This is a genomic window from Pseudopedobacter beijingensis (assembly GCF_042678145.1).
Taxonomy (GTDB): Bacteria; Bacteroidota; Bacteroidia; order Sphingobacteriales; family Sphingobacteriaceae; genus Pseudopedobacter; species Pseudopedobacter beijingensis.
Map to the genome: position 1 here is coordinate 1 of NZ_JBHUDG010000050.1, position 57,671 is coordinate 57,671.

Consider the following 57,671-nt stretch of genomic DNA (forward strand, 5'->3'; position numbering starts at 1 on the left):
AATGGGTTATTAACCCTAATTTCTATTTGAGTTCTTGATGAAAGGAAGGCAAAAGTCTGAATCAATATATGAGTTATTAACTCGGAGCGCTTGTCTTAGTGTACTTTTGCTTCCTTTCTCATTCTAAATTTAACAATAACAAATCTAAAGGAGCGGAGTCGAAATATGCCTTGAATGGCGCTATACAGGCTTCGACTGAGTTTATCCTGAGCCCGACGAAGGGCTCAGCCTGACAAAAACCACTAATTTGAGACAGTCTCTTGATCTGAATTTTATTTTTTCCACCAGTGGTAGTAATTATGCAATCCGTCATATTCAAAACCACATTTTGGATAAAGCTGATTGCCTATATGGTTTGTTTTTTCTGTTTCAAGCATTAATCCGCAAGCGCTGGTCTCATTACACCATTCTTTACTTCTGTCTATTAACGCTACAGATAATCCCAGTCCACGATAATCCGGATGAACAAATAAATCGCTTAAAAGCCATTGCTTTTCCAGTTTAATGTAATGGTATAATTCGTACAATTGCACAAACCCAGCGGCTTTATCGCCCACATAGGCAAGAAATATATCCGACTCGCCGTTATTTATTCTATCTCTTAAAAACTGCTTCCCTCTCTCGTAATCCGAAGATTGACGATAAAATACCCGGTACATATCAAATAGTTCTGCGGCATCGTCCAAATTTCCAATGGTACCTTTTACAATAGTTACTTCTCTTTCGGTTACATCCGTATTGGATAAGCTTTCTTTTGAATTTAATGTTGTTGACATATGATAATATTGATTTTGATGATGATCAAATATCTTTAAAATCTGGATGAGTAATATCATCCAGATTTTAAACAAAAAGATAGTCCAGTTAGGATGTATGCAGGTAGATACCTTTGACTCAACCTATAATTCCGGATAAATAGGAAAGCTTTTTATAAATAAAGCCACTTCTTTCTTTACCTGCTGAATTTCGACATCATTATCAGCATGCATTAAAGTACGGTCAATCAGGTCTACAATTTTAATGGTGTCTGTTTCCTTTAACCCTCTTGTTGTAATTGCGGGTACTCCTACCCTTATCCCCGAGGTTATTAAAGGAGATTTATCATCAAAAGGAATAGTATTTTTATTGGTGGTAATATTTACTTTCTCCAATATTTCCTGCGCTTGTTTACCGGTCAGGTTTTTATTTCTGAGATCAATTAATATCAAATGGTTATCGGTACCGCCTCCTACCAGATTATATCCTCTTGTAATAAATTCACTGGCCATCGCTTGTGCATTGGAAATAATCTGCTGCGTATAAACCGTAAACTCTTCCGTTAGTACTTCCCCAAAAGCGATTGCTTTAGCCGCAATAACGTGTTCTAACGGACCTCCTTGTGTTCCTGGAAAAACCGAAAGATCTAATACCTGAGACATGGGACGTATTTTCCCTTTAGGGTCTTTTATACCTAAAGGATTTTCGAAATCATGCCTAAGCATAATAACACCTCCACGTGGACCACGTAATGTTTTATGTGTGGTTGAAGTAACGATATGACAATGATCAAACGGATCGTTCAATATCTTTTTAGCTATTAAACCTGCCGGATGTGCAATATCTGCCAACACAATTGCTCCTATTCTATCAGCAACATCACGAACCCGTTTATAATCCCAATCTCGGCTGTATGCAGAACCTCCGCATATAATCATCTTTGGGCGTTCTTTTAAAGCTATTTCTTCCAGCTGGTTGTAATCTACCAAGCCGGTATCAGGATGAAGACCGTAAAATAGAGTCTGGTAATTTTTACCGCTGAAATTGGCCGAACTACCATGTGTCAGATGTCCCCCCATCGCCAGATTTAATCCCAAAATTTTATCACCTGGTTTAATACAAGCCTGAAAAACTGCAGCATTGGCCTGAGATCCACTATGTGGCTGAACATTTGCCCAGCTTAAATTAAATATCTTTTTTAAGCGATCTATAGCTATATTCTCTATCTGATCTACAAATTCGCAACCTCCATAATAACGTTTTCCAGGATACCCTTCTGCATATTTATTGGTCAGAACTGTACCCATAGCTTCAATAACCTGCAAAGACGCAAAGTTTTCAGAGGCTATCAGTTCTATACTATTTTGTTGACGATACAGTTCATCCTGTATCAATGAAAAAATGTGATTGTCTCTTACCATACTCTATTTATATTAAAATGTATCATACTGATTATTAAGTATAAAAACACGATTTATTTAAGTTCTGTTTTAAGTGCTTTCAGAAAAACATCTGCTTCTTTAAAACTTATATTCAGGGCAGGTAATAACCTGATTATATTAGGCTTAGCCTCTCCTGTAAAAATATAATGCTTATGAATCAGATTAGTCCGGGTATTAGAAAATTCCGGAGGCAGTTCTATACCTATCATTAGACCTTTACCCCGCACTTCCTGAATTGTTTTTATCTCTTTAAGTTCCTGTAAAAGATAATTACCCACCATTGCCGCATTGTCTATGAGTTTATCCTGTTCCATAATCTCAATAACTGCTAAAGCTGCAGCACAGGCTAAAGGATTACCACCAAAAGTGGTACCCAGCATCCCTTGCTCCGGTTTTAATTTAGGACTAATTAACAAACCTCCGATAGGAAATCCGTTCCCCATTCCTTTGGCTATGGTATAAATATCTGCGTTAACACGGGCATAATCATGAGCAAAAAATAAACCACTTCTTCCATATCCGCACTGTATGGAATCTGCAATAAAATAGGCCCCATATTTATTACACAGCCACCGTATAGTTGCCAGAAAATGAAGATCCGAAACACGAATCCCCCCAACGCCCTGTATACCTTCAACTATAACAGAAGATATTTCTCTTCCGTGTTGTGCAAAGGTATTTTGTAAGGCGTCTATATCATTATGCGGAAGAAAAATCACATTATCTGTTTCATTTACAGGCGCAATAATGTTTGGATTATCTGTTGCAGCAACGGTTAATGATGTACGCCCATGAAAAGCATTTTTAAACGAAATAATTTTCTTTCTGCCATTGGCAAATGAGGCAAGCTTTAAAGCATTCTCATTAGCTTCTGCTCCCGAATTGCATAAAAACAGACTGTAATCTGTTTTCCCGGATATATGACCTATTTTTTCTGCCAACTGCTGTTGTACAGGTATTTTTACGCTATTGGAATAAAACCCTAAATTGTTTAGCTGGCTGGTAAGACGTTTTACATAATGGGGATGAGTATGTCCAATAGAAATAACCGCATGACCACCAAATAAATCTAAATATTTCTGTCCTCTTTCGTCCCAAATATGACTGCCTATTCCTTTGACTATACCAACGTCTGTTCTAGCATATACATCAAATAAATCCATATCCCTTTTTATTTGCAAATATCCGGGGATTAAGAAACTTATTTATAGTCCAGCTTTAGAATATACCAGTAGTCCAATACTATGCCGTAAAAAGAGATTATCATGATAAATCTTTCTGTAAATATTATATTCTCTCCAACGTCTCATAAGATAATGCATAAACATTGCCGTTTCCTATCTATTGTAATAGTTGGTCTTATTAATTTACCTGCAATATTTTTGAGCCTTCATTTTCTATCCCTTTTTTATCAATGGTAATGAGCTTGTATATATTGAGCTGACCGGCTTGGTAATTTTTTGTAGCTACGGCTTCCATATCTCCATTGATGGTTTCTATAAGCACAAATTTTTTTCCGTCCCATTTATAGAGTTTATAAGAAGCTACATCCATATTCGGAATTGTCCACTTGAGAATGAGCTCTCCTTCAATAAATGCAGCTTTCAGGTATTTAGGACCAAAATTACGTTCGTATGCATTATGATAGGTAAAAGGCAAACTAAATGCACTCGAACGATTTTCCTGTATGGCTTTCATTTTATAAGTATCGCCATCTTTAGGTTTTGGGATTTCTAAATAGTTCTTTAAAGCGGGTATTGTTCCATTGGCCAATAACTTAAAATCTGCATCGCCTTTTGACTTGAGATAAACAGTAAATGCCGCATTATTTTCATTTTGTAGGCTATCTGTTGTCCATACGAGATGGTAAGTGGTATCGTTAGTGGTTAAAACTCTTAAATCTTGTGGCGCATTTAAAGGAACTGTCATGTTTTTATAGAATACAACAACTGTATCAGAAGCTAAGCTTTTATGGTAAGAATTACTTTCGGCTACAACAATATATTGGTACATGGCATTATTCTCCAGTGTCGACAAACTATCTGTCCATTGATATTTTTTGGTATTGTTTGCCGTGATAGCTAATGATGCAGCAACAAATTCTCCTTGATTTTGTGCTCTTTTGCGTACATAAAATGCTTTGCTATATTCATCATCACTTTCCCACGAAACGGTAATGTGCTTATTTGTTTGTGTTGCTTTTATATGTTGTACTTTGGCAGGGATAATGGTAAAATCGGGCATGGTAAATACCGATGCAGACTGATAAATGCGGTCTGAATTATAAGGTATCATATCAATTCTATAGAAAAAAGCTTCGTTGGCATCATCTACGCGGTCTGTGTAAGTGGTTTCATTACCATTAAGCATGGCAACAGATTTAAAACCGGTATCTTTTTTACGACTGCGCTGAATAATAATTCCTTTTACCATAAAGTTGTTTTTCATCTCCCACGATAGTATTACGGCATTTGTACCCCTTAAGTTTTGTACTTTAATATTTCCAGCAACAGGAATAAGGTCGGCCGGATAGGCATACGTCCATACTTCGTCACTTTTTGCTTCATTGTTTATCAAGGTCTCTATACGATACTGATAAACTCCGGGGTTTTTCCGGGTGAAAGTATCTACATACATCCACATACTGTTACCCGGTATTTTTTTATTGGTTTTTATCAATTCATCAGCATTTTTGCTCTTACGATAAATATTTATAATAATACTGTCTATTGATACCTGAGGATGATATTGGAGTAGTACATCTCCGCCATCGTATTTTGCAGTGAGGATGGGTGGAGCAGTTTGCTGTTGTAGCTGTGCTTTTACTTTAAAGCATGTTATTGTAAAAAACATTAACAGCATGTATTTTAATGGTTTCATCATCTGTCTAAATTTAATTTGCGTTTACCTGAGAGACGGTTTAAAGGTGAATTTGTCCTTGTCTTTCGTCATGTTCAAATCCAATCCTATACCTAAAGAGCCTACACAATAATTAATTCTACCATTTATGCCAAACAATAAGTTCCCGGTCAGTCCTTCGCTGCTATTAAATTTCATGTTGAAATTGCCATTGGTTCCTCCTGAAAGTCCAATAGTACATAACTGTAAATCGTAGTAACAGGATGCCTGAGCAAAAGCTTTACCTCCTATACTTATTTCTGTTCCATTAAGGTACGCATATAGGTCTATTCCTGCCGAGAAATCAAATACGGGGACAAAGACACCCACTATAGGGATACTGTTAAGGCTTGGTCCGGGTAAGTGCGGAAAATCGTCTTTACCGAGTGTCTTCATTACGTTTACATAAAAACCTTTAAGCCCGGTATTGAATGTTGAAGGTAGCTCGTTATATAAAGTAACATTAAGCAGTTTGTTTTTCATATAACCCGGCAAGGCACCATTGTAATACCCTAAGGCTATACCACTCTGAAAACCGCCAAATATGGCTGCCGGCAATGCACTTACTTCGGCATTTGTAATGGCGCCTACCAATACAAAACCTTTACTGTCCATTTGTAAATCTACAGTACCGGCATGAACAATTACCGGGCCTAGAGGAAAGTTTTGACCACTAAAAGCTAATGCACCCTGAAAAATTTTGTTTTCAAAATCGAATGCTAAACTCAAATCGCCAAAAGGTGTGCTGATATCTGATAATTTTATGGCCTTATTGGAATTTTTATCGGTTTCTATTCCGCCTTTTATTTCGAAATCGATTTCGTCATTTCCTTTTTCTAAAAGGTTCTTACCCGCTATGATATAATTTTTTGGACGACCTGTAAATTTAAGATTGTTCCAAATGTTATTAACCACCTTGGTACCACCGCTTACAATGCTCAACGATTTATCGCCCATTATAATTTCCTGATTATCCAAAAAATTCATGATAATGGTATTTTGTGTGGCTGTCGTTGTTTTATTGAGCCTGCCCCGTAAACCGGGTATGGCATCTGCAAGGGAATTTTTGTAAATCAGTACTTTTCCTTCAGCTGTTAGATTATTGAGGCTAAGCGTAAATTTATCGGCCTCGAAACGAACTTTTCCGGCTGCTTCTATTTCTATCGGTAACTTATCTACCGATAGGTTAACTGTACCGTTATCTTTAGCAAATTTAAAACGGCTGGTGATATTGTTGTTAGCTCCAGGTATATTAATATCGCTGTTGCCAATAAGTGTAAAGAAGTTGTTTCCTACCTCTATACCACTTAATGTTTGAGAAACTACATTATAATAATTGAGCTTTTTCTCATCCAATATCAGGGTGGTATGCTTGGCATCGCTGTATGCACTAAATATTCTAACATCTATGGTTTGACCACTAAGCCCGGGTAGGTTTCCTGCATATGCCACCACTGTATTTTCTATACCTGAAAGGTTTAAGCGATAATGTGGCTTTTGGTCGAATGGTGCTGCATCATCATAGCTTAATGTAAGTTTAGCATTCGGCCTTATGTTAAGTGGTACTACACCGCCTAATGTTAATGCTTCGTTACCATTCAGGTTTATGCTCCCTAGGTCAATAGCTTTGGGCATAAGCATAATATTGTTGAGCGTTACTTGTGGCAAATCTGTTGCCAGCACACCATTGATTACTTTAAATCCGCCCTGATTAATATCGTAGGCAAGTCCTTTTCCTTTGATAGTCCATTTTTCGAGTGGTATATTAATTTCTCCGGTGTATTGATTCCATTCAATGTTGTTCCGGCTTATTTTGATTTGTCCAGCCTGAATAGTATTTATACCCACCAATGGGATTTGCAAATTTACACTGGCATCTAGATAAAAAGCGGTTTTATCAAAAGTACCGGAAGTTAATTGAGCAGGGAAATTATGTATCTGAAAATCTGATTTTCCATACAGTGCCATAAGATTGTAGCTAGTAACAGGCTGACTTCCTCTATTGGCATACAAAACAGGTAGAAGTGTTGTTGCAATAGTTATCAGTTGTCCATTAGGAAGCCTTGTTCCAACCGGTATATTCAACAGAAACATACCGGAATATTGATAACTAAAATTGAAAGATAATTTTGAAGTGATGTAACCTTTTAATACACCATTACCTCCATTTTTTTCTATGTTAAGTTTTTGCAGGGAATTTGCGGCATCCGTACCCAGAACCTCAAAATTGTAATCATTAAAGGCTATAACTTTATAAGCGGTAAGTTCTAATGGTACTTTTTCATTTAAGGGTTCTATGGTAGTACCCGTAGTTCCTTGTATAAGTCTTACTGCCAGCGCATTAAATGGCAACTTTAAAGTACTATCGGCAGGCTTAAAAGTATTGTTGCCCGGTATTTTCACAAAACTGCCCTTTAAGCTAGTTGCTTGTGCGGTAGTATTGATACTGCTCACCTCAATGGGAATACCCCAAATTTCAGCTTTAGCATTGAGCGTTGTAAGCTCAAAGTTAGCTGTGCTTTTACCTATTGCTGATGTTCCTTTTGACATTTGTTCTTGAAGGATATAAGCTTCGTTACCACTTTTTACGGCATATACTTTTACAGGTAGATTGCCTTGAATAGAAATGGTAGTACTCATTCTAGGCGCACTCAATGCTTGTACGGAGCCGCCACCACTAGTAACGGAAATAAAGCCTACATTACTTTCAACATTGTTCAGTGTATAGTTACCATTGGCATCGGTATAGGTTTCTGTCTGCACTTCGCCATCGGCATTGGTGCCGGTTATGGTATAAACTCTGGCATTAGCCACCGGCTTTTTGGTTTTGGCATCTACTACGGTTCCGGTAATGGTTTGTCCGGTTTTTAAAACAATATTAATCAATGTAGCTGTTTTGCTCAAGGGTATAATTTTATAATCGTCGTATTTAACATAACCATTTGCAGTAACTGATATCTTAAATTCATCATCTGTATTAGCAAGTGCTATTTCATTGGTTAAACCAGTGCTTTGGGTCAAATACAATAATCTGGACATGTTTCCGATAGTAATCTTTGCCTTGTCAATCGGTTTTCCATCTTCATCAATCACTTTAAACTGCACCCTATGCAGCTTTTCTTTCAGTACTATTTTGCCATCTGTATTGTTAAGAATATTAGAGATTTTGCTTATACTACCATCTGCTTTGATGTTAACAAGGTTTAGCTTTTCTGCAAAATAATTATCAACTGTGGGCACAAGCTCTATGCTTTGCATACCTGTTGGGACATTACTGATATTAAAATAACCGGTTTTGTCATTTTTAATATATGGCCCGCTGCCTACCCTGATGTTACAACTTACCGGTTCATTCTTCTCGTTAACAATATAGCCACTTAATTTTCCGGCTCCCTCCATTTCCTGTTCAACCGTAGCAGGAAAGCGTTCACCCGGCAATATTTGCTGGCCGGCTGCTATTTCTTTATTTTTAAAACCGGTTTTCGAAAGTATAATATACCATTTCGCATTTTCGTTAATATCTGTAAGTTTAAAATATCCGTTTTCATTGGTAATACCATTATCTACTTTTGCAAGGTTAGTTTTTAAATCAATTGATATCATTTGAACCTGAACAGAGGGGATTCCCTGAGGTATGCCATTTTGTATGGTAACCGCTCTCAGGTAAATCTCCGGTTTCTGCGGTTCAACCGGCAATGATACTTTTCCGGTGCTTACCTCAAAATCAGAATTGAACGGTGCAATAAGCCCCGTCATATCCACCTGCTGCTTGTTGCCAATAGCGTCGCTCGATGTAGTTTTATAGGTTACTGTACCATCAAATGGATTATTAACGGCTACTGCTTTATGTGTATGGGCAAGCAGTAGATTTTTGAAGGTGGCCATTCCATTAGCATTGGTTTTTGCAATATCTGTAATTCCATTATTGCTCTGTGCGTAACTATCAGCATTGGCTTCTACAGGTATGGTTTCCGGATTATCTTTAAAGGAAGTAAAATTGGTAGGAATAGAAAGTATGTCATTTACACCGGCTTTTATTTGTACGGGTACTTGTGTTTCGGTTATTTGCACCTCGTAATTTGGGATACCGTTACCAGCGGTTATACTTTGTTTTTCTATGTTTTTTGATGCTGAAACAGTTACTTCCACATTGTACGATTTTACAAACACAATATCATCGGCAACAGTAGTTGTTTTGCCTGATTTTGGAAAAACAATTAAATCAGGGCTGGTATAGTAGCTAGTTTCTGCACTCATTAAATTTGGATTGCTGCTAATGTAATACCAATTTTCGCCCACTATTAATTTGGCAGCACCAAAATAACTGTAACCATTTTGCGAGCCTATGTAGCCGAACTTCTTATCGGCAGGAAAAGTAAATGCATAACTCCCATCGACCTTGGCTTTTGTGGTAGATATTAAGGTATTATAAGGTATTTTTAAACCGTTTAAAGGAAGTTGTTCATTGTTGTAATCAAGTTGGTCAAGCAATGTTATTTCTGTAAATTTCGTAGGATTTTTGCTGTTGCTTTTATAAATTACATAAACCAGGTTCAGCATTACGTTTTTAAGCGGATATTGTTTGTTGCCTGTAGGCGAAACCATAGGAAAACGATTAATAGCTGCAACATCAGGAAACTTATCATTATCATAGCTATCCTGATATATTGTTCCGGCAATACCGGTTATGGCTTTAGTGGTAACTTGCGGAAATGCCAAATTGGTTTCTTTTGGTTTTTCGCCCACATCTTTATAGCGATAATACAAACGACCTGTTACTGATGACGAAACCGGTGTGTTTACAATAGTTTTCTCTTCTTCAGTATAAGTAAAACTTACAGGTAGGCTTTGTCCGTTATTTTCTATGCGTGATAAGGCTGGTTTACCTTCGGCAAGTAATTTCTTTTGTTCTGCATAATACCAGCCGGTATCGGCAGGAAAGGCCGTAACTAAAACAGCATAAGCAGAACCGGCTATTAACCCACCCGCTGTGATGTCTGATTTGGTTAAATCTGTGTTAGGATTAAAGTTCAGACTTGTGCCATTTGTTTTTTTGCTAAAAATAACCATATTGGCACTTACAGCCTCATTTAAAGTAATGCCTTTGGGTATGCTGATGATTTTCACTTCATAGTTTAAAGGATAGCTTAAACCTTTAACTGCATCCCAGCCTATGCTGATAAGGGGTTGCATATTGTTAGCAAGCTGCTGATAAGTGCTTCCGGTTTTTGGCGAACTGATTTGAGGAGCCTTTGCTAATCCCTCTGTATTTTGAATAGCAGATGTGTAGCTAAAGGTATAAATACTACTCCACCCATCATTATCAAAACTTAAACTATTGTCGTTAATGGTTGCTTTAACTCTCCATGCATATTTTTTTCCGTCAACAAGCGTAAAATCTTTACTGGTTTGAAGGTATTGGTTTTGGTTAAGTGTTTTGTTGAATAGAAAACTGTTTTTGCTAAATAAAACAGCAGTATTAGTAGCGCTAGCAGGTACTTCTACTACTTGCAGAGTGTAATTAATTGGATTGATGTAATTGGTCTTACTCCACAAAAAAGCTAAGCTAGCATTATCTGCTGCCTTCAAAATCATATCATTAGCCGGACTGATAAGTTGTGGTGCTTCCTCTATCTTGCCATAAGTAAAAATGCCGGCCGCACTAAATCCATCGTTTTTAAAAATAATATTGCCGAGTGGGTCAATGGCTTTTATTCTCCATGCATAAGTTGTATTGGGTTTTAGCGGTGGGTCTGAGGGTGAAAGTACATAAGATGTACTGGTGAGCGTTCTGTTAATTAAAGGAAATGAGCTTGCATTTAAAATCTGATTGGGATCTGCTTTTACCAGAGCAGGCATTTCTGCCAGTTGAAACTGATATTGCGTACCCATAGGTACCGTTGTGGTATTTACCCAGTTAAAGATTACACTCTGAGGAGTTGTGGCTGCAATACTTATGGCATTTAAAGGATTTATCAATATGGGTGCATCTGGATAGGATATGGTTAGCGAAGCACAACCCGGGCCGGTAATCATGGTGCCACTGCCTATGGCTGTTCCCGGTCTGCCGTTTGAAACCCTTACACAAAGTGTATAGTTTCCTTCAGGCAAGCGGGAAGAGGTAATTAATTTGTTTTTATCTATACCTTTAATATCCAAACTGTTTAAATCGAAAATATCTTTTAGTGCCAGACCGTTAAGCTGTTTGGTTTCGTACGGATTTAAGGTAATGGGATTTAAAGGTACATAATCGGCTTTTGTAGAAATGGTGATACCGTTGTCGCCCGTAAGCGTAGCTAATAATTTAACTTGTTGACTTATAGCTCCTGTATTTTGTAATACCAACAAAACTTTTCCGGCATTAATACCCGAATAATCTGAATAATAAGGAGAGTAAGGCGGAATAAGGGTTAGCGTGGCATTAACCACAGGAAAGTCTGTTTGTGCTTTTAATTGAGCTACGCTAAACCCTGTAATATTTAATAATACGGTTAAAAATAAAGCAAGCAGGTTATTGTATTTAGGACCTTTCATAATCCGAACTTTAAAAAGAGTGTACTAATCCAAAATTGGTTCTCAGCTCGTTAAATGTTGGCAACGAGCTATCTTTAGAATTGCTATTCAAATAATTTAAGCTAAGGTTTATAGCGTTACGCTTGCCTAAACGGTATGCAGCATTCAGGTTTCCATTTAAAATGCTACCTGCATCAACTTGGTTGTTTTCTTGTAATTGATAACTTAAAGATGCACCTAAATTTAGGCTTCCCTTAAAAAATGACTGCCCTGCACCAACGGTAGGGCCATAGAAAATCGTTTTTCCTATAGCTGTTTGAGCAGTAGTATAATTGAAATTAGCATTTAAGTTTAGGAGTTTTTTTAGGAAACCAATCTGATAAGAGAGATTCACGGTTTTACTGTTAGATTGACTGTTGGGTTTGGTAAATTCGTTCAAATCGACCAATGATTGAAGGTTACCAACCAATACAAAACCTTGGTTGATATTTTCCGAAATAATGCTGTATCTGAACAGAGAACTCAGGTTATGATTGGTTCTGGCTACACGGAATTGGTCGATGACAGGATTTAAACCTCTGTCTTGTGTAATACCGTAGTTGGTATAACGTAAATCTATACCGTAATTCAATTTATTGAAAGAAATATTTGTAGAACCAATCTTCCTTTTTGAGCGCACTTCTTTGTCTCTTAATATATCATCGTACTGTAAACCAAAGCTACCGCCCAATTGTAATTGGTTTTTAAATAATCTTATTGCAGTTTCTAGTGTATAATTTTCTACATCTGTTTCGAAATAATAGGCTCCCATTGAGTTATAATCGGGGTCAATACGTCGGTATTTGGCTTTTATGGAGTAACTTAAAGCGTTATAGCTTAAACTTCCCTGTGCTGCGGTTGATATACGACTGGAGCTGTTAAGGGTAAACAGTTTTTTTACAAAGTCATATTTACCTAAATCCGTATTTTTTATGGTATCTGCAATATTACGTGTATATAAACTGCCGGAAGCATCGACGTCTACTACAAAATGCTTCAAAAAAGTAAATTTAGATGAAATGGCCAATACTGTATTTTCGGCAGGTGTAACCGATAAAGATGAAGGTCGTTTAGAAAGGGAAGTACTGTCATCTTTAGCTTTAAGATAAATCACGTCAAAATGATTTTTCTCTGTACCTATACCAACCTTTGCACTATAGCCTGTTCTTTTATAAGCAGGTTGCTGTGCTAAACTTAAAGGTTGCCCCAGGTCTTCTTCTATGGCTTTATTGAACCTGCCATAAACAAAGCCAAAACGCAGCTTGCCGGGATTTAGCTCAATACCACCTCCTAAAAAATTATGCCCTGCCAGCGAAAATGGAGAAAATTCCAAGCTTCTCCATCCGGCATGCAAGGTTAGCCATTTATAGGTTGGACTAATGCCGTATTGATTGAAAGGTTGCGTATAGCTTTTTTGCTGATCGCTTAAAACAACTGAAAAAGGAAAGGCGATACCATAGATGCTTAAAGTTGGTGCACCATTTAAAATATAGGTGAAATCTTTTTGCCTTGCAGGAATACCGTTAACACTGTAAGTCCCCATACCCACACCCAAAGTGCCATTTATGGTAAATGGTTTTTGTGTGGCGATATGGCCTAAATCTTGAGCTTTGAGCATCAAAATCCCTAAAGAAAAACATATTGAAAGTAGGAATTTTGTATTCATATCCAATCTTTAATCATGCATTACTTCGCAATTTTTTGTTACAATTGTTCATGAATGACAAAATTAAATCGGGTATTTAAGCTTTTATTGTAAAAAAGCCCAAACTTGTTTAAAGAGAATTGAATCTCAGAAAATATTCTGAATACCAGAAAGATTAGGTGAATGAGAAAAGTATAATTTTAAAACACAATAAGTTTTTCTAGCTTGCTACTCCCACTTTACCAGCACTTTACTCCCAGTATACTCCCACCTTACTTGCACTTCTATAAAATCAAACACTTTTTATAGACGAAATATGTTCTGCTAAATTTTTAAAGCTCAGATGAATTTGTGATGGGGAATACCCAAAAAAATGCTTAAACTCATGTATGAAGTGTGACTGATCGTAATAACCGTGATTTTCTACTATTTCTATCCAGCTTTTATTCGTGGCTTCTTTTAAAATCTTCTTGGTTTCATTAAACCTGATAATTCTACTATACATTTTAGGAGAAACTCCAATTTGATCTTTAAAATACTGCTCCATTGAGCTTTTAGACATACAGCACAAACTGTTTAATTCTTGAATAGAAATATTACCCTTACTTTCTGTTATCAGATCACAAGCCAAAGAAACCCGGTTAGTATCTATTTTGTTATTATCTCTCAACTGACTTAATAACCACTCTTGTAAAATTTCAACCTCTTTTGCTGGATTGTCAGCATGGTCCACAAGTTTAGCGTAAACTTCATTTACAGCATTACCTAAAATATCCTGCATGGCTATACTTTCATTTTTTAACAGATGTTGCGGTACCCCCAAAAGCTTATAAGCTCCAAATGGTTTAAATAGGACATATATAACCGATAAAGAAGAAGCTTTGATAAGACGGTAATGATCCAGTTGTCCGGTAAAGTTAAAACGAGTATTATAACTTCTATTTAAACTAATCAATTGATGTTGCTCACTTAAAATGAAAGAAAGTAAACCATAGCCTACAGGAAAAAGATCTATATTATACAAAACATGAGCATCTGTTGCATAAACAACTACAAAACCTTGTATGTATGGCTCTAAGGCTGGATGTGGTTTATAAAACATTGGTTTTTGACAAAAATCTTAAATCAAAAATAATAAATTCCAATGATTAAAGCTCTCTTGGTTACGGAAAACCACAATTTGATTAAAAGTCTGTTTAAATTTTTTATAGATTATTTTGGAGTAAGACAAAGCGTGTTTTTGAAGAAACAGCTTGCTTCTATCTCAAAAAACATAACGAAGTCACTACTAAAAAATTATTAGATGAATTTTAAACAGGCTCTTAAATAGCTTTACTTTTTGATGAAATAAACAAACATTTCTTTTCTGATTTTAAAACCCATAGATTCATAAATTTTGATTGCCCGCTTGTTACTTATTGTTACATGTAAAAAAGGGATTTGGTCTTGCTCCAGTATCCTTTTAATTTGGCTCATCATAAGTTGTCCTGCATACCCTAAGCCTAAATATTGAGGGTGGGTACAAACCGCACTAATCTCTGCGTATGGCAAAGCATGCATTCTTTGTCCTGCCATGGCAACAAGTCCATCATCCTCAAATATTCCTTGATAATGGCCAAATTCTATTGTTCGGTCCTTAAACGGGCCAGGTCTGGTTAGCTCTGTTAAAGCTAACATCTGAGGTATGTGTTCATCAGATAGCTTTTTGATATTCGCTGAGATTTCCTTCCTAAATAAAGGTTCTTGGCAGATCATTTGTAAAATGGGCACTTTATGGGCTACGTTCCAGATGTGTGGGATATCTATCTCTGTTTCAGCAACAATGCCAAACGTATCGGCAATATCTCTGGTGTACTCATATAGTTTGAATAGATTTTCTGACGAGTTTTCCTCAAGTCCAATGAAAGGAGAGATATCCGAACGATATAATCTGATTCTGCCTTCTCCAACCGAAAGGTCTTTATTTCCTGTGTTTAGAGCATTCCAGACAGGATTGTCTAGTATATGTGTCATGTTTGCTTGGTTTTGTTGATGAAATGTTTAGCTATTCTGCGTTATTCAAAGGCTAAACAAACTCTGTATTATTCAGCTAATTCTTAAAGAAAGATATGCTAATAATATTTTGATCAAAATTTACATTTCAGAATATATTTGAAAAAACTTCTTTAGTTAAACTTTCATATTACGATATAGTTGTTTTTTGCAAAATAGAATATTTCAAGAGCCTATTTAAATTTATGTTGTAAAATTTTTATAGGCTATTTTTGATTGAGCAAACATATACTTTCACTATTCTAAAAAACAATAAGTAAACTTAGAATTATTGATAGATATGAAGCATGCTTCTCCAGGGACTGATCCAATATATGCTTAGAAATCTATACCCTACAGAAATTGCGCTTAATCCAAGGATTGTTGATATACGAAAAAAAAGAGGGTCTTCTTGATGAAGACCCTCTCAGCGGAGAAAGAGGGATTCGAACCCCCGGACCTGTTACAGTCAACGGTTTTCAAGACCGCCGCATTCGACCGCTCTGCCATTTCTCCGGGGGCAAAGGTAATAAAGCTAAGTATATTCACAAAACATTTTTTACATTTCATGCTAACTCACTTGTTCCCAAATAATTTCTTTTAATTTATCCTCTAAATTTGTGCAAAAAGCAGGATGCACTGCCGATGTTTGAATGATTGTACTCCTTTTTGCCGTCAACCAACGGAATCTGGAAGGTACATCTAACTCCCCTATAGGTCCTCCATCCTTCCCTCCTCGGGCTATTTTAACAAATGCATCTAGATGTGATTTTATCTCGTCAACATCTACATCTTTATACAAACTAACTAATCTTTCTTCATTAAGCTGTACATCAACATGCAATACTTTTTTTGCAGAACAATAAATAATAACACCTACGTTTATAAACTCCTCGCGTTCTACCCTGGGTACTACACGAATTATGGCATAATCAAATAAATGTTTATCCTGCATTTTGTACCTCTTTTACAATTACCTCTGAAGAATAATCTCTCCTCTCCTTTAGATATTGCTTATAAGCCGCTTTATGATCTGTAACACTATCAAAAGGAGAATCATTTAACCAGCTTTCAGGGATCATATCAACCAGATTATCTAAAAAAGTATCGTCTATTAAATGCGACAACTCTTTATCTGCTTCTTCTATTTGAGTAGCTTTTTTCAAAAGCACATGATCTTTGATTAATTTGAATGGCTTTTGGGCTTGCTCCTTCCAATTATGCCAGGAATGATGAAAATATAAAGAAGCTCCATGATCTATTAACCACAATTCTTTGTGCCATATTAACATATTGGTGTTTTTAGCCGTACGATCCATATTCATTAAATAGCTATCTAACCAAACTACTTTTGATGCCGTCAACTGATCAATATCATTAACAACCGGGTCGTAAGTTATCGAGCCCGATAGATAATGTAAGGCCAGATTAAGTCCTTCGCTAAATCGTAACAAATCCTGTATCTCTTCGTCCGGTTCTGTTCTTCCAAAAGCTCTATCTAAATGTGCAAAAACTAACTCAGGAACTTTAAACCCCAGTTTTCTGGCTATTTCCCCTCCTATCAATTCTGCTATTAACGCTTTTGTTCCCTGCCCTGCCCCTCTAAATTTCAATACATATAAGAAATCATCATCACCTTCAATAATTGCGGGCATTGATCCTCCTTCTCTTAATGGGGTAATATATCTGTTGACATTTATTTCCCGCAATGTGCTTTTTTGTTCCATTTACAACTTTTTAAGCATGAATAAATTCCCATGCGCTCTTGTAACTTCCTTCTTTCTCTATATAAGCCATAAAGTTATTATAAAATTCGTTTTTAGAAAGTGTTGAGCTATCGCCTATAATCACTAGTTTTTTCTTTGCCCTTGTGATGGCTACATTCATTCTTCTTATATCGGATAAAAATCCAATCTGTCCCTGATTATTGCTACGTGTTAAACTGATATAAACAACATCTCTTTCCTGCCCTTGAAAACTGTCTACAGTATTTACATCCAGATATGGAGAAAATTGCTTAAAAAAATCATCCATTTCAACAATACTTTTAATTTGCTCTGTCTGTTGCTTATAAGGAGCTATAATTGCTACGGATGGTTTTACCGTTAAGTTTTCCAAATATTCTTTTAAATGATTAATTAAAAAAGTAGCTTCATCCGGATTAAATATAGAAGTTCCATTCATTTTCTCTTCAAAGGAACAACCAGCTGTATCTATAAACTCTAATGGTAAATCTGATGGAAAAACAGTTTCCTGTGCTACACTTGGGTCTGCTTTTAAATTTCCTCCATAAAAAACCATTGAACTATATCCCATAATAGCTTCATTCATCCTATACTGGGTAGTTAATAAAGAAACTTGACTTGGATACTTTAAAGCACATTTTTCTAGCAAAGTGTCTCCCATACCTTCGTTTTCTGCTTGTTTGGACTTTATCGTAGGCGGTAGCTGAAGATGGTCTCCTGCCATGATTAGCTTACTGGTTTTTAAAATTGGTATCCAGCATGCGGGTTCTAAAGCTTGTCCAGCTTCGTCTATAACAACTACAGCATATTTTCTGTCCCTTACAGAGAAATGATTACTGCCCACCAAAGTTGCTGTAATGACCTCTGCCTTATCCAGAACATCTTTTGTTATAAATGATTCCGTCTGCTCTACTTCCTTTAATATCTTATAAGCTTCATCAAATAATGCCTTCCTCTGTTCACGTTCCAACTTTCCAAAATTGCGCTTGTACTTATGAGCCATATTTTTATATTCTGCAGCCCGCTTCTTTAAACTTTTGATATCCTTATAATAATTATGACTGCTTGTTTTCGCTTCTAGAGTTAACCCGATAAGTTTTGACGAAACCCTTACCGGATTACCTATCCTAACAACATTAACACCTTGTTCGGCAAGTTTCATACTCAATAAATCTACTGCCGTATTACTGGGAGCACAAACCAATATTTGCCCATTAACCTGATTTTTAAGAGCTATTATAGCATGGGTTAAAGTAGTGGTTTTTCCTGTTCCGGGCGGACCATGTAAAATAGAAAGATCATTAGCCTCCAAAATATGCTGTACAGCTTTATTCTGGCTTTCATTCAATCTGTTATTCTTATATTCACAAATACTTTCGCTTTTCCCTGGATCCTTCGTCCCCTGAAGTACTTCTATCAACGATGCATCTTCATTTTTTACTATACGTTTATGGGCTGTTTTTAAAGCATGCTCCATCTCATCATAGCTATTGTTATCGAACAAAACTTCAACACCTAACTTTCCTTTATCTGCCCAATCCGGAAGTTCATCTGTCTTAAAAGTAATCTTCATGATATTTCCAGAAACATGCGAAACAACTCCTGAAATACTTTCTTTTGGGACTGTGTAATTACTGTATAGTAAAACAGGGACTCCAAATTTGAACTGATGCTCTAAATTTGTATTCGTTTTTCTTTCAACTTCTACTGAAAGATAATCCCCTCTCCCCAATTCTGTGTTTTTGATAGCTATTGGATACCAGGTTAAACCTGCTTCTTTTTTTTCTAAAATAGATAAGGATATAGACTGTTGCTCAAATAAACTTTGATCTTCTTTTTTCTCTATATCTAAAAGTCGTAATAGTTCCGAAAAATATGACATGCGCAAAGGTAATTATAAAGTATAGATTGAATACTAGAAATTATAGCTCTTAGAAATCAGTATAAAAACAAAAGCCGAACGTAAAACGCCCGGCTTTTAACACTCAATCAATAAAAAAATTATTTTTTATAAATATTATTATTGTTTACATATCCAGATTTCATGAGGTACCAATCTTTGTATTGACTACCTCCTGAATTTGCCCATTGTTTGAAATGGTTATAGGTATCTTGTATATTAACAGATTCTACAGGATAATTAAATTCTCCGATAAAATTAAGTGCAAAAGGACGGTTATCCGAAGTTAGATAATATTTTCCCTGTGCTGGATTAGAAGCATCTTTAGATGTTCCCAATAAACTCGTATTTGCTAAACTGGTAGGCTTATTGTTAACCAAATGAACCTCTTTACCTCTATTTACATTACTAATCAGGAATGGATTAAATGGAACCTTAGCTATAACATTAGCCTCATATTCCGAGGTTAAAAACGTTGTAGTTACATTCACACTATCTCCTTTGTAATTGGCATTTCCATTGATTGTATTTACATAAGTGGCTGCTGCTTTAAATAATGATTTCACATTATCAAATGGTACAATAACCGCTTTTGTATGTCCTTCTTCTAGGCCTTTTCCATTTAATTGTATATAGTTAGCTGTATGTTTATATCCCGTTGATGATTTTACAACTGATGCATCAAAAGGAAACTCAACGCCAAAACCATTTCTAAAAGTAGCTCCAGATGCTAACGGCACATAATTTCCTATAACATCTTTAACTTTGTTGGAAGAATTCATTATAAATTTATACCTGTAACTCACAACCAAATCATTAAAATCGTAATCTCCTTCAGAAGGCCATTGATCTTCAAAAACTAATGTTCCCCATACATCTTTACTTGGATAATATCTTGTATAAGCTCTTTCAGGGTCATTTGGAAACTCATCCAACACATCTGGCACCCCGTCTCCATCGCTATCGGTAACTTTATCTTCCAGGTATGGAATATCAGTAGGGTCTATCGCATCTACCGGATTGGTTTGTGCAAAAAACACTAAATCATTAAAATCATTATCTGCCTGTGAATTATCTCTCTTCATATCCTCAAACCCTACTAAAAACACTTTTTGAGATTTACTGTACAACAGAACATTATGTCTTTTTAATGCAAAGTCACTTTCCGGATTAAACTGTTCGTCACTATAAAATTTGGTATTCGCTGTATTTAAAGAACCATCATCTTTATAGGCATTTTGTATCAATAAAAAACCAATAGAAGTACCTGCAGGAAAACGACCTATTTTCACCTTATCTCCCATGAGCATATTTCCTTCACCAATATGTCCTTTCAAAGATGCATTAGGAAATACAAGATGTATATCTTTGATATCTTCTACTTTAGCAGGCTTATTACCTGATGGATAAGTATAATAAGCCAATGCATTTCTATAGTTAGCGCCTTCGTGTACAAAAGTAATCCAAACATCAGATAAAGCTCCTATATTTAAGTTACTCGGTGTTTGTGCAGCAATGTATTCAGGATGTAAATATATACCGTCTTTTCTCTCGGGAAGAGACGCATTAATTTCTTTCATCAATTCTACCAGATTTACCGAATTGTCCGGAACAAGGTTCAACGGTCTCCCTAAAGCATCGTATTGAGATTTATCATAATGATAAGTAACACCATCTGAAGAAAGCAACTGAGCCGCAGGTGATTTTACACTTGATAATGATTTTTGTACAACAATATCACCTACATAACCGGTTGCACCACCAATAATTAAATTTGCCCGATTACTGGCATTTAATTTTACAGTTACTTCTCTAAGTAAACCTACATAAGCAGGATCTACTACAATTTCGTTAATATAGGTAGGAACGGTTACAGTTAAAGATAATTTACCATCAGCACTGCTCACGGATTTTGCTATTTCTGCACCTTTTGTAATATCCGTAGATAAATAGAAAGACGTTAGTACACCTGATACAGGTTTATTATCCCTGCTTAAAAGCTGTACTTCAATAGAAATATTTTTTGTAGTTGAGAAATCGAATCCTTCCGGAGCAAGTTTCCCATTCAACAAAACATTATTCTGGTCTGCATCTAGTGTTTGTTTATTACACGATGCTAAAGCCAGAACAGAAAATAAAGAGAGCGCTAAAATAGACCTGTTCATAAGTTTAATTTCATTGTAATTTTTCAATTACCTAAAACAACTATAGAAACAATAATGCCAATAAATAAGTACGCCTCTAATCTATTCTCAAAGGTTTTGGGTAAAAAACAACGGAGAACAAAATTCCCGAATTGAGATTTTTTTTCCCCAAATAAAAAAGGGAGCTTATGCTCCCTTTTTTAAAGTTATGATGTTTATCTTATTTGTTATATAACAACTCTCCGTTTATATAGCCTGGTATAAAGTTAGTATACCAATCTACATACTGTGTTCCTCCTGACTCAGCCCACTGAGCAAATCTCAAATAAGCTTCGGTTATAGCAATACGCTCTTTTGGATATTTAAATGGTGCTGTTGGTATTTCCAATGCCCATGGTAAATTATCTTTAGTTGAGTATTTTTTACCGCTTGCTGAATTATCATCTGCTGTTCCAAACAATGCTCTATTAGCTTTGTTTGTTGGCTGTTTACCCATTAGGTGAGTTTCATACCCTCTTCCGTAACCTTGACTATTATTCCAGATAAATGGATTATAAACTCCTATGCCAAAATTAGCTAGTTTTGGACCATTCACCACATCAAAGCTAATTGAATAATCAACAACTGGAGAAGATGGTTGTAAAGGTTCTGTATTCCAGGTAGCCTGTTCTTCTCTACTATTTTCAAACAGGATAACAACCACGCTATCTTGGCCTTCTTCTAAGTATGAAGATTTTGTAGATTTAAAGTTTTTAGCGTTTGCACGAGGGATATTAAACTGAACTCCCGCTCCATTTTTGAAAATACCACCGCTTGCCAACAATTTGTAATCCGCTTTAATTTCTACCACTTCATCTTTAGCATTAGTTACCACATTATAACGGTAAGTAATTACCACGTCATTCATATCGTAGTCACCTCTCAATGGCCAGTTATCTTCAAATGCTACAGAAGAGCCTCCTGTATTATAATTTAAAGAGTAGTTATTAAATGCTTTGTTGGGATCATTTGGATAATCATCTTCTTCGTCTATAATTCCATCACCATCTGTATCAGGTTTTACCGGAGGTGTAGTATCTACTCCGTTACCTTCATCATTACAATCTGATTTAGGGATAAACACATTTGTATTTCCAATTAATTTAGCCCCACCGGAAAATTTACCTGCTGCAATTTCCGTAGAAGTAAACCCATTTTGTTTATTTACAACGCTAACTCTGTTTTTATCATACAAATAAAGATTTCCTGTAAAAACAGCTGTAGTTGGAGCGTTATTAATTTTATTATCAGACTGTGTTCTGATTTTAAATAGTCCAGGTTTACTTGAACTAGCTCCAGTTACAAGTCCAGAAAAATTATCTGTCATATCAGTACTAAACATAGCGTCTGCGAATAGTTTAATACTTGAAGAACCGTTTATTTGTGAAGTTTCACCAACATATACATAGCTATAGTTATCCAAATAACCATCGAAAATAGCATTCGTTAAAGAATATATTTTACAATAATTTGCAACTGTACTGCTTCCTGTAAAGTTTAATTCTTTACCTCCAAAAGTACCGTTATTAGTCAGCGAACCTGATGATATATTTATTTTTGCATTATCTGCTTTAAAAACACCGGTATTATAGGCAGAACCGTTATTAAAATTATTAGTACCCGAAGTAGTAATAGTAAAATTACCAGAGTTATTAAATGAACCGCCTGCATTTAAAGTACCATTTAAGATATAGCTACCACCATTACTAAATGTGCCACTATTATTTAAACCACCATTGTGCTCTACTGTTCCTTCATTTTTAAATGAACCTGAAACATCAAGATTACCCCCCAATGTTAATTTACCAAAGTTTGTCAAAGTACCTGCTACCTGAAACCCGTTTAAGTTCAAATTCTGATTATCATTATAGAATACAGAACCTGAAGTTACCTTAAAGTTATTCTTCAGTCCACTGATTGTTCCAAAGTTCTGAAGAGTATACTCTCCGTTAAAATTAGGATTATTCAATGTTAATATAGCTCCTGGCATAACCACAACTTTTAACGAAGATCCAAAATTGATTCCTAGAGTTGCATTTCCAGTCACATATATAGTAGCTGATGTACCATTAATATTATTCAGACTCACATTGCCTTCTGCTTTATAAGATTTTCCTGCCTGAATATTAGTGTTTTGGGTAATCAAAATTGCATCTGAAGGAACTACAGGAGCATTTTCTTTAGGAGTAGAAGCAAACAAAGAAGGAGCTGCCATCTTTGAAGAACTTAAACCTTTATAAGAACCTACAATACCTGTTTCACTAACTGCTACAGATACATTGTTTCCTACTTTTACAACACCAAAAACCTTAGAACCATCAGGTGCTACTCTTTCTATATATACTTCCTGTAAAACAACAGGTAAAGCTATTTTTGTATTAAATGGAGTAAGCAAAGTTGCTGATCCTTTAGATATAATCTGACCGCCTTTAGCAGGATCACCTACATATACTTTTAATACATGTTGTTTTCCTGGGAAACGACTATCATTTATACTGATGCTTAAATTAACATCTTGTGTTGTCCTCCAGTCAAACTGAGAAGATACCGAGATCTCGTCTAAACTTTTCCCGCCTTCGTCAACCTTTAATCCGTCTTTTTGACAAGATGCCAAAAATGCAAGGGCCAAAATAGATAAGTATTTTATTTTCATAACTTTATTAATCTTGCTTTGTAATATTCAAAGAATGTTCCATTTCTTTATAAAACTAAGTTTCTTTAAAAAACATGCTTTAATGAAATAAAACGGCATATATCTTTTTTTTTCATATATTCCCAATATACAAATATGAGGAATTATTTACCCGCCATTAAATTGATGGGATTTTTTTTACACACATTTTATAATTACTGTAAACTGTTCTGATTCTCCATACTCATCAAATTCAAAATAAAACTCTTCTGAGCAAATAGTAATAATATGTAACCCGAAATGATCTTTTAAACTTTCGCTATGCAATCCTAATTTTAAAGGATCTAAAAACCGGATCTTGTTTTTTGCTAAAACTTCTATATAATGGTTGTTCGTCTCGGTAAAAAATATCTCAGTAATATTATTGAGCTGATCAAATGTTATTTTTTCTTCAAGAACCGGTTTAAATGAATGTTGACCGTAATGGCCTGTAATTTTTATAAAATTCTTATCATAAGCTTCTATACTAAATTTACCATCCCTAACATTAACATGCTTAATATAATTGGTACATAGCTCCGTCATAATAAACCTGACTTTATTTGATACCAAAGGAATTAATATAAATTCCTTGGAAATATCCTCCACAATGGTATCTAGGAGTTTTCTGATATCCTTAGGTTCTTTCGGAATCTTATACTCCAGACGATATGGCGCTTGTTTATTCATCAAAAATGTGCTTGTGCATGTTCTAATGAGTTTTCAATAACAAAAACTTTATCCAACCTGGTAATTTCGAATAAACTCTGGATATTAGAGTTAACATCGACAAGAACCACCTTACCACCCACCGGAAGAAGACTTTTAAGGATAGAGACTAAAGCCCCCAAAAAAGAACTATCAACATAGGTCACTTTCTTAAAAGAAAAAACAAACTTATGTTTTCCTGCTGCTATCTTTTCAAGGATCTGTACTTTAAACTCATCAGCAACAGATAAATTAGCGTCTCTTTCTTCAATTCCTATTATCGTAACCCCGTTACTTAATTCGGTTTCTTTTAATTTCATTATGTACTTTATTTTCTTTTTATAACGATAAAACTGCAATCATCTATTTGCGTTTCATGCTTATTAATCAATGTGTTTTTTAATTCTTCAAACCCTACTTCTCTCCTTTTTAAATCCAATAATTTATTTTCGAACATTTTAATATCCGATTTATTTTTTCCGTTCACCTCAAAATCAATCAGTCCATCCGAAATCACAAAAACCTCATCTCCTTCAGTAACCTGTATTTGTTGCTCATCATAATTTCCATCTTCAAAAAAACCTAACAATAAGCCTCTTGAACGGAACGAACTCAGTTCTTTTTTATCTTTATTATATTTATAAACTGGTAAATCCCCTGCTCCACTATAATCTATCGTACCTTTTTCATCATCCAATATCAAAATACTCAGCGTAGAAAAAACATCTTCAAAAAAGTCATCATGAAAAATAACTTTATTTATTTTAGACAGGATTTCACTCAACGAAATACTTCCCTCAAACACACATAACCTAATTGCAGATCTGATATAACTGAGGAAACTAAACGAGAAAAACCAGGCGCCCCATTTTTTCCCCATAACATCTCCCAACACCACAAAAGTGTACCTATCATCTATCTTTATAAAATCAATAAAATCTCCTCCCGGATGATTTTGATAAGATTGATTAAAAAAGTTCAGTTCAAAATGTTGCAGTTGTGGCGCTGTGTACGGAATGTTTTTTAAATTCAGCTTTTCAGCAACCTTCCTCAGCTCTGCTAATGATTTTTGATATTGCTCCTGAGCCGCTTTCATAATATTATTGATCTTTGCAATCAATTGTGACGGCGGAACATTTTTGGGAATATAATCCAACGCTTTTAAATCCAGACCTCTCTGTATCAAATCGTCATTATTAAAAGAAGTTAGAAATATAAAAGGAACATCTTTTACACTTTCATTTTCCAACAACTTTTCTCTAAATACAAAGCCGTTTACTTCAGGCATATCATAGTCAGATATAATCATATCTGGCGTAAAATTCTTTAAAATAGCTTCTGCCTGCCTAACAGAAGTTGCCGTTTTACAGGTATATCCATTAGACTTCAACAGTTTCTCAATTAACTTTAATTGAAAAATCTCATCATCAACCAAGAGTATTTTGTTGCTCAATTTTTTAGTTATTCTTTGCTAAATTTATAATAAGATTTTATAATAAGATAAATTCCGGTGGCAATAATTATTAAAGATATCAAATCCATAAGCGTAAAGCCATCATCATAGGTGAAATGAAATATGGTAAACATTTCAAAATAAGGCGGAGCCGGCAATATTACCATCGCAAAACCCAATGTTACCATTAAGAAACCTATTAGAATTTGCATCGCTTTACCTAAAAGTTCTTTCCTTTTAATTCCTTTGGCCTGCTTAGAGTCTATATAATTATTATTCAACAGCACCTCTAACCGGTTCAGTTTATCTAATTGGTCTATATTTTGTAAGCTAATTTCTTTTATTTCAGAAATTGCTTCATCTTGGCTTAACTTTTTTTCAACAACTGCGTTGAATTTATTTTGTATGTGTTTAATACGATCCGAATCTAACTCACTATTATCAAGCAGCTTTAAAAGCTCATCTAATTTACTGTCTAAACTAAGATTTTGCTTTTCTAAGTCTTCGAATTCTCTGATCTGTGATGATATGTTTTTTTCTTTGAACAAAATCTTGTTATTTTGATTTAAATTTTTCCTCTGCTTCTATAAATGGCTTTTATATCTATAATAACCGTAAATTTTAATCAACCCGAAGTAACTATTGAGCTTTTAAACTCTCTGTTATTGCATTACAATAATTTTGACCTTGAAATCATTGTTATTGACAACGGCAGCAAAGTTAATCATGAATCTACTTTTAAGTCACTTTTTCCTGATATAATTTTTATACGTTCAGATGTCAATTTAGGTTTTGCCGGAGGTAATAATTTGGGTATTAAAATAGCATCTGGAGATTTTGTATTCTTGGTGAATAACGATACCGAAATAGTAAAAGGCTGTTTGGAAACGTTAACTTCCGAATTAGAAAAAAATCAACACATAGGCCTAATTTCTCCTTTGTTATTATATTTTGACAGAAAAAACCTTGTACAATATGCAGGTTTCACTCCTATGAATTATTTAACAGGCAGAAATGAATGTATAGGACAATTTGAAATTAATAATGGGCAATACAATCATACGGTAAAAACAGGTTATTGTCACGGAGCAGCTGTTATGTGTCGTAAAAGCGATCTTTTAAAAGCAGGTTTAATGGACGAAAGCTATTTTCTTTATTATGAGGAATTGGACTGGTGCGAAAAATTTAAACGTATAGGTAAAGAGATTTGGTTTTGTGGCAAGACCCATATTTTCCATAAAGAATCTGTTAGCGTAGGCAAAGAAAGTCCTTTAAAGACTTATTTTTTCACCCGAAATCGTATGCTTTTTATCCGTCGTAATACCGGATTTTTAAATACATTATTATTTTCTGTTTATTATTCTTTAATAGCTTGCCCCAAAATGATTGTAAAACACATCAAATCGGGCAGAAAAGATTTAGCTAAAATGGTTATTAAAGGATTATTCTGGAACTTTTCTCACTTTAAAAGCAGTACAAAACTAGGTTATAAAATCCCTTTATAGTGACATTAAAATTTATGATAGAAATATTATTCTGGATCTTTTTATTTATCATCTTTTACGCCTTCTTAGGCTATGGCATTTTCTTATATGCTCTTGTAAAATTAAAGGCATTTTTTGTAAACAAGCCTCGTATAATAAATAACAACGGGTATTTACCCACGGTTACTTTAATGATTGCAGCATTTAATGAGCAAGATTTTATAGAAGAAAAGATAAAAAACTGCCTGGAACTTGAATATGAAGATAACAAGTTGCAAATTATGTTTGTAACCGATGGATCTTCTGACAAAACTCCCGAAATTATAGCCAATCACCCCGAGATTACCCTACTGCATAAAAATGAAAGAGCAGGGAAAATGGCGGCTATAAAAAGAGCCATTCCTTATGTAAAATCGGAAATTATTGTTTTTACAGACGCCAATACTTACCTGAATAAAACAGCAATTAAAGAATTGGTAAAGCATTACAATAACCCTAAAGTAGGTGCCGTTGCCGGAGAAAAAAGAATAAATATGGCTGAGCAGGCTGACGCAAGTTCGGCCGGAGAAGGTTTTTACTGGAAATACGAATCCAAACTAAAAAAATGGGATTACGAGCTTTATTCGAATGTTGCTGCTGCAGGCGAACTGTTCAGCATCAGAACTTCTCTTTATGAAGATGTAGAAAGTGATACTATTATTGATGACCATATGATTGCCATGCGCATTGCCGAAAAGGGCTATATTATTGCTTATGAACCCAATGCCTATGCTGTAGAAAACGCATCAGAAAATTCGGCCGAGGAATTAAAAAGAAAAATAAGGATTTCGGCCGGTGGTATACAATCCATCCTAAGGTTAAAAAAAGCAGCCAATCCATTCAATAATCCTGTGCTTACTTTTCAATATATTAGTCATAAAGTACTTCGTTGGGCTGTAACTCCTACCTTAATGATAGTCGCTTTCTTTATGAATATATACCTGACTAAGCAATATCCAGACTCAAGTATTTATAATATTTTGATGTACCTGCAAATTGCTTTTTATCTTTTAGCAGCTTTGGGATGGTTACTGGAACAAAGAAAAGTAAAGCTGAAAATATTTTTTATCCCTTATTATTTTGTTCTGATGAATTATGCTGCATTAGCCGGTACAGTTAGATATTTTAAAGGAAAACAATCTGCCGCCTGGGAAAAATCCAGAAGAAAATAAAAGTACAAATGAATATGATACCTGTATCAAATCAGTAAAATTCATCAATAGTAACGGAGTGGAAATGTATCTCTAAATAATCCTGAATAGACTTCGATTGAGTTTATCCTAAGAGATCGGCCTGACAAAGGAAATACTTTTTGGATACTCTGCTCCTCCTATTATGGAAAAATAACGAAGGATTTTAGAAATACCTATTTGGGGTGAAATCCTCTGCAAGCAGTTAAAATACACACTCAGTTATTTAACCAAAAATACACTAAGCCCCCTTTGCTATAGTTTGATTGGAGCTATATTGGAGCTACACTATAGCGATGAACCAAAAAGTTCTATTAAAAAACTGCGTCTACAGCATTTAAACAAGGTATAAAAAAACACTTTTTCAACAGAAAAATACACTAAGCCTCAATAAATCAAGAATCTGAATGCAGGTCATAAGCTCAATTAACCTCTATCCCATCTTTAACACTATAAACTATTTTTTCAGGATATTTATCCTTAATGAGTTTAGCTGCAATTTTGCTTTTCCCTCCATAGCTGCAACAACAAATAATATTATTGACATTCTCTAAACTATCAAGTTTATCAGGTATAGTACTTAAAGGTATATTTACACCACCTTTATTGTAATCTTCAAATTCCCATTCCTCTCTCACATCTATCAGAAAATATGGATGGTTAGGTTTCTCGATTTCTACAATATCTACTTCCACTACAGTATTTTTTTTTGGCAAATCTAAATCTTTTCTCTCCTTTTTTGCAAATGTAAAAATCTTGTGATCAGCAGTTAAAGCATCGTAAACCAAAAGTTTATCCGACAAAACCTCTCCTGTTCCGGTGATAATCTTGATGGCTTCATTAGCCATCATTGTTCCCATAATTCCAGGCAAAACACCCAAAACACCAATTTCAGAGCAATTGGGTACCGTATTTTTGTCCGGAGCTTCAGGATACAAATCTCTATAGATACGACTTCCCTTATAATTAAAAACCGCAAGTTGTCCTTCAAACTTAAAAAGAGATGCCGAAACCCAGGTTTTACCTAAACTTACGCATATATCATTCACCAGATAGCGGGTAGTAAAATTATCCGATCCATCTAAAATCAAATCAAAACCAGCAAATATATTCTTTGCATTATCAATAGTCAGCTTATCTACAATAGCTTCAAATACGGACAAAGGATTCAATAACCTAAGTTTTTCTACTGCCACCTCAGCTTTATACCTGCCTATATCCGCAGGAGTATATAGAATCTGACGATGCAGATTACTTACTTCCACCTTATCAAAATCTATAACAGCAATATGACCAACACCCGCAGATGCCAGATAAAGCATTGCCGGACAGCCTAAACCACCTGCACCTATAAATAATACTTTTGACGCTTTCAGTTTCAGCTGTGCTTCAAGCCCAAATCCATCCAAAATCAACTGTCTCGAATACCGGGCTATTTCATCTTTTGTTAATGCTTGCATCTGAATATCTATTGTGTACAAACTATGGACAATGAACTATATAAAACTATGAATGATGAACTTATAGAATCTTGGATTTAAAAAACAATAAACTATGGTCTATCGACTATAGACAATGGACTATATAAAGCCACAAACTTTCTACCCCATTACTTTATCCCAATCTTTCCAAACCGGTTCATATCCCTGTGATGCTATTACTTTAGCTATTTCCTTAGGCGACCGTTCATCAGAAATTTCGAACTGCTCTAATGATGTGGTATCCGAACAGTAACCACCAGGATTAGTCTTTGATCCTGCACTCATAGAGGTAATCCCTAAATTCACAATATGATTTCTGAACTTCTCCGATTCCCGGGTAGAGATAGACAGTTCTACTTCCTCATTAAATATCCTGTAAGCGCAAATAAGTTGCACCAACTCTTTATCAGACATTTCTACTTTAGGTTCTAAACCCCCACTAAAAGGTCGTAATCTCGGAAAAGACAAACTATATTTTGTTTTCCAATAGTTCTTTTCCAGATATTGCAAATGCAGTGCAGTAAAAAAGTTATCAGTTCGCCAATCCTCCAATCCAATTAAAACCCCCAAGCCCATTTTATGTATGCCTGCCCTTCCCAATCTGTCAGGAGTTTCCAGTCTGTACAAAAAATTAGATTTTTTACCTTTAGGATGATGTTTTTTATAATCTTCCTGATGATAGGTTTCCTGATAAACCAGTACTGTATTTAAACCCAAAGGAATTAATTCTTCATAATCTTCCTGATCTAACGGTTGCACTTCCATAGATATATGAGAAAAATGCGGCCTTATTAATTCCAGAGTACGTTTAAAATAATCAACACCTACAGTTTGGTTTGCTTCTCCGGTAACTAGTAAAACATGATCATACCCCAGTTCTTTAATTACGCTAACTTCTTGCATAATCTCCATAGGATTCAGCGTCCGGCGTTTAATTTTATTATCTAAACTAAAACCGCAATAAGTACAAATGTTATTACACTCATTAGAAAGATAAAGCGGAATATACATCTGTATAGTTTTACCAAAGCGTTTTTGGGTAATGCTTTTACTCAACTGTGCCAGAGGCTCCAGGTATTGGAGAGCAGCCGGTGATATTAAAGCCTTAAAATCTTCTAATGTCCGTTTATCTTTATGTAAAGCCTCTTCAACATCAATATGGTTTTTAGCATAGATAGAAGCTTTTACATCTTCCCAACTATATTGAGTAAATATATTTGCAAAACTATTGTTCATCTAAAAAAGCGGTTAAAGGACTACTTGCTACAGCTTTTGAACTTATATTACCCAATTTGGCTTCGTAAGCCATTCTTCCACTCTCTACAGCCATTTTAAAGGCTACAGCCATTTTAACCGGATTTCCCGCTACAGCTATAGCAGTATTCACCAAAACAGCATCGGCCCCCATTTCCATAGCCAATGCGGCATGTGAAGGCGCACCAATTCCTGCATCTACTATAACAGGAACCACACTTTGTGCTATAATAATCTCCAGAAAATCAAATGTTTTCAATCCCTTGTTACTACCTATAGGTGCACCCAATGGCATAACTGCACTGGTTCCCGCATCTTCCAGCCTTTTACATAAAACCGGGTCGGCATGAATGTAAGGCAACACCTTAAAGCCCAGCTTAGCCAATTCTTCGGTAGCTTGTAGGGTTTCTATCGGGTCGGGCATTAAGTATTTGGGATCCGGGTGGATCTCCAGCTTTACCCAATCCGTTTCTAAAGCTTCACAAGCCATCTGTGCCACAAACACAGCTTCTTTAGCGGTTCTTACACCAGACGTATTGGGCAGAATATTAATTCCCGGATGTTTTACATATTGCAAAATATCCTCTTCATTTTTATCAAAATCCACCCTTTTAAGTGCTACTGTTACCAACTCTGATTCCGACGCCAAAATGGCCTCCTGCATCAATTGGTTAGAGCTAAACTTCCCGGTACCCATAAATAACCGGGAACCAAATATTTTATCTGCTATCTGCATCTTGAAAAATTCAAAAGTTAAACTTCAAAAACTCTATTTTTCTGGTAATCATTAATCGTATGATATATCTCTGAGATTAGACTAACCGGGGACTCACTTGTATTCAGCAATCCGGAAATAGCAAAACCGTGTATTCCAAGTTCCAACAAAGGCTTCACCGCTGCTTCATCTAGCCCACCTATAGCTATAATTGGTGTTTTCACTTGTGCTTGCTGAAGTCCGATTAATATTTTGCGATAGCCTTCTAAACCTAATATCGGACTCAATTTTGCTTTTGTAGCTGTAAAAGCATAAGGCCCCAAACCTACATAATCAACGCCTTCTGTATGCCTCAATATTACATCCTCTAAGGTATTTGCCGTTCCCCCTATCAGTTTCTGTACTCCCAGTATTTCCCTGGCTAATGAAATCTTATCATCAGTAAGTCCCAAATGAACCCCGTCTGCGTCCATTTCTTTAGCAATGTGGATATAATCGTTGATCAGTAAACGAGCTCCATACTTCTCACATTCTACCTTTGCAAAAGCTGCTTCTGAACGAACAAAATCCAATGACTGTTCTTTAATCCTGAGTTGTATCCAATCGCAACCTGCATCTAAAGCTCTTTTGATGTTTCTGATATGCGAGCCAGAACGATCGGCTTGTGAAATGTATTGAATTTGAGAAATCATCTTCCTGAGTGATAACCTAATGCCGTAGCATTACTGTTTAAAAAACGTTCTATATAATCTTTTCCATGAGTACAGGCAGTTAACAAATCGTTTCCCTGAGCCACAAAAGCTGCTATGGCCGACGATAACACACAGCCCGACCCATGTTTGGCAGACAAAATCTGATCCTGCCCACAGATTTTAGTATACTGTCCTTTGCTAAATAAATAATCTGTCCCTTTTTCCTGAGGATGATGCCCGCCTTTTAATAATAAATGGCAGTATGCCGACCATTGTTTTGCTATTTCTTCTACTTCATAACCTAAACTTAACTTCAACATTTCATTATAGTTAGGAGTTATCATATAAAGTTTTTGAAGAAGATGTTCCCAGCTATTCTGATCTATATCCTGATGAAAATTATAACCAGAGCTACTTTGTAAAATCGGATCTAAAATTATCTTTATTGTACTCTTATTAAGTTTTAAATAATCTACCAGTTCATGCAATACACCTATGTTTTCCACTATACCAATTTTACATACTTTAAAATCCGTCTCCTCAAAAAGTACTTCCAATTGGTCCTTCATCTCCTGAAAAGACAACCAATGTGATTTAAACACTTTAACAGAGTTCTGAATAGTCCATGCTGAAGGAACGCCATAAGCGTAAACACCCAGATTTTCCATTGTTTTTATATCTGCCAGAATACCTGCTCCTCCCGTAGGATCAAAACCAGCTATCACCAAAACCTGTGCTCTATCCATTTTTTATCTTTTTAAATTGTCTCAATGGATCATCACCCGTCATCCAGATAAAACCTAAGAATGCGGCACCATAAAACCCATAACTTTTCAGCTCTGACAAATTGGTATCATTTATTCCTCCAAGAGCAACCAAACAATTACTTTTACACAAAGTATATAAATCATTATTATCCAATACATTTGAGAAATATCCTTTTTTGGATATACTGGAAAAAACGGGACTTACAAATTGGTAATCAAATAAAAAGTCTGAAGCTATTTGCTGTAAATCATGTACAGAACTGCTTAATATTAAACGTTTCTCTTTTTTACTGTCTATATATTTCAGTGCTATTTCTTGTTCTGCTTCCTTAAAATGGAGTCTTTTTATAGAATAATCTGTAGCCACTTCACGAAACTGGTGGATAACCACCCGATTGATATAAGCGGGATTTAGCTGATTTAAAAAAGCAACCATAGTAGCTTTATCCCATCCGGGCTTACGTAAATGAAAAACAGACAGTCCTTCGGCAAACATTTCATTTACCAACATAGCTTCTTCTTTCACTTCACCCGGATCAGATATCACTATAATTTTCACTTATTTACAAATAAATTTCACTTCCCTTGGCGGCAAACTCTTTTGATTTTTCGGCCATTCCGTTTTCCAACGCGTCTTGATCAGAAAGCCCCTGTTCTTTGGCGTAAGCTCTAACATCCTGTGTAATTTTCATAGAACAGAAATGCGGACCACACATCGAACAGAAATGAGCTATTTTAGCCCCTTCCGCTGGTAAAGTCTCGTCATGAAACTCTCTGGCCGTATCAGGGTCTAAAGCCAAATTAAACTGATCTTCCCATCTGAACTCAAAACGAGCTTTACTTAAGGCATTATCTCTGTACTGTGCTCCAGGATGACCTTTAGCCAAATCTGCCGCATGTGCCGCTATTTTATAGGTAATTACACCATCTTTAACGTCTTTTTTATTAGGTAAACCCAAATGTTCTTTTGGAGTTACATAGCATAACATGGCTGTGCCGTACCAGCCTATCATTGCAGCACCAATTGCCGAGGTAATATGATCGTAACCCGGAGCAATATCGGTAGTTAGAGGTCCTAAAGTATAAAAAGGAGCTTCTGAGCAATGTTCCAGCTGTTTTTCCATATTCTCTTTAATCATATGCATAGGAACGTGTCCCGGACCTTCAATAATAGTCTGTACATCATGTTTCCATGCTATTTTGGTCAGCTCGCCCAAAGTTTCAAGTTCAGCAAACTGAGCGGCATCATTAGCATCTGCCAAAGAGCCCGGCCTTAATCCATCTCCCAAAGAGAAAGAAACATCATAAGCTTTCATGATCTGGCATATTTCTTCGAAATGCGTATACAGAAAATTTTCCTGATGATGAGCTAAACACCATTTAGCCATAATAGAGCCCCCTCTTGATACAATTCCGGTAACTCTGTTTGCCGTTAATGGAATATAACGTAACAGCACACCTGCATGGATGGTAAAATAGTCTACACCTTGCTCAGCCTGCTCTATCAATGTATCTCTGAATAATTCCCAGGTGAGGTCTTCAGCTTTTCCATTTACCTTTTCTAATGCCTGATAAATGGGCACTGTACCAATTGGCACCGGAGAATTTCTAATAATCCATTCACGGGTTTCATGTATATTTTTCCCGGTAGATAAGTCCATAATGGTATCTGCACCCCATCTACAAGCCCAAACAGCCTTTTCAACCTCTTCTTCTATAGACGAGGTTACTGCCGAATTTCCAATATTGGCATTAATCTTTACCAGAAAATTTCGACCAATAATCATCGGTTCCGCTTCCGGGTGGTTAATATTGGATGGAATAACAGCTCTTCCCGCCGCAACTTCCTGTCTTACAAATTCGGGTGTAATCTGCTTTTGAGGTGTATTGGCTCCAAAGCTGTTTCCAGCATGCTGTTTTGCCAGATAAGCATGATCTCCATTTAAGAGTTCGTCCAGCTGCTCTATACGTTGGTTTTCCCGAATAGCAATATATTCCATTTCAGGCGTAATGATGCCTTTTTTAGCATAATGCAATTGGGTAACATTGGCACCCATTCTGGCTTTTAATGGTTGCGTGTTCCTTACAAATCGTAAATGATCTAATTTTGAATCATTTAAACGTTGTTTACCATATTCAGAACTGATATCAGCTAACCTTTCAACATCTTCACGTCCTATAATCCAGGATTCCCTCAATCTGGGCAAACCTTTTTTAACATCAATTTCAATATCCGGATCAGTATACGGACCGCTAGTGTCATAAACCGTAACAGGAGCGTTAGGTTCCGTCAAACCAAAACCGTTATGCACTTTGGTTTCGGTAAGACTTATTTCTCGCATAGCGACATCAATATCATGTAACTGTCCTTTGACATAAATTTTTCGGGATGCTGGAAATGGCTCCCTGGAAATAATCTGTGTTTCTTTTTCTTGAGTTTTCATCATATTAAGTTTTATGGAGATTAACCACCCTGAGTGGCTTTAATAAGCATGATTTCGTCGTTTTCCTGGATAAAGACCGTTTTCCAAACCGACTTTTCAATAATTTGCTGGTTAATAGCTACCGCTACACCATAATTTTGTATGGTAGGAAAAAGTTCCTTAAGCAAAGCCAATACCGTAACCGATTGGTCTATTTCTTTAAACTGATTATTGATTTTAATTTTCATTCCTAACAGTTATTACAAAACTTTAGGAACGACCGCACAGACGTTGCTATACAGAGCTATAGGTGTAGCTCTCTACTTTTCCCTTCGGCAGTATGAACTGCATCAGGTTCGGAGGGTATAATCTCAGCCCGCATACGGGACACCCCTAAAGTTTGCTTCAAAGCTAGACATTATTTTTATATATCAAGACTTAAATTCAAAATTACCTATTTAACCTTTCCAGAAAGGCCTACAGATTTCCAGAATCTTAGCCTCTCCTTTATACTCCAATACACTCCTCCGCCTCATTCAATTGTAAAAATTTAACTGCATTTACCAATCTCTTCTAAAAAACGGAACATAACACAATATATTTGCCCCATTGTTATTCTACGACACCTATTCGGGGTGCAGTTTTCAATACACAAAACATGACTACGACACAACTAAAGGCCAGCAAGCCTAAAAATGAGTCTGTCGCCACTTTATTAGCATTTATTTTAATCCCGCTATCGGGTCTGGCAACAGACATTTATATTCCGTCATTACCAAGTATGGCTAAATCATTAGAACTTAGCGATACCCACGTACAGGCGACATTGAGCTTATTTCTGATTAGTTATGGAATCTCTCAATTATTTGTAGGAAGTATTCTTGATAGTTTTGGCCGATACAAGATATGCCTGGTATCTTTACTCATATTTGCACTGGCGAGTTTGGTTATTGCCTCTACTCACAATATTTATCTTATTTATTTGATGAGAATTATTCACGGTATAACCACAGGAGCCATAATTGTAGCAAAAAGAGCTTTCTTTGTGGATGTTTACCAGGGCGATAAACTTAAACATTACCTGAGCCTTTTCACCATCATTTGGTCTGCCGGACCTATTGTTGCTCCTTTTTTAGGTGGTTATCTTCAAACTGCATTTGGTTGGGAATCTAACTTCTATTTCTTGGCTTTGTACGGTTTTGTCATGTTCTTTTTAGAATTGGCATATAGTGGCGAAACTATTAAAGCGTACAGCGATTTTAAACTCAGTAAAATTACCGGTATTTATGTAGACATGATTAAAACCAGCACCTTCTCTTTAGGAATTATTATGCTTGGATTAGCCTACAGTATGGTTATGGTTTACAATATGAGCGGACCTTTTATTCTGGAACATGACATGCATTTAAGCCCTGTAATTGTTGGGTATAGCTCTCTATTTCTGGGATTAGCCTGGATGACCGGAGGGTTTATCAGTAAAGGAACCCTGCATGTTTATTTTTATAAGAAGATGGCCATTAACCTGGGTTTTCAATTATTTTTTGCCATCATCATGCTCATCAGTTCCATGTATATTTCTAACGTTTTTACCATATTGTTTTTTGCTTTTCTGATACATACCTCTGCCGGATTTACTTTTAACAATTATTTTTCTTACTGTCTGGCCAGATTTCCCCAGAATGCAGGCATTGCTGGTGGCCTAACCGGTGGTATTACCTACGTTATTGTTTCGCTGATTAGTTATGCGGTAGTTTCTCTCCTACCGGCTACCGGAGAGACGGAATTAAGCTACAGTTACACTATACTTATTATTGCTTCAGTGCTGATAATGAGTATTATTTACAAATACCGTACAGCATCAGACACCCCTTAAACATACGCTTTGAAAAAGATACAGATTAGCTTATTATTACTTTTATTGAGTTTACGGATTGCTGTGGCTCAGCAAATTTTACAGGGTAAAGTCATTCGTATAGCTGATGGAGACACCGTTACTATTCTGGATAAAAGAAATAATCAGACAAGGGTTAGATTATACGGCATAGATTGCCCTGAAAAAGGACAGGATTTTGGTAGCGTTGCCAGAAAGTTCACGTCAGACCTATGCTTTGGTCAGCAAGTAAAAGTCATAGTTAAAGATAAAGACAGATACGGCAGAACAGTAGGTCTTATTTTTAATGAAAAACATCAAAATATAAATCTGGAGCTATTAAATGCCGGATTAGCATGGCATTATACTCCCTACGATAAATCCAAAGAATTTGCACAGGCACAGGCCAATGCTAAAAATCTGAAACTGGGGCTCTGGGCTCACCCTAATCCTGTAGCACCATGGGAGTTTAGAAAAAATAAAAAGGGATTGTATCAAAAATAAAAACATTGTTCATTTCGATGAGTACAACGAAGAAAAATCTCTTTCAGAAGTACTTCTGAAAGAGATCCCTCCGCTGTAGCCGAAATGACCAGTTTCTTTTGAAACACCCCATTTAGTTACTGCAGGTAATATTTATTCTTTAACTAAGATTACTTAGTCGCTCGTCATAACACTGCTGTTTTTATCATTATAAAAGAATTACGAGATTATTTTGCTCAAACACTAAATTCCTCTTTTATTTAAATACTACGCTATAAATAAACCATAGAATTAATAGAACAGCAATGATAATAGGCAATAACTTTGGCTGTAGTTTCCCTGCTTTTTCATCATTTTTTTGAGTTACAGCCTCCTCACTAGGGCCTGGATTTTCTTTATTAGCTTCGTAATCTGTCTCTATGGGATTTGGTGTGTGCCGTTTATTTAATTTATCCAACTCCTCTTGCTTTTTGTTTTCCATAATATATAGGTTTTATGAACTGATATATACTATATACAACAAAAATGGTTCCGATTTATGATTTCATTCTACTAAGAGATAAAAACTGATTTAAAAGCTCTTTGCCACAATCAAAAATGGGTCTATTATGCTTTTTATCTAAAAACCGAACCATTCTTTAAGTCTAATACAAATGTTTTATACTCTTCCCAAATACCTTTTAATGCTTCTTTGGATGTATAATGGTATCAAAAAAGATTTAACTCTATCTTTCAGAAGCGATTATCTGTTCTTTTGCCTATATAATTTCTTTTTCTTGTACTGTCACGCTTATAAAGCACCTATTAAATAGGTCGCTTTTTCGAAGAATTGTTTTTGTTCATTAGAAAACCTTGTATCAAACTTGGCTTGCTCTTTAACTACTATACTCATAACTAAAACATTTTTCCATATATAAACAATGTATCGCGAAAAAACATACGTTAATTTACCGTACAATCACCAACTATAGACTAACTAAAAATTTAAGCTTAGTGTATTATTTATACTAAACACAAACAACATTAGATAAAACGTATTATTTATTGATTCAAAAGTGGTTTAAACAAGTCCCAGACTTAAATATTAGCTTTATTAAATAAATAATCTGTTTATAAAGCACATAGAATACTTATGCTTGCAAACATCTTAAAGAAGTGTTGGAGAAGTGTTAAAGAAGCATTAAAGATGCACTGGAGACCTATGAAGACAGGGTACACTAAAAGTCTAACTTAGTGTACCCTAACCCTAAATAATAATAGCTATACTTAACAACTAAATGTAAGTCCTATTCCCTATTTAAGCAATTTAACATCATACAGATCTTTACGTCTGTCTTTCATGGTTTTAACAGTGCCATACTCATGCAAATCACGCAATGCATATAAATCTACGTCTGCAATAAGTACCATTTCAGTATTGGGTGTGGCTTCTGCTTTAATAGCATTATTTGGAAAAGCAAAATCAGAAGGTGTAAAAACTGCCGACTGCGAATACTGTATATCCATATTGTTTACTCTGGGCAAATTACCTACCGATCCTGCTATAGCCACATAACATTCGTTTTCTATGGCCCTGGCCTGGGCGCAATACCTCACTCTCATATAACCATTTTGAGTGTCGGTCATAAAAGGTACAAATAAGATTTGCATTCCCTGATCGGCAAGTATTCTGCTTAATTCAGGAAACTCTACATCATAACAAATCAATAATCCTACCTTACCGCAATCTGTATCAAAAACCTTCACCTCATTACCTCCTACCATACCATAATACCTCATCTCGTTAGGTGTAATGTGCACTTTTTTATAGGAGTCCAATTTCCCGCTCCTATGACATAGGTAAGAAACATTATATAATTTTTCGTTTTCCCATAAAGGCATTGATCCTGCAATAATATTAACGTTATAGGAAACAGCAAAGGTTTGAATTTTAGAAATAATTTCTTTGGTATTTCCTGCAAGTTTAATCATAGCCTCCCTTTCTGGTAAGTCATTAAACGGACTCATCAAAGGGGTATTAAAAAATTCCGGAAACAAGATAAAATCTGTACCGTAATCACTTACCGAATCAACAAAGAACTCTACCTGATCATAAAATGCCTGCATGGTATCAAAGGAACGCATCTGCCATTGGATCAAACCCAAGCGAATAGTTTGTTTAGCTGGTGATATGGAACGCGAATCAGCATCATAATAAATATTGTTCCATTCTAACAATGTGGCAAATTCTAACGATTCTTCATCATTAGGAAGGTAATTTTTCAGTATTTTCTTGACATGAAAATCATTCGCTAACTGAAAGGTTAAAGTAGGATCATAAATCTCTTTTCGGCGTACCTTTTCTATATACTGGCGAGTACTCATCTTTTCAGCATATTTATGGTAATTAGGTATGCGGCCTCCGGCAACTATACTTTTCAGGTTCATTTCCTCACACAGCTCTTTTCTGGCATCATACAAACGGCGACCTAACCGCAGCTCTCTGTACTTGGGATGCACAAATACTTCTATTCCATACAGAATATCGCCATCTACATCGTGTTTGGTAAACTTTCCGTCATCTATAATTTTGTAATAACTATCATAAATGTTTATTTTTTTAGAATTTACAATAATAGATAACGCACAGGCTACTACACTATTATTTACTTCCACACAAAGCTGTCCTTCAGGAAAAATATCAATCAGATCTACAATATTTTTTCTGGTCCACACATCCACATCTTCTAAATCGTAAGCTTCCTGCATCGATTTTTTTAAATCGGTATAATCCTTTTTAGTAAGCTCCCTAACTTTTATATCCATTCTTTGATTCATCTATTTTACAAAATTGGCAACAGAAAAACGCTAAAAATGTTTTCTCAGCGCATCAGATTGTAAGGCTATTTTATTGCCGAAATCACTTTCAAATAAGCATCAGCATATTTTTTCATCCCCATATCTGAAGGATGTATGCCATCTATGGTATCATCAACGCCTAAACCTATAGATTCAGCAGAAACCACATATACGTTTTTATCTTTTCCTGTTATATTCTCAGCTACAAATTTCCTGAAATTTTGATTTACCCGTTGATACTCTTTCTGTGAATCATTATTCAACAAGTCAATAGTAGCATCAGCATGTTCTGTAAACACAATTGGTGTTTTAGGATGTTTGCTTCTCAAAGTTTTTAAAGCATATACTAAACGTTGATACACTTCTTCATTTGAAAATGCTACCAGATTTGGCAAGCAATCTATCACATAAATAGAAGCCTCTTCCGATGCTATCAGGTCTACCAGTTCTTTCTCCAGCCTTCCATTTCCCGAAAAACCAAGATTTACCACAGGAGCATTCACCTTTCTACCCAAAAATGCCGTCCAGGCTAAACCGGCTCTTGAAGCCGATGCCCCTTGAGCAATGGAAGTTCCATAAACAATAATAGGTTTAGCTGTATTGGATAGTTGCTTTAGCTGGGCGTTTTGACTAAGTCCCATTTTAAAATCAGAAACCGAATTGTATAAAGGAAAGTATAAACGGTATTTAATAACCTGATCTGGTTTCAACCCACCAAAACTAATGGTCATATCTTCCTGTTTAAAAGATTCGTATTTCCAGCGTACCCAAATCCAGCGTTTATCTTTAGTATAAGCATAAAGATCTACTCCCGAAACACCAATAGAGGTCATATTCTTCAAAGATTCCTTCCCGTTATATCTATATTTAAGAACTATACTGTCTGCCTCAGTATGGAAATCGAGATAAATTCCTGCCGAGTTCTTTGATAACCCCCATACTTCTTTTCTTACTTTAGTTTCGTATGATGCGGGCAACCTGTCAAACCTGTCTTTAACCTGATCTCCCCATAACTGCCCATGTAACTTAATAGATTTATCTTGTTGAAAATCTATCCAGTTTAACTCTTTCGTATCTTGAGCAAATGATAGCAGTGTTAAACAAACTAAAAATAAACTTGATAATAATGTCTTTTTCATAAATTTTATTCAGGTAAATAAAAAGCTGCCCAAGAATTAAATCTTTCGGGCAGCTTTATTTCATAAATATAAATAATGCTTTTTATTTTACAATGGTAGTCTTCGCAATTGTCGGAAAATATTTAGTATGCATTTCCTTAGCAACATCAATCGGATTCCCTTTCGTTGTTGTTGAATAAACCTCCTGTTTATTTACCCAGTTCCATTCCCAATCTTTGATATATTTCTCAAATTCTGCCTGATCCCAGGCTTCATTATTTTTTAGCTTTTGTAAAGACTGATCGAAGAATATTTTCCAGCGTGATTTATAGTAGTTTTCTACTAAACCACTCCATTGTCTGGCCGAATAATCATTGATAGTGATGTCTTTATGTCCCCACATAGAAACTAAGTCTTTAGCGTTAAACTCATAAAGTTTTCTTTCAGCATTATTAGTTGCCCATTTCTTAGCATCCTCTATCCATACACCCAACAAGAAATCTTTTCTGGTAGCTAAAAGTCGATCTAAATCAGAAAGTAGTTCTAAAAATCTCTTAGACTCCTTTTCATAAGTATTCATATCGCCGGCATAATAAGTATAAGCCAGTTGTCTTTGTAAAGCCGTTGCATAGTTAACCATCGCCTGTCTGGTTACATCTACAATATCGTATTGAAAACCATCACTATTTTTAAGCTTATCTGCAGATTTTATTAAATAGTCCCATGCTTTTACAAACTCACGATTATCATAATACAAATCTGTCCAGGTCCAATAGCTGTTTTGGGCAAATGTTGGTCTGCCACTCAGTATAGATTCTGGAGCTCCCTGATCTTTATTATTATCTTTATAAACTGTATTTAACAATATTTCCCAGGCTTTAACAGCATTATTATCCAATACTCCATAACGTCTGGTAATATATTTATTGGTCCATTTTTCCAATTCAATAGGTTCGCTATTCCATACATGATCAAGCATTAATTGGTATATAAAAGGGTTTTGCTCTATCCCTTCCATGGTTAAACCTATGCCACTATAATTCCCTTTCATTGGGTCTTCAAGTACTCTGGCTGGTTCGTTGGCAATCATTTGCGCTTTTCCAAAGAGACCTATATTACCTCCAAAATTGTGCAGCATATTCCACACCCATTTTTTTCCGTAATAACCTTCAGTATTCTTCCACCTCGGGCGATTTTCAGTGTACAAATCCAAAATAACCAATTTATCATCAGGGACAGGTTTTAAAAATGCCTGCATTCTCTCCGGTGTCCAGAATTTTCTACCATGTGCACTCACAAATAACCAGGCCTGCATAACCCAAACCGACTTTGGATCTACTTTCTTCATAGACGAATACACTTTCTCGCTAATATCATACAGGTATTTAGGATCCGATGATGGTGGATTTAATTCATTAAATATATCTGACGAATAATAATGATCTGTCCCGTATTCTTTTGTTTGCTCTTTTAAAAACTGTTCTCCTATTTTAGAAAACATAGGATCATTAGGGTTCAGCATATAAATATTAGGAAAGTTTCCCTGCCAGTTTACACTGTCTACTTTAGCTTCCGGAAATTTATTTACAAACGATTTAGGTACATGTCCGGTAAAAGCAGGTAAAACAGGAATCATTCCCAATTCTCTTTGACGAGCCAATATCTTTTTCTGTAAGTCTTTATGCGAATCTATCCACGATTGTGGAAGCGGGCCGCCCCAGGCATCCATATTATTCATATAAAACCAGCCAAAGTAAGCAGGTCCGGTAAAAAACTCCTGCAGGTCTTTATCTGTAAAGCCCATGCTCTTATAAACTTTCTGCCAGATAGCTTCTTGTCCGGTTATAGCCAAAGGCATATTAATTCCGTTCAATGCCATCCAGTCAATTTCCTCCTCCCAACGTTTCCAATCCCACCAGGCCATAGAATAGCTGAAAGTACAGTAATTTAGATAATACCTCAATTCGTGTGGACTCGATTTACTGATTTTTTCTTTAATAACCGGTAAAACCTTAGGTATATTACGATTACTGCCGTTCCAGGTAATCTCAAAATTGCAGTACTCTTTCAGATAGTAGTTTAAGGCAGATGATATGGCAACGCCGTTATTGCCCGAAAGCACTATTTTTCCATTTTTTGACTCAATTTCAAAACGATCCTGTTCTCCAGTTTTAGGGAGGTATTTAACCTCGAAGTTTTGATAATGTTGCGGAACAATGCGCTGAATTAATTTCTTGGCTGCGGCTACATTCAGTTGGGAAAAAGCATTTAAACAGACACTACTAACAAGCAACAGTGTCAACAAATAGGATTTCTTCATGATTTTTTTGCAATAAAAAAGAGAGTGCCTAAAAGTACTAACGTTGTCACACTGAGCTTGTCGAAGTATCTCTTCATTTCGAGTACCTCAGCCTGACAGAGAAGTCTCCCTAAACACTCTCTTCCGAATATATAGTAATTGTTATTTCTTTACAGGAGCCCAGCTTAAGCTTCTGAAAGTTTGATTTTCTGCCGATTTCAATAACAGTTTTGAAGATCCATCAATATCCTGTCCATGTCCTGCATTATCAATAATCTCTATCAGTTTTCCGTCTCCACCTCTGGTATTTCCAGTACTTATCACATAAAGTTTTATCTTTCCATCAACTAACTTTCCTTCTATGGCATTTCCTTTAGTTATACTCTCATCTTTGTAAATACCATTCAGTTCCCACTTATTTTTAACCATAGAATATTTAGCCACTCCATTGTTATAAGACAGCAAATACAAAACTTTCTGAGGATTATTTCCTGTTTTGTCTACATTTACAAAGGCAAAACTTGTCGCATCTGTAAATATCGGGTCTCCGGTAAGGTTAGTAAATTTTTTAGGGGCTTCCGTAACTTTTCCACTTCCAATTTTATAAATTCTTGCTTTTTCGCAAGCTAATAAATCTCCATCTACATATTTTATCTGCATAAAAGTGGCTCCCCCGATATTAACACCTTGTTGCTCTCCCTTCTTAAGATAAAAAATCCCTCCATTATTGATACCTCCACCACCGGCAGCCCAAATTTCAGAACCATCAATAGTTGCAACGGAGCGAAAAGCACTGTTATTAAATGCATTACTCAATACAAATGAGGAATTCACACTTCCATCAACTCCTACTAAGGCAGCTACCCTATTAACACTTTCTGCTGGTTTGTTAGCTATTTCGGTACCCAAACTGGCATCATAACCTGGTACCACTATGTGCTGACCATCATTCGAAAGGCTAATCCAACCAGACCATACCTCTTTACCTACGGCAACTATACGTTTATTTTCTCCTATAGTTTTGGTTGGTAAGCCAATAGATTGCACCAATACAGGTTTCTCTCCGGAAACGTTATATTCATCCAGATAAATGGGACAGGCATTATAAGTGTTGATATCTGATCCCGAGTGCATATCGCCTATGCGGTAAATAACCAGATTATCTTTTTTAAACGGCTTGGCTGATTGGGCTAATGCTGAACCTGTAATGGATCCAAACATAGCCACTAACGTAATGGCTTTTCTACTAAATTTATTCATGATATTTTGTCTGTGATTTTTATTTATTAGGTATAAATTTTACTGTTTGTGTTTTTCCTGATTTTGAAATAACTGTTAGATATACAGCTTGTGATAAAGTAACAGGTATGGTGAAAGAGTTTTCTCCAACTCCAACAACTATAGCTTTGGTAGTTATAAGTTTTCCTGAAATATCTCTGATTGTAAGTTGCGCCTGACCTGCTGTAGACGAATTGAAATTAACAGTTACTTGTTGAGCCGACAAAGATGCCTGAACCTGTATTTTCGATTCTGCTGCAAGCCTTGCTGGCTTTACAGATAGCACAGACGAAAGTTCGACCTGGCCATTTTTATCTATCTGTCTTAATTGATAGTATACAGTACCGGATGATAGCTCTTTATCTGTATAGTTATAATTACTTATTTGATCTGTGGTTCCGTTTCCTTTTACTTTATCTACTAGTTTAAAACTATCGCCTGTAGATTTTAATACTTCAAAGTAATCGTTATCTTTTTCCGAAGCGGTTGTCCAACTAAGTTGTACGGCAGAACCAATGTGTGTTGCTTTAAAATCTGTTAACTTAACAGGAAGAACAGAATTTTTCACAGGAGCCCAAGCTATCCCCCTGATATTATAGGTGTTATCCCAAGTTTTTAATAACGTAGGCGATGTTTCTTCGATACTAATATTGGATGTAGCACCAGCTGCATCTGTAATTTTATATAGTTTGGCTTGAGCAGTTACTGTACTTGCTGCACTACTTACCACAAACAATTCTACCTTATTATTCACTATCCTTGCTTCAATAGCTGTTCCGTAAGAACTTACAGGGCAGACATATGAGCCTCTTGCAGTCCAACCATCATTGGTGGGATAGTTCATGCTAAATTTTTCAACTTCGAATGCTCCGGAACCATATTTTAACACATAAACCACGCCGGTTGTTCCTACTTCTACCATGGTAAATGCCTGACGGTTTGCACCGCTTGAAGTTCCAGACCTATTGGTAAAAGTAGGGGTTGGTGTTGCACTGGTTGGCATTCCGGTTATCTGGTATATCTGGTCTCCCGCCGCTACATATAAATTCTCTTTAAAAACCCTTAACTGATGGTAACTGGCACCACCCAAACGGGTTGCAGTTACGACACCCGAGCTGGCAGTCCAAACGCCGCCCGTAACCGACCCCGTTCCTCCACCGGCAGTCCATACATTAGTGCCATCGTAAGATGTTGCCGCTCTAAAACTATTGCCATCATTTGGATTATTAAGCGAAGTGGTAGTATTGATATTTTTCTGATAATCAACCAAAGCGACTACCCTGTTAACAGTAGCTGCAGCGGAATTATTGGCATCTGCTCCCAATGCCTGATCATAGCCGGGCACAACTAAAAATCTTCCATCGGCAGAACGGGTCATTTTTCCCTCAACAGTGGCATTGCCTACGGCTACAATACGTTTATTGCCACTTATTGTAGTGGTTGGCAATGCTATATCCTGTTTCCAGGTTAATGTTGTGCCAGATATGCTATACTCTTCCAGATAAATGGGCACAGAAGATGTCGTGGTATTGATTGGACTTGAACCATCTGTATGCCCCAAGCGATAAAGTACCAGATTACCTTCTGTAAAATTCTGTGCTGCACAAAGTTTAGCAAACAATGCAAAACCTAAAAGTAAAAGTGTTCTTTTCATATTGATTTATTTTAGTTATAAATTGATTACAATCTGTTTATTAATCCATTAACCATTTCAAATTAAACCTATAGTGTAATGCACTACTGAACAAATGAATTATATTATCAGGGCTTTGGGTGGCTGCCAGATAACCCTTTGGTTCTGCATATTGCCCGTCCATTCTGAAATAACCTGTAAAACCTCCGCCATTCAGAAACCTCTCTTTACCATCAGTAATCAACTTTTTTACTGGCCAGGTTTTGCCATCGTCAAAAGAAACGGCGGCATACATACCGTAACCAGTATAAGTTGTTCCGTCTTTTCGTATAAACTGCATCCCCTTTCTGTTGGTTATGCTGGCATCAGTAAAAGAAATCAACAATAAAGCTCCTTCATTTAATCTTCTTAAAACCAAACGCTGACCACTGGATATGGGAGGGAATTCGGTTGCCTGATAAGTCCATGATTGTCCCCCATTCTTAGATAAACTCATAGGCATGTAATAGCTATTGTCTATTTTTATATTATCATCCCTACCAAAAGCCATCAGGTCTCCATTTTGCAACTGTACAACACCGGCATGTATTCCGGCTATAATATTTCCCTCCGCACCCTGTTTAAAATTGGGCGTTTGTCCTAAGCTACCGGCAGGATTAATCCATGTTTTTCCATTATCTTTTGATAGATGAATTACGCTACCTCCTCTTACTTTTGGTGTAGCGTCGCTAGGTTGCACTAACCAACCTTCCTTGGTTTTAAACATCCCTGCTATAACCTGATTTCCCAATTCATGCTCTGGGTTCGCAAATACAGGCTTAGACCAGGTAGAACCATTATCTTTACTTTCTCTTTGTACCAATGCCAGATTTTGCCAGGTCCCTGCTGCTTCTACCCCATTCATATGGTATAAAACATCTTTCTGCTGATCGTAAAACAGCGAAGAACCGGTCATATTTCTATCGGGAACTTTAAAAAACAATTCGGGATCAGACCATTTTTTATCTCCTGCCTTCATTCGGCTAGACAGAATGGTCATTTCTTTTCCTTTTTCATCTTCTGTAGAAAACCAGATAGCCAATAAATCGCCGTTAGGCAGCCAGCTTACTGCAGGACAGTGATTGTGGTGATACATAAAATCATTTTTCCCAACCTGATCTGTATGTACATAGGTAAGCGGTTCCATAAAAACCGGTTTATCTACTAAATTCCATTTAAACGGAACTTTTGCAACAATACTCTTTACCATAGGTTCTGCCATAAAAGAAGTTGGTTTCAACTTTTCCGTTACCTCAACCACTCTAAAACCTGTATAAAGTGTCTTATCTTCGGGAATAAGTGCTGCCCTGTTTGCCGAACGTAAATACTTAACTGGTGTACCATGACTGCCACCTCTGGTTACCCGGTATAGGCCATTGGTATAACCTGCCGGATCCATCTTTTCCGCTACAGTATATTTACCATACCAATCCAAACACCATTCCTCTACATTTCCATGCATATCATACACTCCCCATGCATTGGGCTTGGTTTGTTTTACTTTAAGCGAAACAGGTTTGGGTTCCCAAATAATATCCTGGTTTTTAAGAAATTCTTTAGGCAAAACCCTGTCTCCAATAGCATAAGGACTTAAGGTTCCTGCTTTACACACATATTCCCATTCTGCTTCGGTAGGCAATCTGTACGTTTTACCCTCCTTTTTAGAAAGCCATTCACAAAACTTTACAGCTTCGCCATAACTTACATAAATAGCAGCTTCATCATCTTCTGTAGAAAAGCCATTTTTACCCCTCATTTTTGAATGCGAGGGGTTAAACTGTTCATATTGTGCATTAGTAATTTCCGTTGAAGAAATTCTAAACGGCCTGGATATATTTACAATATGTGCCGGACTTTCGTCTCTATTTTCTCCATAAGCGTAATCGCCCATCAGAAACTTGCCCGGTTTAATATCTACCATTTCTAATCCAATAGAATTAAGCTGTTGTGCATTAGCTTTCAGAACAAGTATTAATAGACAATAAATCAAACTCAACTTTCTCATAACTAATGTATTTATGGTTTGTCTGTTCTAAATGGGGATGCAGGAAGTCCCTCTTTGTTAATCAGGTTGCTTTTATATGGGTTATCCTGCCATGCATATCTTACGGCAACAGGTTTTGTAACTGTATTGTGCCATACTATTACCTGATTCTTTTCTATTCGGGCATTAGCTTGTTTAAAAAGCCCATCTTCACCCGCTATAAAAAATCCTTGTAAAATATTACTATCTCTTGATACCAGGCCAGATCCTATATGGTCAAATGTAATTCTAGCCTCTGCACCTGTAACCTTCATCTCTTTATATACAGGGCCAGAAAAAACAATCTTATTATTTCCATAAGCCACTTTTTGTGCAGCTATAGCCAACCTTTTTCCTATTTCCCATTTATTCTTAGGATGCAGGTCTTTCTCCTCACCAACATCTATGGTTACCACCATTCCGGTATTAGGTACAGAAAGTGTTTTTAATTGAGCTTCCCGTAAACTTGCCCAATTACTTTCCTGCACATTTAAACTATAAGCTCCGTAATTAGGTAGCTGAACATACAAAAAGGGAAAATCACCTTGTTTCCATACGCTTCTCCAGTCTTTAATAAGAGCAGGCAATAGCTTGCTGTATTCTTCTGCTTTATCCGTATTAGATTCTCCCTGATACCAGATTACTCCCTTTATAGCATAATTAGTTAAAGGGGATATCATGGCATTGTAAAGCAAAGACGGTTCATATTGCAGTACAATTTTGTCTGTACGCGGATATTTAGGCATGTCTTTCAACGGTAGACTTTCTTTATATGCCCATTCATTATTCAGGTTAATTAACCTTTCACCCACTACTATCTTCATCCCATCAGGTCCATTACTAAAACCACCCGGGCCACCCCAATCCGTTACCCTCACCGTAATTACATTTTTCCCTTCTACTAAAAGGTCTTCAGAAACTGCATATTTTCTGATATTATTTCTACCATAGGTAGCCCCAACCAGTTTACCGTTTACATAAGTACTGTCCAGCTCATCTATATAAGAAAGAAATAATGTGCTGCGTTTACCCAGATCCGCTTTAGTAAGTTCTACTTCTTTCCTAAACCAAACCACCCCATCATAGTTTCTCAATTCAGGTTGTTTCTCCCAATAGGCCGGTAAAATCATTCGCTTCCACGACGAGTCATCAAAACCTGGAGTATTCCATGTTTTAGGAGATTGAAAACCTTTATCTAATACCCTGACCTGATTTGACCAGCTAGTTATATCGTCTTTCTCTTTTTGTAAGATTGATTCTCTGAATGCCGGTTCTTTAACATTATTGTACCTGCTGATATAGTGCGGAAGTTCCTTTAAACCTTCTAAACTTACCCAGGCTTCAGCTTTGGTTCCTCCCCAACTAGTACTAATTAAACCAATGGGCACCTGATTTTTTTGATAAAGCTCTTTAGCGAAAAAATAGGCTACTGCAGAAAAAGCAGGCAAATGCATAGGAGTTGCCTCTCGCCATCCTATACTTTTAAAGTTCTCTTCCGGCTTAAAACTTGTTACTTTTGCTACTTCTATAGATCTGATCTGTGGAATGTTATCATCTGGCTTTAATGTATAGGCATCTCCCAAATCTTTTATTTTCATGTACATGTTGGATTGACCTGAACATACCCAAACATCCCCTATGGCAATATTTCCAATGGTAATTTCGTCCTTTTCTCCTTTTACAACCATCTGCAAAGCGGTTGCTGCTGTTTGCTTATCTAAATGCAATTTCCAATATCCTTTAGGGTCCGCTTTTGTTTCATAAAACTTTCCTTTAAATAGGATTTGAACGGCTTCACCCGGATTTGCCCACCCCCATACCGGAACCACAACATCTCTTTGTAAAACCATACCATCGCCTACTAAAGCAGGTAAAACTATTTTTGCCTGTAAAAATTGGGGAGCAGCAAATAACAATAGCAGGATAGATCTTCTAAAATAATTTCCAAGCATTTTATTAGGGATTTACTTTAATTGTAATTGTTTTGATGTTTTCTTTTTTCTTATTGATGTTTTGCACCGACCCGATAAACGTCACTTCGTAAGTTCCGGGTTGAGTAAACTTGTGGCTATAAACATCGGGCATAGGATTTTCACTCCCCTTAAGAGCAATAGCTCTGTCTGGTCCAAAATCCAATTTTTCTAAATACATAGGTTTACTGATTGCCCAATGCAGACCAGACGGAGACCAGTTTTCTGTGTACTCATTTCCCTGCATGGTAATTCTGGATGTGGTAACCACAGATCTTGCCGGGTAGCTCACCGGATTTTCATCCACAATACGAAAACCTGCTTCGTTGAGCTTTAAAATTTGTTGCTTTCCTTTATCTGTTAGTCCCTGTATCTTAAAATCCTGTATCATCCATATTCTGGCATCTCCAAAATCCAATTGCGAACGCGTATTGTACTTGTAAGCTATATACAAAGGCTTTCCTTTTTCGTAAATATCAGTGATATCCTTTTCCCCAGAAGCTAGAAATGCATTATTAGTCCCTAGTACAAAACGGTTGGTAATATCTATCCAACTTGCCTCGTGTACACTTTCTATACGCTCGTAGTTACCATCAAAATCAATACTGGCCCATACCGATAATTGATCTACTTGTGTTCCTTTATCTACTGCAGACATAAAAGACATGGTTTGTCCTCCTGTAACATCCAGCGTCCTCCCATCTTTAAAATTATAATCGTTTAGGAACTCACCCGAATAGAAGCTTAATGACTCAGCATTGCCTGTGAAATAAAAATCTACGTTTTCATTTACTGAAACTTCTGTTGTACTGGCAGAAACATCGAAATCGAGCTCGTCCAGTTTTAAACGATTTTCTTTTTTACAGGCAGAACCTGCCAATAGCATTACTATGAAAAAGAAATACTTTAATTTCATTGTACTCATTTTAATATTTTTACCAGTTATTATTTTGCTTTAGTTTACTGTTAAGACTTAACTCTCTTGATGGAATAGGCCATAACAAATGTTTACTGTTTACATTTTTGTACCTGTCTATATAACCTGCAGTTGGTACTTGTTGGCTGATGGTATTGTAAACATCCTGCATATTGTCAAGAAATTTTCCCCAACGAATCAGGTCTGCCTTCCTCAAACATTCAAATGCCAGTTCTCTTGATCTTTCGGCCTGAATAAACTTTCTTAAAGCTTCCTGATCAGTTGCAGATGCCGTTGGTACTTTATATTCAGAGCCATCAAAAATTACAGCAGTTGCAACTCCTCCAGATCCTGTAGCTCCGGAAGGAACAGTTATGGTAACTGTTGGTGCAGAAGTATAACCTTCTCCGAAAATAGCTCCCGTTTCGCCATCTCTTTCCAATAGTATTTGTGACAGTTGCTTAGATGAATTTAATGTAGCATAGGCTTTTGCTCCGGTTCCACCTCCGCCCGTAAGCGTAATGGTAGGTACAACAGAATAATTACTTCCTTTATTGGTAATAGTAAAGGATTTAACACCACCTTTCTTTACGTATGCCCGCTCTCTTACCATTTCCATATATTTAACAGCCTCATCCTTATTACCGAAAGAAATTTCATTTAAAGCTTCTGCATACATCAGCAACACATCTGAAAACCTTAGGATAGGAAAGTTCTGCGGGGTTGCATACGGGATTTTTTCACCCAGCTCATATTCTCTCCTGAACTTTGCCGCCGGGCGTGTAAACAGCGAAGCATAAGTTGTAGAATTAGAAAAGGTTTTACCTCCGGTAGCATTGTAACTAAAATTGGCAATACACCAATCTCTTCTCATATCTCCTAATTCGTACCTGTAATACAAATTAGCTGTTGCAGCAACATAAGAAAGGCTTAAATTGGTATTCCCTGATCTTAAACCGGGAGAGTTTACATAACCGTTCCAACCGGTTTCATCAAAACCATTAGCTATATTGGCATAAAACTCTACTTCCCAGATACTCTCTTTAATGTTGTAGATATCTTTAGCGTAATTAATAAATGTTTGAGAATAAACGGGGTTAAGCTGATGATTCGCTTTAGTATCGCTAATGACTTTCCATGCCCAGTTTTTGGCGTCTTCATATTTCGATACATCTTTTAACGGATATCCGGCCATAAACAGACAAACCCTCGCCAAAATTCCTCTTACAGCCGATTTGTTGACACGTCCGCTATACCCCAGCTCAGAAATATCTTTTACATGCGCTTCAGCATATTCCATGTCTTTTAAGATTACATCATAAACTTCTTTGACAGAAGATTTTGCTATGTCTGTATTTGATGTCGATTTGGTTGAAGACAATACAATAGGTACCTCTCCATAAGTTTGCACTAATAAGAAATAAAAGTATGCCCTTAAAAACCTTGCTTCACCCCTTACCCTATCTCTAACAACTTCTGATATAGACAAATTATTATCTATGTTTTCCAATAGCAGGTTTGCCCGGTTTATCCCGATATACAGGATATTCCAGTGATTAGTTACCAAAGGGTCTGAAGACGTAAAGTCATATAACATTGGTCCTGTAGTAGCAGATACCCTGCTACAGTACCCATCATCACCATCTAATCCATAATTAAACAAGATCTGTCCTCCATATAAAGCATTGTTTCCTAAAATATCATATACTGCTGCTAATGAATGGTCAAGATCCTGCTCCGTATCATAAGAGGTTTCAGGTATCAGAATATCTTTAGGCTTTACGTCTAAAAACTTTTCGCAACCGGAAAAAATCGTTTGGAAAACTATCAAGGTTATTAATATTTTCAATTTCATGATTTCTAATTTTAAAAAGTTGCATTAATACCAAATACTATTGTTCTGGCCATAGGATAGGCCGAGTAGTCAAAACCCGGAGTGGTTGGAACGTTATTCCTTACTGAAACTTCGGGATCCATTCCTGAATATTTTGTCCAGGTAATGAGGTTTTGCGCAGCTATATTCAGTTTCAGTTCACTCAAATACATCGATTTGATTATCCTTTTTGGAAACGAATAAGCCAGAGCTACCGTTTTCAAGCGTAAAAACGATCCATCTTCCAGAACTCTTGAAGAATATATACCTTGTGGTCCTTGACCTCCGGTACGGTAAGTCGTATTAGATGGGTTTTCAGGAGTCCACCTATTACTGTATGAAGCGAACTGATTTAGATCCAGTGCTTTTGGTCCATTTCCATCAAAAATTAAACGGTTTGCATTAAAAATCTGATTCCCATAAGACCATTGAAAAAACACGTTGAGGTCGAAGTTTTTGTAAGAGAAATTATTATTGAAACCACCTGTATGTATAGGCAACGCCCGACCAATTACTGTCATGTCATTGGAGTTGATAACGCCATCTCCATTCAGATCTTTATACCTGATATCTCCCGGTTGGATATTATCTCTATCGGTAGCACTGGCATTACTTGGATATTCTTTTTTAAGAACATATTGCCCCGGGGCAGGATTATCAAAATGGTCAAGCTGATAGACACCGTCAAAAACATATCCATAAAACTGGCCCATAGGTTGTCCTACTCTGGCCAGATATAATGGGTTTCCGTTATATGTGGAAAAGAAGCTGACAGTGCTGAATAAATTCTTGTCGCCATTAGCCAGTTCCAGCACTTTACTATCGTTAAAACTGATATTAAAATTGCTGGACCACGAGAAATCTTTTTTTCGGATGTTGCTGGTGTTTAAAGAAAATTCCATGCCCCTGTTCCTTACCGATCCTACATTCTTATAAGCCTGTAAATAGCCTGTGGTTGCCGGAAAATTGGCGTACAGCAATAAATCTTTAGTTGTTTTTGAATAAAAATCTACTGTAAGCTGGATTTTATCTTTAAAAAGCCCTAAATCCCATCCAATATCTGTTTGCGCGGTACTTTCCCATTTCAGATCGGTGTCGCCCAGATTAGTAGAAATAATCCCTCTTATTGGCTGCTGATTATTAAACGAATAAGAAGCTGAAGCCAGCATATTTAAACTTGACAGATACGCAAAATCAGCAATCCTGTTATTTCCCGTAAGCCCGTAGCTAATTCTTAGTTTAGAATTGGATACTGCCGGAATATTTTTTATCAAGTCTTCTTCATGCATATTCCAGGCAAATGCGCCGGAAGGAAAATATCCCCACTGGTGACCTTTGGCAAATTTAGAAGAACCATCTGCTCTGAAAGTCGCTGTAAGCAAATACTTAGACCTAAATCCATAATTTATCCTACCATAGAAAGATGCCAACGTATTTCCTGTAGATAGGGCAATAGCGCTATATAAATCACCTGTTTCTAAACCAGACATACCTAATTCTTCCCTGTCTATATTTATCGCTCCATATCCATATTGGTCAACCTGGTTTTCCTGTATAGAAGTTCCTGCCATTGCAGTTAGCTTGTGGATTTTATTGTAAGTTTTGTTCCATGTCAAGGTATTTTGGTTAGACCAATTGAAAGTGTCTGAGTAACGAATGTTTCCATTAACACCAAACTTATTGGACGGGTTTAACGATGAACCCTGTGTAGTATTGGAATTATAGAAAATGCTTCTACGCTGGTTGTTCCCTTTTGCGCTTCCGGTTATTCTTAATGTAAGCCCTTTGGCAATATCATATTTTATATAAGCGTTTGCTATCAGGTCTATAATCCGGTTTCGGGTATAATCATTATTGCTGGTGATATATGGGTTTAACCGGATATCGGCAGTTTGGATATTTTCGGGGTCTACGATATCGTTCTCCAGATCGAAATTAGCATTGCCATTTACAGGCCTGTAGCCCCAGGTTCTGTATAATAAATAGGTTGAGGTATTTCCTTCACCTGCTGCAACTAATTGCCCATAATTTAAAAGGCTTCCGAAGTTAGCGTTAAATCCCGCTGATATTTTTTTACTGATGGTCTGGTCTAATGAAGCTCTGAACTGTGTGCGGTTAAATCCCGTATTATTAATCACTCCCGGTTGTTTAAACAAAGAACCTGATACAGAATACTTCGTTTGAGGATTTCCGCCTCTGATAGCGAGGTTATGGTTTTGTACTACTGCTGTTCTAAGAATTTTCCCCTGCCAGTCTACGCCCTCAATGTTTTTATAATCATCCAGTGTCCTGTCGCTCAAATACCTGTTGGTTGCCCTGCTTTCGTTTAATTCCAACTGGTATTTTACAAAGTCATAAGAAGACATCATCTCCATTTGCTTAGTTACGTTATGTACCCCAACAGAACTGTTAAATGTAACAATAGGCTTTCCTATCTTACCTTTTTTAGTTTCTATTACCACTACTCCGTTGGCTCCCCTTGCTCCGTAAACTGCTGTCGATGAAGCATCTTTCAAAATATTTAATATTTCTATATCATCCGGATTGATTGCTGCGCTTGACATATCTTCTACAGGAAACCCATCTATGACATATAAAGGAGCATTGGTTTGCGTTAATGAATTTGCTCCTCTTATTACAATATTCATTTCAGAACCTGGCTGTCCGTCATTTGCCGATACGCTTACGCCTGCAACCCGGCCTGCCAATGCTTCCATAAAGGATGGCACAGGAGCTTTTACTATATCTTTTACATTTACCTCGCTAACTGCTCCTGTAAGATCTTTGCGGGCAACTTCACCATATCCTATAACCACAATCTGGTTTAGCGCGGTACTTTGTTCTTTTAAAATGATATTGATAGATTTATCATTACCAACCTTACGTTCCTGAGAAGTAAAACCTATGAAAGAGTATACCAAAACACTTTCTGTGCTGTTTACCGTTATTTTATACGTTCCATTAGCATCTGTTACAGCACCTGTTTGAGCATTTTTCACCTTAACAGCTACCCCTGCCAGTGCTTCACCTTTTTCATCTGTAACTTTACCCGTCACCGGAATTGCCTTAGGTTGCCTGGGATCTTCTTCTCTTATTCTTGAAATAACAATGTTTTTGTCCACTATTTTATAAGTCAGACCTAAACCGCCCAGACTTTTGTTCATGGCTTCATCTATCGAAGCATTGAACAGATCTATTGATTGCACAACCTGATTTTTGACTGCTCCACCGGTAAACAAGATGTTATAACCACTTTGCTCCCTGATCTCTTTCAATACATCCATCAACAAGACATTCTTTTT

General features: G+C 36.4%; 40 protein-coding genes, 1 tRNA gene and 1 riboswitch (1 of these 42 running past the window's edge). Of the genes, 4 read left to right on the plus strand and 37 right to left on the minus strand.

Annotation, left to right across the window (positions count from 1 at the left end):
• Positions 1–272 precede the first annotated feature (272 nt).
• The 18 genes from ACFSAH_RS17620 to ACFSAH_RS17705 form a co-directional block, all read right to left on the minus strand.
• Positions 273–776, minus strand: coding sequence for a GNAT family N-acetyltransferase (locus ACFSAH_RS17620; RefSeq protein WP_379664064.1), 504 nt, complete (start codon positions 774–776; stop codon positions 273–275).
• A gap of 123 nt (positions 777–899) precedes the next feature.
• Positions 900–2,177 carry a serine hydroxymethyltransferase gene (locus tag ACFSAH_RS17625; protein WP_379664065.1) on the minus strand — a complete coding sequence of 426 codons (1,278 nt, stop codon included), beginning with the start codon at positions 2,175–2,177 and terminating at the stop codon, positions 900–902.
• Between the two features lie 53 nt (positions 2,178–2,230).
• Entirely contained in the window at positions 2,231–3,361 is a 1,131-nt protein-coding gene (locus tag ACFSAH_RS17630; RefSeq protein WP_379664066.1) for an aspartate aminotransferase family protein, read from the minus strand.
• A 199-nt stretch (positions 3,362–3,560) separates the two neighbouring features.
• The gene (locus ACFSAH_RS17635; RefSeq protein WP_379664067.1) at positions 3,561–5,081 is read right to left on the minus strand and encodes a fibronectin type III domain-containing protein; all 1,521 of its coding nucleotides are present in this window, start codon (positions 5,079–5,081) and stop codon (positions 3,561–3,563) included.
• A gap of 21 nt (positions 5,082–5,102) precedes the next feature.
• Positions 5,103–11,630: a hypothetical protein gene (locus ACFSAH_RS17640; RefSeq protein WP_379664068.1), complete on the minus strand. Its 6,528-nt coding sequence runs from the start codon at positions 11,628–11,630 to the stop codon at positions 5,103–5,105.
• A 10-nt stretch (positions 11,631–11,640) separates the two neighbouring features.
• A complete protein-coding gene (locus tag ACFSAH_RS17645) occupies positions 11,641–13,314 on the minus strand; it encodes a hypothetical protein (protein ID WP_379664069.1) in 1,674 nt (557 codons plus the stop codon).
• Positions 13,315–13,585: 271 nt separating this feature from the next.
• Entirely contained in the window at positions 13,586–14,395 is an 810-nt protein-coding gene (locus tag ACFSAH_RS17650; RefSeq protein WP_379664070.1) for a helix-turn-helix domain-containing protein, read from the minus strand.
• A gap of 230 nt (positions 14,396–14,625) precedes the next feature.
• The gene (locus tag ACFSAH_RS17655) at positions 14,626–15,306 is read right to left on the minus strand and encodes a GNAT family N-acetyltransferase (RefSeq protein WP_379664071.1); all 681 of its coding nucleotides are present in this window, start codon (positions 15,304–15,306) and stop codon (positions 14,626–14,628) included.
• A 449-nt stretch (positions 15,307–15,755) separates the two neighbouring features.
• Positions 15,756–15,840, minus strand: a tRNA-Ser gene (locus ACFSAH_RS17660).
• Positions 15,841–15,895: 55 nt separating this feature from the next.
• Positions 15,896–16,279 carry a DUF3037 domain-containing protein gene (locus tag ACFSAH_RS17665; protein WP_379664072.1) on the minus strand — a complete coding sequence of 128 codons (384 nt, stop codon included), beginning with the start codon at positions 16,277–16,279 and terminating at the stop codon, positions 15,896–15,898.
• The gene (locus ACFSAH_RS17670) at positions 16,269–17,051 is read right to left on the minus strand and encodes a HipA family kinase (protein WP_379664073.1); all 783 of its coding nucleotides are present in this window, start codon (positions 17,049–17,051) and stop codon (positions 16,269–16,271) included. The genes ACFSAH_RS17665 and ACFSAH_RS17670 overlap by 11 nt, the downstream gene beginning before the upstream one ends.
• 10 nt (positions 17,052–17,061) lie before the next feature.
• Positions 17,062–18,951, minus strand: a complete 1,890-nt coding sequence (locus ACFSAH_RS17675; protein WP_379664074.1) for an AAA domain-containing protein — start codon at positions 18,949–18,951, stop codon at positions 17,062–17,064.
• 119 nt (positions 18,952–19,070) lie between these two features.
• On the minus strand, positions 19,071–21,134 hold the full coding sequence (locus tag ACFSAH_RS17680) for an LruC domain-containing protein (protein WP_379664075.1): 2,064 nt from the start codon (positions 21,132–21,134) through the stop codon (positions 19,071–19,073).
• A 199-nt stretch (positions 21,135–21,333) separates the two neighbouring features.
• On the minus strand, positions 21,334–23,805 hold the full coding sequence (locus tag ACFSAH_RS17685; protein ID WP_379664076.1) for an LruC domain-containing protein: 2,472 nt from the start codon (positions 23,803–23,805) through the stop codon (positions 21,334–21,336).
• 177 nt (positions 23,806–23,982) lie between these two features.
• The gene (locus tag ACFSAH_RS17690) at positions 23,983–24,513 is read right to left on the minus strand and encodes a hypothetical protein (protein WP_379664077.1); all 531 of its coding nucleotides are present in this window, start codon (positions 24,511–24,513) and stop codon (positions 23,983–23,985) included.
• On the minus strand, positions 24,513–24,851 hold the full coding sequence (locus tag ACFSAH_RS17695; RefSeq protein ID WP_379664078.1) for an STAS domain-containing protein: 339 nt from the start codon (positions 24,849–24,851) through the stop codon (positions 24,513–24,515). The genes ACFSAH_RS17690 and ACFSAH_RS17695 overlap by 1 nt, the downstream gene beginning before the upstream one ends.
• Positions 24,852–24,859: 8 nt before the next feature.
• The gene (locus ACFSAH_RS17700) at positions 24,860–25,984 is read right to left on the minus strand and encodes a SpoIIE family protein phosphatase (RefSeq protein ID WP_379664079.1); all 1,125 of its coding nucleotides are present in this window, start codon (positions 25,982–25,984) and stop codon (positions 24,860–24,862) included.
• A gap of 8 nt (positions 25,985–25,992) precedes the next feature.
• Positions 25,993–26,532, minus strand: a complete 540-nt coding sequence (locus ACFSAH_RS17705) for a hypothetical protein (protein WP_379664080.1) — start codon at positions 26,530–26,532, stop codon at positions 25,993–25,995.
• A gap of 42 nt (positions 26,533–26,574) precedes the next feature.
• Here ACFSAH_RS17705 and ACFSAH_RS17710 point away from each other — a divergent pair, with 42 nt between their 5' ends.
• Positions 26,575–27,489: a glycosyltransferase family 2 protein gene (locus ACFSAH_RS17710; protein ID WP_379664081.1), complete on the plus strand. Its 915-nt coding sequence runs from the start codon at positions 26,575–26,577 to the stop codon at positions 27,487–27,489.
• A gap of 17 nt (positions 27,490–27,506) precedes the next feature.
• Positions 27,507–28,679, plus strand: coding sequence for a glycosyltransferase family 2 protein (locus ACFSAH_RS17715; RefSeq protein WP_379664195.1), 1,173 nt, complete (start codon positions 27,507–27,509; stop codon positions 28,677–28,679).
• Between the two features lie 440 nt (positions 28,680–29,119).
• Here the strand turns inward: ACFSAH_RS17715 and ACFSAH_RS17720 are convergent, their stop codons facing one another.
• The 8 genes from ACFSAH_RS17720 to thiS form a co-directional block, all read right to left on the minus strand.
• Positions 29,120–30,157, minus strand: coding sequence for a ThiF family adenylyltransferase (locus ACFSAH_RS17720; RefSeq protein ID WP_379664082.1), 1,038 nt, complete (start codon positions 30,155–30,157; stop codon positions 29,120–29,122).
• A gap of 141 nt (positions 30,158–30,298) precedes the next feature.
• On the minus strand, positions 30,299–31,414 hold the full coding sequence (gene thiH, locus ACFSAH_RS17725; RefSeq protein ID WP_379664083.1) for a 2-iminoacetate synthase ThiH: 1,116 nt from the start codon (positions 31,412–31,414) through the stop codon (positions 30,299–30,301).
• The gene (locus ACFSAH_RS17730; RefSeq protein ID WP_379664084.1) at positions 31,404–32,168 is read right to left on the minus strand and encodes a thiazole synthase; all 765 of its coding nucleotides are present in this window, start codon (positions 32,166–32,168) and stop codon (positions 31,404–31,406) included. Before ACFSAH_RS17730 ends, thiH begins: the two co-directional genes overlap by 11 nt.
• A 17-nt stretch (positions 32,169–32,185) precedes the next feature.
• The gene (locus ACFSAH_RS17735) at positions 32,186–32,839 is read right to left on the minus strand and encodes a thiamine phosphate synthase (RefSeq protein ID WP_379664085.1); all 654 of its coding nucleotides are present in this window, start codon (positions 32,837–32,839) and stop codon (positions 32,186–32,188) included.
• Positions 32,836–33,585 (minus strand): hydroxymethylpyrimidine/phosphomethylpyrimidine kinase, encoded by a 750-nt coding sequence (locus tag ACFSAH_RS17740; RefSeq protein ID WP_379664086.1) that lies wholly within the window; start codon positions 33,583–33,585, stop codon positions 32,836–32,838. Before ACFSAH_RS17740 ends, ACFSAH_RS17735 begins: the two co-directional genes overlap by 4 nt.
• Positions 33,578–34,165, minus strand: a complete 588-nt coding sequence (locus ACFSAH_RS17745) for a thiamine phosphate synthase (RefSeq protein ID WP_379664087.1) — start codon at positions 34,163–34,165, stop codon at positions 33,578–33,580. The genes ACFSAH_RS17740 and ACFSAH_RS17745 overlap by 8 nt, the downstream gene beginning before the upstream one ends.
• A gap of 4 nt (positions 34,166–34,169) precedes the next feature.
• Positions 34,170–36,053, minus strand: coding sequence for a phosphomethylpyrimidine synthase ThiC (gene thiC, locus ACFSAH_RS17750; protein ID WP_379664088.1), 1,884 nt, complete (start codon positions 36,051–36,053; stop codon positions 34,170–34,172).
• Positions 36,054–36,070: 17 nt separating this feature from the next.
• Positions 36,071–36,277 carry a sulfur carrier protein ThiS gene (gene thiS, locus ACFSAH_RS17755; protein WP_379664089.1) on the minus strand — a complete coding sequence of 69 codons (207 nt, stop codon included), beginning with the start codon at positions 36,275–36,277 and terminating at the stop codon, positions 36,071–36,073.
• Positions 36,278–36,339: 62 nt separating this feature from the next.
• A riboswitch (TPP riboswitch) is annotated at positions 36,340–36,434 on the minus strand.
• 253 nt (positions 36,435–36,687) lie between these two features.
• On the opposite strand from thiS, the gene ACFSAH_RS17760 reads away from it, so the two are divergent.
• Positions 36,688–37,902, plus strand: coding sequence for an MFS transporter (locus tag ACFSAH_RS17760; protein WP_379664090.1), 1,215 nt, complete (start codon positions 36,688–36,690; stop codon positions 37,900–37,902).
• 9 nt (positions 37,903–37,911) lie between these two features.
• The gene (locus ACFSAH_RS17765; RefSeq protein ID WP_379664091.1) at positions 37,912–38,403 is read left to right on the plus strand and encodes a thermonuclease family protein; all 492 of its coding nucleotides are present in this window, start codon (positions 37,912–37,914) and stop codon (positions 38,401–38,403) included.
• A 235-nt stretch (positions 38,404–38,638) separates the two neighbouring features.
• Here the strand turns inward: ACFSAH_RS17765 and ACFSAH_RS17770 are convergent, their stop codons facing one another.
• From ACFSAH_RS17770 to ACFSAH_RS17820, 11 genes are all read right to left on the minus strand, one after another.
• On the minus strand, positions 38,639–38,863 hold the full coding sequence (locus ACFSAH_RS17770; protein WP_379664092.1) for a hypothetical protein: 225 nt from the start codon (positions 38,861–38,863) through the stop codon (positions 38,639–38,641).
• Between the two features lie 812 nt (positions 38,864–39,675).
• Entirely contained in the window at positions 39,676–41,187 is a 1,512-nt protein-coding gene (locus ACFSAH_RS17775) for a carbon-nitrogen hydrolase family protein (protein WP_379664093.1), read from the minus strand.
• A gap of 77 nt (positions 41,188–41,264) precedes the next feature.
• Positions 41,265–42,359: an SGNH/GDSL hydrolase family protein gene (locus tag ACFSAH_RS17780; RefSeq protein ID WP_379664094.1), complete on the minus strand. Its 1,095-nt coding sequence runs from the start codon at positions 42,357–42,359 to the stop codon at positions 41,265–41,267.
• Between the two features lie 82 nt (positions 42,360–42,441).
• A complete protein-coding gene (locus ACFSAH_RS17785; protein ID WP_379664095.1) occupies positions 42,442–44,658 on the minus strand; it encodes an alpha-N-acetylglucosaminidase in 2,217 nt (738 codons plus the stop codon).
• Between the two features lie 141 nt (positions 44,659–44,799).
• Positions 44,800–45,897, minus strand: coding sequence for a hypothetical protein (locus ACFSAH_RS17790; RefSeq protein WP_379664096.1), 1,098 nt, complete (start codon positions 45,895–45,897; stop codon positions 44,800–44,802).
• Between the two features lie 19 nt (positions 45,898–45,916).
• Positions 45,917–47,569 (minus strand): T9SS type A sorting domain-containing protein, encoded by a 1,653-nt coding sequence (locus ACFSAH_RS17795; RefSeq protein ID WP_379664097.1) that lies wholly within the window; start codon positions 47,567–47,569, stop codon positions 45,917–45,919.
• 40 nt (positions 47,570–47,609) lie between these two features.
• Positions 47,610–49,592 carry an SUMF1/EgtB/PvdO family nonheme iron enzyme gene (locus tag ACFSAH_RS17800; RefSeq protein ID WP_379664098.1) on the minus strand — a complete coding sequence of 661 codons (1,983 nt, stop codon included), beginning with the start codon at positions 49,590–49,592 and terminating at the stop codon, positions 47,610–47,612.
• Between the two features lie 11 nt (positions 49,593–49,603).
• Positions 49,604–51,562: a sialate O-acetylesterase gene (locus ACFSAH_RS17805; protein ID WP_379664099.1), complete on the minus strand. Its 1,959-nt coding sequence runs from the start codon at positions 51,560–51,562 to the stop codon at positions 49,604–49,606.
• 4 nt (positions 51,563–51,566) lie between these two features.
• Positions 51,567–52,496 (minus strand): DUF5017 domain-containing protein, encoded by a 930-nt coding sequence (locus tag ACFSAH_RS17810; protein WP_379664100.1) that lies wholly within the window; start codon positions 52,494–52,496, stop codon positions 51,567–51,569.
• A gap of 19 nt (positions 52,497–52,515) precedes the next feature.
• On the minus strand, positions 52,516–54,351 hold the full coding sequence (locus ACFSAH_RS17815; protein ID WP_379664101.1) for a RagB/SusD family nutrient uptake outer membrane protein: 1,836 nt from the start codon (positions 54,349–54,351) through the stop codon (positions 52,516–52,518).
• Between the two features lie 11 nt (positions 54,352–54,362).
• Positions 54,363–57,671: the 3' portion of a TonB-dependent receptor gene (locus ACFSAH_RS17820; protein ID WP_379664102.1), read on the minus strand. It continues 81 nt past the right edge of the window; only the last 3,309 of its 3,390 coding nucleotides appear in the window; the start codon falls outside the window, past its right edge; it ends in the stop codon at positions 54,363–54,365.

Excerpts from the sequence above, each read along its gene's own strand:
- ACFSAH_RS17795 (WP_379664097.1), bottom strand. The coding sequence starts at position 47,569 with ATGAAAAGAACACTTTTACTTTTAGGTTTTGCATTGTTTGCTAAACTT.
- ACFSAH_RS17780 (WP_379664094.1), bottom strand. The coding sequence starts at position 42,359 with ATGAAAAAGACATTATTATCAAGTTTATTTTTAGTTTGTTTAACACTG.
- ACFSAH_RS17645 (WP_379664069.1), bottom strand. The coding sequence starts at position 13,314 with ATGAATACAAAATTCCTACTTTCAATATGTTTTTCTTTAGGGATTTTG.
- ACFSAH_RS17650 (WP_379664070.1), bottom strand. The coding sequence starts at position 14,395 with ATGTTTTATAAACCACATCCAGCCTTAGAGCCATACATACAAGGTTTT.
- ACFSAH_RS17670 (WP_379664073.1), bottom strand. The coding sequence starts at position 17,051 with ATGGAACAAAAAAGCACATTGCGGGAAATAAATGTCAACAGATATATT.
- ACFSAH_RS17665 (WP_379664072.1), bottom strand. The coding sequence starts at position 16,279 with ATGCAGGATAAACATTTATTTGATTATGCCATAATTCGTGTAGTACCC.
- ACFSAH_RS17620 (WP_379664064.1), bottom strand. The coding sequence starts at position 776 with ATGTCAACAACATTAAATTCAAAAGAAAGCTTATCCAATACGGATGTA.
- ACFSAH_RS17710 (WP_379664081.1), top strand. The coding sequence starts at position 26,575 with ATGGCTTTTATATCTATAATAACCGTAAATTTTAATCAACCCGAAGTA.
- ACFSAH_RS17680 (WP_379664075.1), bottom strand. The coding sequence starts at position 21,134 with ATGAACAGGTCTATTTTAGCGCTCTCTTTATTTTCTGTTCTGGCTTTA.
- ACFSAH_RS17730 (WP_379664084.1), bottom strand. The coding sequence starts at position 32,168 with ATGCAGATAGCAGATAAAATATTTGGTTCCCGGTTATTTATGGGTACC.
- ACFSAH_RS17735 (WP_379664085.1), bottom strand. The coding sequence starts at position 32,839 with ATGATTTCTCAAATTCAATACATTTCACAAGCCGATCGTTCTGGCTCG.
- ACFSAH_RS17790 (WP_379664096.1), bottom strand. The coding sequence starts at position 45,897 with ATGAATAAATTTAGTAGAAAAGCCATTACGTTAGTGGCTATGTTTGGA.
- ACFSAH_RS17685 (WP_379664076.1), bottom strand. The coding sequence starts at position 23,805 with ATGAAAATAAAATACTTATCTATTTTGGCCCTTGCATTTTTGGCATCT.
- ACFSAH_RS17720 (WP_379664082.1), bottom strand. The coding sequence starts at position 30,157 with ATGCAAGCATTAACAAAAGATGAAATAGCCCGGTATTCGAGACAGTTG.
- ACFSAH_RS17695 (WP_379664078.1), bottom strand. The coding sequence starts at position 24,851 with ATGAAATTAAAAGAAACCGAATTAAGTAACGGGGTTACGATAATAGGA.
- ACFSAH_RS17675 (WP_379664074.1), bottom strand. The coding sequence starts at position 18,951 with ATGTCATATTTTTCGGAACTATTACGACTTTTAGATATAGAGAAAAAA.
- ACFSAH_RS17740 (WP_379664086.1), bottom strand. The coding sequence starts at position 33,585 with ATGGATAGAGCACAGGTTTTGGTGATAGCTGGTTTTGATCCTACGGGA.
- ACFSAH_RS17640 (WP_379664068.1), bottom strand. The coding sequence starts at position 11,630 with ATGAAAGGTCCTAAATACAATAACCTGCTTGCTTTATTTTTAACCGTA.
- ACFSAH_RS17690 (WP_379664077.1), bottom strand. The coding sequence starts at position 24,513 with ATGAATAAACAAGCGCCATATCGTCTGGAGTATAAGATTCCGAAAGAA.
- ACFSAH_RS17625 (WP_379664065.1), bottom strand. The coding sequence starts at position 2,177 with ATGGTAAGAGACAATCACATTTTTTCATTGATACAGGATGAACTGTAT.
- thiC (WP_379664088.1), bottom strand. The coding sequence starts at position 36,053 with ATGATGAAAACTCAAGAAAAAGAAACACAGATTATTTCCAGGGAGCCA.
- ACFSAH_RS17770 (WP_379664092.1), bottom strand. The coding sequence starts at position 38,863 with ATGGAAAACAAAAAGCAAGAGGAGTTGGATAAATTAAATAAACGGCAC.
- ACFSAH_RS17635 (WP_379664067.1), bottom strand. The coding sequence starts at position 5,081 with ATGATGAAACCATTAAAATACATGCTGTTAATGTTTTTTACAATAACA.
- ACFSAH_RS17760 (WP_379664090.1), top strand. The coding sequence starts at position 36,688 with ATGACTACGACACAACTAAAGGCCAGCAAGCCTAAAAATGAGTCTGTC.
- ACFSAH_RS17630 (WP_379664066.1), bottom strand. The coding sequence starts at position 3,361 with ATGGATTTATTTGATGTATATGCTAGAACAGACGTTGGTATAGTCAAA.
- ACFSAH_RS17800 (WP_379664098.1), bottom strand. The coding sequence starts at position 49,592 with ATGAGAAAGTTGAGTTTGATTTATTGTCTATTAATACTTGTTCTGAAA.
- ACFSAH_RS17785 (WP_379664095.1), bottom strand. The coding sequence starts at position 44,658 with ATGAAGAAATCCTATTTGTTGACACTGTTGCTTGTTAGTAGTGTCTGT.
- thiH (WP_379664083.1), bottom strand. The coding sequence starts at position 31,414 with ATGAACAATAGTTTTGCAAATATATTTACTCAATATAGTTGGGAAGAT.
- ACFSAH_RS17810 (WP_379664100.1), bottom strand. The coding sequence starts at position 52,496 with ATGAAATTAAAGTATTTCTTTTTCATAGTAATGCTATTGGCAGGTTCT.
- ACFSAH_RS17805 (WP_379664099.1), bottom strand. The coding sequence starts at position 51,562 with ATGCTTGGAAATTATTTTAGAAGATCTATCCTGCTATTGTTATTTGCT.
- ACFSAH_RS17815 (WP_379664101.1), bottom strand. The coding sequence starts at position 54,351 with ATGAAATTGAAAATATTAATAACCTTGATAGTTTTCCAAACGATTTTT.
- thiS (WP_379664089.1), bottom strand. The coding sequence starts at position 36,277 with ATGAAAATTAAAATCAATAATCAGTTTAAAGAAATAGACCAATCGGTT.
- ACFSAH_RS17655 (WP_379664071.1), bottom strand. The coding sequence starts at position 15,306 with ATGACACATATACTAGACAATCCTGTCTGGAATGCTCTAAACACAGGA.
- ACFSAH_RS17775 (WP_379664093.1), bottom strand. The coding sequence starts at position 41,187 with ATGGATATAAAAGTTAGGGAGCTTACTAAAAAGGATTATACCGATTTA.